Raw genomic sequence first — 57671 nt, 5'->3', positions numbered from 1 at the left:
ATCAAGACCGGCGAAAGCCAACCGGTCGAAGAGGTCAGGAACACGGTTTCCGGTGGTCGCACGCCCATTCTTTCGGTCCGGGACCTGACGACCCGCTTCGATATCCGCTCCGGTCTTCTCGGTCGCAAGTCCGGTGCCGTGCATGCGGTGGAGAAGGTCTCCTTCGATCTGGCTGAGGGCGAGACACTATCGCTGGTCGGTGAATCCGGCTGCGGCAAGTCCACCACGGGGCGGTCGATCACCCGGCTGATCGAACCGACCTCCGGTAACGTGACGCTCGACGGTTACGAGGTGATGAAACTCGACAAGACGACGTTGCGCACCATGCGCCGCAGCGTGCAGATGATCTTTCAGGACCCCTTCGCCAGTCTCGATCCGCGCATGAGCATCGGGACGGCGATCATGGAGCCCTTCATCGAACACCGGCTTGGACCGAAGGCGCAGGCGCGTGAAAAGGCGGCGGACCTGATGGAGAAGGTTGGCCTCAGCCCGGATATGATGCGGCGCTTCCCGCATGAGTTTTCCGGCGGCCAGCGCCAGCGCATCGCCATTGCCCGTTCGCTGATGCTTGACCCCAAGGTCATCGTTGCCGATGAAGCGGTGTCGGCGCTTGATGTCTCCATCAAGGCGCAGGTCTGTAACCTGCTGCTCGATCTGCAACAGAGCCTCAACCTCGCCTTCCTGTTCATTTCTCACGATATGGCTGTGGTGGAGCGTGTCAGCCATCGTGTCGCGGTGATGTATCTCGGCGAGATCGTCGAAATCGGCCCACGCGCCGCCGTCTTCGATAATCCGCAGCACCCCTATACGAAAAAGCTGATGTCCGCCGTTCCGGTGCCGGATCCGGCCCGGCGCCAGATCAGGCGCAACATGGCAACGGACGAGATCAAAAGCCCGATCCGTCCTGTGAACTATGTTCCGCCGCAACGCCATTACCGCGAGGTTTCGGAAGGGCATCTGGTGCAGGAAGCGGCTTGATATAGAGGAAACTGCGCAGGGATAGGTGCCTCTGTGTTCACAACGTCATCCTGGGTCTTGTGCCGAGGATCTGCCAATGTCTCGTAAATCGGTGCATTGCAGATGCTCGGGACAGGCCCGAGCATGACGGAGGAAATGTTTTGCATCTTCTTTAGAGGTGCCCGGTCCCGCCAAACGCTTCGCTCAGTCGCTGTGCCGTTTGACAGGCGGCCTGAAAAAATGCCAGCAAATGCTCGAGCATAATTCTTAGAGGGCGGCGGCATGGCCAGACGGAACGACGCACATGGACGGCTGGATGATGCGGCGCGTGCTGGCTGGCTTTATTATGTCGCGGGCCGCACGCAGGACGAGATCGCCGCTGCCATGGGCATATCCCGGCAATCGGCGCAGCGGCTGGTATCGCTGGCCGTCGCCGAGCGGTTGATCAAGGTCCGGCTCGATCATCCTATCGCCGCCTGTCTCGAAAAGGCGGAGCGGCTGAAGCAGAAATTCGACCTTAGATATATCGAGGTGGTGCCGAGCGATCCCGCTGGCGTTTCCTCCACGGTCGGCATTGCCGAGGCCGGCGCGGCGGAAATCGAGCGCTGGCTGAAAAATGCCGATCCCATCGTGCTTGCCATCGGCACCGGCCGTACGCTGAAGGCGGCTGTGGACCAACTGCCGCCGATGGAATGTCCGCAGCACCGCATCGTGTCACTGACAGGCAATATCGGGCCGGATGGATCGGCCGCCTATTACAACGTCATCTTCAGTATGGCCGATGCCATCAAGGCGCGGCATTTCCCGATGCCGCTGCCGGTTCTCTGCTCGTCTGCGGAAGAGCGGGAACTGCTGCACGACCAGTCCATGGTGCGCTCCACGCTGGCGCTGGGTGCAGCCGCCAATGTCACCTTCGTCGGCGTCGGCGAACTGGGAGAAAATGCACCGCTCTGCGTTGATGGTTTTCTCGGTGTCGACGAGATGAAGGCCCTGATGGCAAGCGGTGCGATCGGCGAAATCTGCGGCTGGATGTATGATGCCAACGGCCGCATTCTCGACCATTCCGTCAACGAGCGCGTCGCCTCCGTTCCCATTCCGTCCAGAGAGACCTGCACGGTCATCGGCATGGCGCAGGGCGCGCGCAAGAATGCCTCGATTCTCGCGGCACTGAGGGGTGGTCTTTTGAACGGCCTCATCACCGACGAAGCGACAAGTGAATATTTGCTCACACACTGAGCAAATATTAATCCATTAAAATCAATAGTTTGATTTTTCCATGTGCGCCGCAGCACAGGATGTTGCTTGACTTTTTTCGGCTGCGGGTGAGTAAATGCCCCAGAGCAAAGCGAATGCTCATAAATTTCTTCTGGGAGGAAGATATGACATTGAAGACCATTTTGCTGGGCGCATGCTCGGCACTCGCCTTTTCGACCCTTGCTTCCGCCGAAACGCTGACCATCGCCACCGTCAACAACGGCGACATGATCCGCATGCAGGGTCTGACCTCCGACTTCACCACCAAGAACCCCGACATCAAGGTGGAATGGGTCACGCTTGAAGAAAACGTCCTGCGCGAGCGCGTGACGACCGATATCGCCACCAATGGCGGTCAGTACGACATCATGACCATCGGCAACTATGAAGTGCCGATCTGGGCCAAGCAGGGCTGGCTGCTGCCGCTCGAAAAGCTTGGCGACAAATACGACGTGGATGATATTCTGCCGGCGATCCGTGGTGGTCTTTCCAGCGAAGGCAAGCTTTATGCGGCGCCGTTCTACGGCGAATCCGCCATGATCATGTATCGCAAGGACCTGTTTGAAAAAGCCGGCCTGAAGATGCCTGAAAACCCGACCTGGGAATTCATCGGTGACGCTGCCCGCAAGATTACCGATCGCAAGGCGGATATCAACGGCATGTGCCTGCGCGGCAAGGCTGGCTGGGGCGAGAACATGGCCTTCATCAGCGCGCTCACCAACTCCTTTGGCGGCCGCTGGTTCGATGAGAACTGGAAGCCGCAGTTCGATCAGCCGGAATGGAAGAGTGCTCTTCAGTTCTACGTCGATCTGATGAAGGATGCCGGTCCGTCGGGTGCTTCCTCCAACGGCTTCAACGAAAACCTGACGCTGTTCCAGCAGGGCAAATGCGGCATGTGGATCGATGCCACGGTGGCTGCTTCCTTCGTTTCAAACCCGAAGGATTCGACCGTTGCCGACAAGGTCGGTTATGCGCTCTTCCCGACGCATGGCGAGCTGAAGAACCATGGCAACTGGTTGTGGTCCTGGAACCTTGCTATCCCGAAGAGCTCGCAGAAGGCGGATGCCGCCGAGAAGTTCATCTCCTGGGCAACCAGCAAGGAATATACCCAACTCGTCGCTGCCAAGGAAGGCTGGGCAAACGTGCCTCCGGGTACCCGCACCTCGCTTTACAAGAATGCTGACTATGAAAAAGCAGCCGCCTTCGCCAAGCCGACGCTTGCTGCGATGGATGCCGCCGACATCACCAAGCCGACCGTAAAGCCCGTGCCTTACACCGGCGGTCAGTTCGTGGCGATCCCTGAATTCCAGGCGCTCGGCACCACGGTCGGTCAGCTGTTCTCGGCGGTCGTTGCCGGCCAGTCCAGTGTCGACGATGCGCTTGCCAGCGCCCAGTCGACAGCGACGCGTGAAATGACCCGCGCCGGTTACATCAAGTAATCCTCCTGAAGATCGCTGTCCGGCGCCAATGCCGGGCAGCGAACCTTGGGGGCGCAAGCCGCGAGCTGCGCGGCGGCCTTTAAGCCTTTCAAATCAAAACTGGAATGAGCCGGTTCTTCCGGATATGCCGGGGGCATTTCGTGATGCCCGAGCCCATGGGGAGGTTAGTGCAATGGCAACACGAAACACGAGCGGTCTGGCGCGGGTTATGCTTGCGCCTTCGGTGCTGCTTTTGCTGGTGTGGATGATCGTGCCCCTGGCGATGACGCTGTGGTTTTCGTTCCAGAACTACAATCTCCTCAACCCTGCCAATGTCAGCTTTGCGGGCCTGTTCAATTACCAGTATTTCTATACCGATCCGGCCTTCTTCCAGTCGATCTTCAACACGCTTGCCATCGTCGGCGGCGTGCTTCTGATCACCGTCATTGGCGGTATTGCGATTGCGCTTCTGCTTGACCAGGACATCTTCGGTCAGGGCATCGTGCGCATCATGATCATCTCGCCCTTCTTCGTCATGCCGCCTGTTGCGGCGCTGGTGTGGAAGAACATGATCATGCATCCCGGTTACGGCGTGCTTGCCGATCTGTCCCGCTTCTTCGGCCTGCAGCCGGTCGACTGGTTCGCGCAGTTTCCGCTGCTCTCCATCATCATCATCGTCGCCTGGCAATGGCTGCCCTTTGCCACGCTGATCCTGCTCACCGCCCTCCAGTCGCTCGATGGCGAGCAGAAGGAAGCGGCCGAGATGGATGGCGCCAACTTCATCAACCGCTTCATCTACCTGACGCTGCCGCATCTTGCCCGCGCCATCACCGTCGTCATCCTCATCCAGACGATCTTCCTGCTCGGCGTTTACGCGGAAATCCTCGTCACCACCAATGGCGGCCCCGGCTACGCCTCGACCAACCTTGCCTTCCTCATCTATCGCACGGCGCTTCTGGGCTACGACGTCGGCGGCGCATCGGCCGGTGGCATCATCGCCGTCGTGCTCGCCAATATCGTCGCCATCTTCCTGATGCGCGCCGTCGGCAAGAACCTCGACCGTTAAGGAGAAGCGATCATGGCCCGCAAGACAACGACACGCGCAAAGATCGGCTTCACCATCGCGGCATGGGCCGTGGCGCTTTTGCTGTTCTTCCCGATCCTTTACGCCTTCCTCACCTCGATCAAGACCGAGCCGGAGGCGATCGCAGGCTTCAGCCTCATTCCCTCGGGCACACTCGAAAACTACATCACCGTGCAGACCCAGCGCGATTACTTCAAGCCGTTCATGAACTCGGTCGTGCTGTCGCTCGGCTCGACGATCATCGCGCTCATGATCGCCATTCCCGCCGCCTGGGCCATGGCATTCTCGCCGACCAAACGCACCAAGGACATTTTGATGTGGATGCTCTCCACCAAGATGATGCCGGGGGTGGCGGTGCTGGTGCCGATCTACCTGATCTTCCGCAATGCCGGCCTGCTCGATACCCGCATTGGGCTGACCGTCATGCTCACCTTCATCAACCTGCCGATCGTGGTGTGGATGCTTTATACCTACTTCCGCGAAATCCCCGGCGAGATCCTCGAGGCAGCCCGCATGGATGGTGCCTCGCTCTGGAACGAGATCGTGCATGTGCTGACACCAATGGCGGTTCCGGGCATTGCCTCGACGCTGCTCCTGAACGTCATTCTTGCCTGGAACGAATCTTTCTGGACCATCCGGCTGACGACCACCAATGCGGCACCGCTGACGGCCTTCATCGCCTCCTTCTCCTCACCGCAGGGGCTGTTCTGGGCCAAGCTCTCGGCCGCCTCGATGATGGCGATCGCCCCCATTCTCGTCATCGGCTGGTTCTCGCAGAAACAACTCGTGCGTGGCCTCACCTTTGGCGCCGTGAAATAAGGAACGACAATAATGGGCAGCATTTCCCTTCAGAACGTGTCCAAGCTCTTCGGCGAGGCAAAAGTCATCCCGTCGATCGATCTCGATATCCATGACGGCGAGTTCGTCGTCTTCGTCGGCCCCTCCGGCTGCGGCAAGTCAACGCTGCTGCGCCTGATTGCCGGGCTGGAAGACGTCTCCGGCGGCAGAATAGTCATCGACGGCAACGACGCCACCGAAAAGGCCCCGGCCGAGCGCGGCCTTGCCATGGTGTTCCAGTCCTATGCGCTCTATCCGCATATGAGCGTCAGGAACAACATCGCCTTCCCGCTGAAGATGGCCAAGCTCGACAAGGCCGTCATCGACAAGAAGGTCGACGATGCCGCCCGTATCCTCAACCTCACCGATTATCTCGAACGCCGGCCCTCGCAACTGTCCGGCGGCCAGCGCCAGCGCGTCGCCATCGGCCGCGCCATCGTGCGCGAACCGAAGGCGTTCCTGTTTGACGAACCGCTCTCCAACCTCGATGCGGCGCTGCGCGGCACCATGCGGCTGGAAATCTCCGAGCTGCACAACACGCTGAAGACGACGATGATCTACGTCACCCACGACCAGGTGGAAGCCATGACCATGGCCGACAAGATCGTGGTCCTCAACCGCGGCAATATCGAGCAGGTCGGCTCGCCGATGGAGCTTTACCGCTCGCCCGCCAACCTCTTCGTCGCCGGCTTCATCGGCTCGCCGCGCATGAACCTGGTGACCGGCGATTACGCCCGGCAAAAGGGTGCGACCACCGCCGGCGTGCGGCCCGAGCACCTGACGCTGTCGAAGGAAACCGGCCTGTGGCAGGGCAAGGTCACGGTTGCCGAACATCTCGGCTCCGACACCTTCCTCCACCTCGACGTCCCCGGCATCGGCCCCATCACCGCCAGAACCGACGGTGAATTCGAATGCAAACACGGCGATACCGTCTTCATCACACCAGATGATGCCAAAATCCACAGGTTCGATGACAAGGGCATCGCGATATGACGCGAAGACCGGAAGGCAAATCCGCGCTGCGTGCCGGGTATCTGTCATCCGGTCCTGGCACAAACAACGTTTCCCCTTCGAGGATCGTGACATGACATGCAAACTCTCCCTCGCCACGCTTGATGAAGCCAAAAAAACCGCGGCGATTCCGGCCTATTCCCGGGCCGATCTTTCCGCCGGAATCGTGCATTTCGGCGTCGGCAATTTCCATCGCGCCCATCAGGCGGTCTACCTGGACGACCTGTTCAACACCGGCGCGGACCACGACTTCGCCATCATTGGTGCGGGTGTACTGCCATCGGACGCAGTAATGCGCGAAAAACTTGCCGCGCAGGATTTCCTGACCACGGTGGTGGAGCAGGACAATAATCGCACCGGTGCGCGCGTCACCGGGCCAATGATCGACATTCTGAAGGTTGGCGATACCCAAGGCATTATCGACACGCTCGCAGATCCGAAAATCCGAATTGTTTCGATGACGATTACCGAAGGCGGTTATTTCATCGATGCTTCCGGCTCCTTCAATCCGCAGCATCCCGCGATTGCCGAGGATGGCAGGAACCCGTCTTCCCCGAAAACCGTGTTCGGCCTTATCGTTGCCGGGCTGAAGGCGCGGCGCGACAAGGGGCTTTCACCCTTCACCGTCATGTCCTGCGACAACATTCCCCATAATGGCAAGGTCACTAAAAACGCGGTGGTCGGTCTCGCCGCCTTGTCCGATCCGGCCTTCGCCAACTGGATCGGCGATAACGTCGCTTTCCCCAATTCGATGGTCGACCGCATCACCCCCGCCACGGGAGAGCGCGAACGCAATATCGCCCGTGACGATTTCGGCATCGAGGACAATTGGCCGGTCTTCTGCGAAGAGTTCAAGCAATGGGTGATGGAGGATAATTTCCCGGCGGGCCGACCGGCGCTCGAAAAGGCGGGCGTTCAGTTCGTCAAGGATGTTGCGCCTTACGAGCACATGAAGATCCGCATCCTCAATGGCGGCCATGCGGCGATCGCCTATCCGGCAGCGCTGCTCGACATCCATTTCGTGCATGAGGCGATGGAGCATCCGCTGATCCGGGCGTTTCTGGCAAAGCTCGAAAAGGAAGAGATCATCCCGGTCATTCCGCCCGTGCCCGATACCGATCTTGGCGAATATTTCGGCCTGATCGAACGGCGTTTCCTCAACCCGAAAATCGGCGATACCATTCCGCGCCTCGCGCAGGATGGCTCCAACCGCCAGCCGAAATTCATCCTGCCCTCCACCGCCGACCGTCTGGCGCGCGGTGAAGATATTGTCGGTCTGTCGCTGGTTTCAGCACTGTGGTGCCGTTATTTCTACGGCACCTCCGACAGCGGCAGGCAAATCACCTTCAACGACGCCAGCGCCGAGAGGCTACAGGCGGCAGCCACAAAGGCCAAGGACGACCCGATGGCCTTCCTTTCACTTGACGATATCTTCGGGGAGGTTGCCGAATCGGAGCTTTTCCGTAAACGCTTCTCTCATGCATTGACGACACTGTGGCACGAAGGCACGGCGAAGACCTTGCAGCTTTATCTGGATGACAAGCTGGCTGAAAAGTGACGTGAGATGCGAGACGGAACCGGACCTCTTCTGATTTTCGACTGCGACGGCGTTCTGGTCGACAGCGAGCCGGTCTCCATCTCGGTTCTTCTCGACATGCTCTCCCATCTTGGCGTGGAGATGGGGGAGGAAGAGGCCTACAACCGCTTTCTCGGTCGCAGCGTTGCCAGCATGACGACGACTTTGTTTGAGGAATACGGTATCGAGACCGACATCGATTTTCTCGAGCATATGCGCGCGACGCTGTTTGAGCGTTTCCGCACCGAGTTGCGCCCCATCGACGGCATTGCCGAAACGCTGGACAGGCTGGTGGCCTTCAAACGCTGCGTTGCCTCCTCAAGTCAACCGGAACGCATCCGTTACTCGCTGGGGCTGACCGGCCTCATCGATAAATTTGAGCCGCATGTTTTCAGCGCCACCATGGTGAAGAACGGCAAGCCGGCACCCGACCTTTTCCTGCATGCGGCGAGGCAGATGGGCACTGATCCGCGTCAGTGCATCGTGATCGAGGACAGCCCGGCGGGCATTGCGGCGGCGAAGGCAGCCGGCATGGCGGTTTTTGCCTTCACCGGCGGCTCGCATGCGCGGTTTCCGGCATTTCGCGAAAAGATCGCGGAGCTCGGGGCCAATGCCACGTTTGACGCCATGGAAGATTTGGTTCAACTTGTCGGCGATTATATGGGGAAGGGCGGTTTTGACAGCCAGGTGGAACGTGACGCAGGCTGAAGGAAACCATGCCTGCCACCGCCCGGAGGTCGTTACGCAAGGGATGGAACTGAAGTCTTGATGCGTCAAAATCTCGTCGCTGTCGATGTCGGAACGGCGAGCGCCCGCGCCGGGATTTTCGACCCGACCGGCAGGCTTCTCGCCCGCTCAACCCATCCCATCCTGATGCAAAGGCCGCAGGAAAACCACGCCGAACACGATTCCACCGATATATGGAACGCCGTCTGCCTTGCGGTGAGAGCAGCGCTTGCCGACGCGGGTGTGTTAGCGGACAGCATAGCGGCCATTGGTTTTGATGCTACCTGCTCGCTCGTTATCCGTGATGAGCGTGGGGAACCGGTTTCTGTCTCCGTCACGGGCAAAGACCGGTTCGACACCATCGTCTGGCTGGACCATCGGGCAATCGGCGAGGCCGACCGGCTGACGGCATCCGGCCACCGCGTGCTGGATTTCGCCGGCAAAAGCGTGTCACCGGAAATGCAGATGCCGAAGCTGATGTGGCTGAAGGCGAATTTGCCGGCAAGCTGGGCGCGCATGTCTTTCGCCTTCGATCTGGCGGATTTCCTGACATGGAAGGCAACCGGTTCCACTAAGCGTTCAAATTGCACGCAGACGGCGAAGTGGAATTTTCTGGCGCAGGAAAATCCCGGCTGGCAGGCGGATTATCTCAATCTTGCCGGGCTTGGCGATCTGAAACAGCGGGCAGGCCTGCCCGAAACGACCGTGATGCCGGGCACAGCCATCGGCCCGCTTTCGCCCGAGGCTGCCGCCGAACTCGGCCTTGACACCGGCTGTCAGGTGGCGGCGGGCATGATCGATGCTTACGCCGGCACGCTGGGTGCGCTTGGCGGATGCCTTTCTGATGATGTGGGTAAACATGTGGCGCTGATCGCCGGCACCTCTAGCTGCCTTGTCGCCATGTCCGAGCGGCAGATGCCAGGCCACAGCCTGTGGGGTCCCTATTGGCAGGCGGTGCTGCCCGGCCACTGGCTGGTGGAGGGCGGGCAATCTGCCACCGGCGCGCTGCTCGATCATATCGTGCGCATGCACGCGGCGGGCGGAGAGCCGGATACGGCGCTGCACGCCCGCATCGTTGCGCGGGTTACCGAATTGCGCGCGCTCGAGGGCGCGGCCTTTGCCGAACGGCTACATGTACTGCCGGATTTCCACGGCAACCGCTCACCGCTCGCCGATCCGCATGCGGTGGGCGTCATCAGCGGGCTGACGCTCGATACATCCTTCGACAGTCTCTGCCGGCTCTACTGGCGCACTGCCGTGGCGATTGCGCTTGGCGCGCGCCATGTGCTCGATGCGATGGAGCGTTTCGGTTATGCCGTCGAAAGCCTGCACGTTACCGGCGGCCATGTGAAGAACCCGCTGTTGATGGAGCTTTACGCTGATGTGACCGGCAAGCGCATCGTCGTGCCTGCCACAGCCGACGCCGTTCTTCTCGGCACTGCAATGACGGCGGCAGCCGCCGGCGGTGTGCATGCGGGCCTTGCAGCGGCGGGTGCCGCCATGTATCCGGGCAATACGGAAATCCCAGGCAATCCGGCGCTCACACCGCTTTACGAGCGGGATTATCGCCGTTTTCTCGCCATGCACCGCCATCGCCAGGAGCTGGAAAGCCTCTGATCTTTGCCGACAACGGCAGGTAAGGTCGTGGCGGACGGGCGCGATCCGTTTCCTCCCGCCGAGGGTCAGATGCCAAGCGAGCGTTTCAGGCCGGTTAGGTTTTTCATGCGTGCCGTGCGCTGCTCGTCGGCTCCGGCAATCAGGCTGCAGAGGGTGAATTCCATCAGCGCAACGAGCTGCAGCAGGCCTTGTCCGCCGGTCTGGGTGTGCGGCATGGCAAGACAGATATCGGCGCTTTCCGGTCCCCATTCATAAAACCGGGTGGTGATCAACAGGGTTCTGTAGCCGCTCTTTCGCGCTGTCGCAGAAAGGCTCTGCAAGGGCGTGATGCTGCCGCCGCAATCCATGAGGATGAGAAGCGCTTCTGCGGGATCGAAGTCCCAAAGGGCGATATAGGCGGCGCTGTCGCTGCCGAGGAAGTGCACGCGTCTGCGATACTCCAGCAACCGCCCGTGAAAGTGCCTTCCAGTGCCAAGGCCTTCCGGTGACGTTGCCAGAAAAACATCTGCCGCCGAAGCGATCTCGCTCATGGCGACGCGCCATATCGGCTGGTCCGTCATTTCGAAAGCAGCCTGAATGGCCTGGATCTGTTGGGAAAGGAGTTGCGAAAACGGATTGGACTTCTGATCGCCGCTTTCAACAATAGCGGGCTGGTCCACGCCCGCGGTCTCTTCGGCGTGGCGCAGATCGATGCGAATATCGCTGAATTGCCGGTATCCGAGCGAGCGCAGAAAACGTCCAACCGTCATCGGACTGAGACTGAGCTTGGCAGCCAGCGTCTGCGCCGTCTCAAACGGCAATTCGTCCAGATGCTCGATCAGATATTTGGCGATCTTGCGCTCTGAAGGCGTACCGGCCTTCATGGCACGGGTCAGATTCAACAGTAGCTGTTCCACCAACGCCTCATTCTTTTATATTTATGAACGATGATGCATCCGCGCGCCCGGGCGAGCGTGCGAACCGCGACTTGTCGGTGGGGGCGAGCTTTTCCGGCCTTGTCCTCCACCGGACCGGAATGCGAATTCTAATAGATAGATTATTATATTTTAGAGACGTCTTTTATTCAAGGGAAATTCCATCAGCGGTTTAATTCCCAACAGCGACGTCTTCATTCCTGTCTTGCGGAGCGGATGGGCGGCGCCTATCTCTCCTGAACGCCAGTTTAAAACGCGAGAGGCGTCACAGGAGTTCCGAATGATTTTTAATGCGGCGAGGCTTGCCTTCAGCAATCTTTTTGCCACCGAGACCCGGTCGGTGTTCTGGAAGGTTCTAGGGCTGACGCTTCTGGTGCTGGCAGCGCTGTGGTTCGCCATCCGCTCTGTCTTCATCTATTTCGCCTTGCCGTGGGTGGATACGCTGATCCCCAGCGTGCCTGACTGGGCGGGATGGCTGACTTTCGTTTTCGCCATTTTCGCCGGAATCGGGCTGGCTTTGGCGTTGGCCTTGCTGATCTCGCCCGTCACTGCCGTTATTGCCGGATTGTTTCTCGACGATGTCGCCGAAGTCGTGGAGAAAAAGACCTATCCCGATGATCCGCCGGGCAAGGCGATGCCCATCGGTGAGGCCGTGGTGTCATCGATCAAGTTCTTTGGCGTCGTCATTGCCGGCAACCTGATTGCGCTTTTGTTGCTGCTGGTGCCGGGCGTCAACCTCATCGCCTTTTTTCTGGTGAACGGTTATCTGCTGGGCCGGGAGTTCTTCGAATTTGCAGCCATGCGTTTCCGCTCGCCCGCTGACGCGCGGCTTTTCCGGCTGAAACACCGCACAACCGTGTTCATGGCCGGGCTGGTGATTGCAGCGTTCCTTGCAATCCCCTTCCTCAACCTTCTGACGCCGCTTTTTGCGGCTTCGATGATGGTGCATCTGCACAAGGCCGTCAGCCGGCGCGATCCGTCATTCGCCGCTGGCCGCACCGAACAATTGCGCGGGTAGTTCCACGAGCGGAGCTGGAATATCGAAGGTCTTTTCCGGTGACTTGCAGATATCGGCAATCACGCAGCGCTCGCATTCCGGTTTGCGCGCCTTGCAGCAATAACGCCCGTGCAGGATCAGCCAGTGATGGGCATGGAACAGATATTCTTCGGGAATGATGCGGACGAGCCGGTCTTCCACTTCATCCGGGGTTTTCCCCGGCGCAAGACAGAGCCGGTTGGCAATACGAAAAACATGGGTGTCCACGGCGAGTGTGGGCACACCGAAGGCCATCGACATCACCACATTGGCCGTCTTGCGGCCCACGCCGGGCAGGGTCACCAGCTCCTCGCGCGTCCTCGGCACCTCGCCGCCGAAATTGTCGATCAGCATCTGTGACAAAGCGATAACGTTCTTGGCCTTGTTGCGGTAAAGCCCGATGGTCTTGATATGGCCGATCAGCTCCTCCTCGCCAAGTGCCAGCATTTTTTCCGGCGTATCGGCCACCTTGAACAGCGCCCGCGTCGCCCGGTTTACGCCCACATCGGTCGCCTGCGCCGAAAGCGCCACGGCCACCAGCAGGGTAAAGGGGTTGGTATGTTCCAGCTCGCCTTTCGGCTCCGGCCGCTGAATGGAGAAACGGCGGAAGATCTCGTTCAACTCGTCCTTCGAATAGATCGTCTTCACACGCGCCGGTCTGCGGGCGGATGTCGCATTTGACTTTTTCAATGTTTGGGTGCTGGATCGTTTTTTGGCGACTGTCATGACCTATCTATAGCCAGCCCGCCCTGAGGAAATCAACGTGGATACGCTCAACGATCAGCCGATTTTTGCGGCGGAACTCGTTCCGCATCGTTCGCTCGGAAGAAGAGGTTTCCGGCTCCTTCTCGCCTTGTCCGGGCTTGCATGCCTCCTCCATGGCGGCTTTTTCCTCACCACTGGCGCATGGCCCGTCGGCCTGTTCCTCGGGCTGGATTTTCTGCTGCTTTATGTCGCCTTTCGCGCCAATTACCGGGCAGCGAAGGCGCGGGAAGAGGTGAGCGTCTCGCGCACCAGCCTGTCTATCCGCAAATTCTCCCCGACTGGCCGCGTCGTCGAGCATCGTTTCAACCCATTCTGGGCCCGCTTCAGGGTTCAGCGGCACGAGGAAATCGGCATCGTCTCCATGCATGTAACGGGTGAAGGCAAGGCAACGGATATCGGCTCGTTTCTCAATCCGGATGACCGGGAAAGCTTCGCCAAGGCTTTCGGCGGTGCGTTGGCGACGGTGCGGCGGATGTGAGCGGATAATTCCGCTTAAAACCCGTCAATCGGCTCGAGGCCGGTATCTCGGCAGAAACTGAGTACGGCGCAAGAAACGGGTGGAGACCGACGCGCTTTGATGGTTTTCTGTGAGGCGTTAGGAGACATGCGATGAACGCCAATATCATGCTGAATGAAGACATCACCCCCATCGGTTCGGATTACGATACGGTGCGCGGGGTTATCGAGCTTTTGACGCTGGATTATCGCGACCAGCCCTCCCTTGAAGCCATTGCCGCAAGGCTCGGCCAGTCGCCGACGCAATTGCAGAAGACCTTCACCCGCTGGGCCGGTCTTTCCCCCAAGGCGTTTTTGCAGGCCGTAACGCTCGATCATGCCAAAAGGTTGTTGCGCGAAGAGGATCTGCCGCTGCTGGAAACCTCGATCGAGGTCGGCATGTCTGGGCCCGGCCGCCTGCACGATCTGTTCGTCACCCACGAGGCCATGTCTCCGGGCGAATGGAAGGCCAAGGGCGGTGGATTGACGATCCGGTACGGTTTCCATGTTTCACCCTTCGGTCTTGCATTGGTCATGGTGACCGATCGCGGTCTTGCCGGCTGCGCTTTCGCCGATCCCGGCGAGGAAAGAGCCTGTTTCGAGGACATGGCAGGTCGCTGGCCGAATGCGGATTATGTCGAGGATCGTGAAGCCACCGCGCCCTATGCCGCACGTATTTTCGAACCGACGCTGTGGTCGGCGGACCGGCCACTGCGGGTCGTGCTGCTCGGCACGGATTTTCAGGTGCGGGTATGGGAAAGCCTTCTGAAAATTCCCATGGGCCGCGCCGTTACCTATTCGCACATCGCCTGCGATATTGGCCAGCCAACTGCCTCCCGTGCGGTCGGTGCAGCTGTTGGCGCGAACCCGGTCTCCTTCGTCGTTCCTTGCCATCGCGCTGTGGGAAAAAGCGGGGCGCTCACGGGTTATCACTGGGGCCTTACCCGCAAACGGGCGATGTTGGGATGGGAAACGGGGAAGGTGTGAGGCAGCTCTCCCTCATCCCTGTGACAAGCGCAGAAATGAGGAACAGCCCGGGTCGCATGTCGAGGCCTAAACCAGTTCTATCAACGCTCTTGCCGCCGCCTCGTCTGTAATCAGCGTATTGCATCCGATGCGCTTGATGGTGGCGCGGATGGCGATGGCTCGGTGGGCGCCGCCGGAGGCGAGCACGATGTGTTTGGCCTTGCGCAGCGTGTCTAGATCGATCGCCATGGCGCGCTCGTTGATCGGGTGATCGACGGAGCGGCCTTCCGCGTCGATGAAGTTGAACATGGTGTCGCAGACGCAGCCGGCATCGATGAGTTCCTGAAGCGTTTCCTTCGAAATGAAACCTTCCGACAGCGAAGTGGAATGCGGGCCGATATCGCCGCAGGATACGATGGCGAGGTCGAGCGTTTCGGCCAGATCATAAAGCGTGGCAAGTCCGCATTTCTCAATCAGCGCCCGTTTGGTCTCGACGGAGTCTACCAGCAGCGGTGCAAGGAACATGTAACATTCCGCCCCAAGCGCGCTTGCCAGCCGCCAGGTGTAATCAAGCGGGTTTGTCTGGTGCACGGCGACGATACCGCCGAGCAGCGAGACGACCTTGCAGTTTTCCCGGCGCGGCGGGCGAAAGCTGGATAGCGAGGCGGTCATGGTGCGCCCCCAGCCGACGCCGATGGTGGCGTCGTTCGGCACCGCTTCGGAAAGGAATTGCCCGAGCGCCAGGCCAACGGCCTTGGCCGTGCCTTCGGCATTCGCTTTGCCGGGGGATGGGCCGGGGGAGGGAATGATCACCGCCTCATCCAGCCCATAAGCTGCCTCCAGCCTGCCGGCCAGTTCGACGAAATCCTCGATGCCCTCGTTGATCCAGATCTGTACTTCGGAGCGTTTCATCGCCTCGTCCAGAAGGCGTATGACGGTGGAGCGGCTGATGCCGAGCTTCTCGGCGACATCTTTCTGCGTCAAACCCTGATTATAGTAGAGCCATGCGGCACGCAGCCTCAGCGAAGCCGCTTCCGAATAGGCCGTATGGGTTTCTCTTCTCAGTTTCGCCACGGTTTTTGTCACTCTCTTTATGGGGCGGAGTATCGCAGGCATGAAACTTATGTCAATTGCGATGCGCAAATGTCTTGACTTTCGACCTTGCCGCTTGCGATAGTCGGAGCCGGACAAAACCGTGATTTCGGCCTTGGGCGCACCATGGTGCGGGAACGAAAAGACGGCTGTGCAAGTTTACAAGAGATCATGAAGGATCATTCGCCATGACGTCCAAACTCGAACAACTTCGCGCTATCACCACGGTCGTTGCCGATACCGGCGACATCGAGGCGGTTGCGCGCCTGAAGCCGGTGGATTGCACCACCAACCCCACCATCGTTCTGAAGGCGCTCGGCACCCCCGCGTTCGCGGATGCGGTGAAGGAAGCCGTTGCCTGGGGCAAGAAACAGGGCGGCCAGTCTGACGCTGTCGTTGCGGCCGTTGCCGACCGTCTTGCCATTTCCGTCGGTGCAGCCCTTGCAGGTCTGGTTCCCGGCCGCGTATCGACGGAAGTCGATGCCGACCTGTCCTTCGACACACAGGCCTCCATCACCAAGGCACGCCACATCATCGCCTCCTACAAGGAGCGCGGTATCGAGCGTGAACGCATCCTCATCAAGCTGGCTTCCACATGGGAAGGCATCAAGGCTGCAGAAGTCCTGCAGTCCGAGGGTATCGACTGCAACCTGACGCTGCTGTTCTCGCAGGCACAGGCCATCGCCTGCGCGGAAGCGAAAGCTTTCCTCATCTCGCCCTTCGTCGGCCGTATCCTCGACTGGTACAAGAAGTCGACCGGCGAGACCTACACTGCCGAGACCGATCCGGGCGTCGTTTCGGTGCGCAGCATCTACAATTATTACAAGGCCAATGGCATCGGCACCGTCGTCATGGGCGCATCGTTCCGCAATGTCGGCGAGATCGAAGCGCTTGCCGGTTGCGACCGCCTGACGATCAGCCCGGCGCTGCTGGAGGAACTGGACAAGGACACCGGCACGCTTGAGCGCAAGCTTTCGCCCGACAATGTGAAGGCCGAGCCGCTGCAGTCGCTTGATGAAAAGGCGTTCCGCTGGGCAATGAACGAAGACGCGATGGCAACCGAGAAGCTCTCGGAAGGCATCCGCCTGTTCGCCAAGGATCTGGTAACGCTGCGCGAAATGGTCCGCAAGGAACTGACGCTGGCTGCCGCCTGATAACAAAAAGGGGAACCATCCCGGTCCCCTTTGCGTTTAAGATACAGAAATCTTCAGTCACTTTAAACGCGATCGGTCCCTGCCGGTCGCGTTTTTTTGTGCGTCTCAGATGGTTCCCTGACCCGTCGCCACTTCGGAAATGCGCCTTGCCGCATCGCGGAATCAGTACCTCGCAGGCCTCGCGCGTCGGGGCCTTGCCGCCAAGCGGGGTGATATAGGGGCAGGTGATGACGGCAAGTGCGGTACCATCAAGTGTCAGCACGGGGGCGGAAATATTGCGCACGCCTGCGGTCTGCATGCTGTCCATGGATTCGAAACCATTCCTGCGAACTTCCGCCAGCCGCTCTTCAAGGTCTGAAGGCTCGGTTTCCCCGCCACCGCGCACCTGCTCGGTGATCATGATCTTGCGCTGCACCTCGTTCTGGAAGGCCAGCAGCACATGGCCGGAACCGGTCTGGAAGAGGCTCATCTGCGCGCCCACCCGCATGGACATCGCCCAATAGGTGGAGGACTCCTGTTGGGCGATGACGACAACACTGCCGCGGTCGTAAACTGCCAGATGACAGGCCTGCTCGGCGCTTGCGGAAAAATCGCGCATCACCGGGGCTGCGAAAGAGACCAGCCGGCGCACCGGCGCGTGAAAATGTGCGAGCCCGAACATTTTCAGCGTCAGCGAAAACCGGTCACCCTCCAGCCGCTGTACGTAACCACGGCGCACCAGGCGGTCCAGCATGCGGTAAAGCTCGTTCGGGGTTTTGCCTATGGCCTTGGCAATCTCGATCTGCGTCAGCCCGCCATCCGTGCGGGCGAGAAGCTCGAGAATGTCCAGACCCTTGTCGAGGGCGGGGGCGCGATATCTTTCGCTGTCGTCTTCGGTCATCTTGCCTCGGTGGCGTTTTGCAGGATTGCCTGGCGGGAAATGCACTTTTTAAATACCGTTGCCGCACGCTGCCCTTTTGCGCAAGCCTGCTTGACGTTACATGAATACCGCGTTTACATATGAATTGTCGATCCATATTTGAGATCAATGAAATTCACTGGCGAAATTCAGCGGCTCGGCCCCAGCGGGCGGGTGCGCCGTAGCGGGAGGCTATTCATGGTGCAGGATTTTAACGGGCGGACAGTGGTAATCACCGCAGCCGGCCAGGGTATCGGCCGTGCGACGGCGGAGCGATTCATATCGCTCGGTGCGCGCGTCATCGCCACTGATATCAACGAGCAGGCGCTCTCGACCCTGAAAGGTGCGGAAACGCGGGTTCTGAACGTGCTGGATGGCGATGGTGTGAAGGCTTTTGCTGCCGATATCGGCCATGCGGATGTTCTGTTCAACTGTGCCGGTTTCGTTCATTCCGGCACCATTCTCGATTGCGAGGAAAAGGACTGGGATTTCTCCTTCGACCTCAATGCCAAGGCCATGTACCGCACCTGCCGCGCCTTTCTGCCAGGCATGCTGGAAAAGGGTAAGGGCGCAATCGTCAACATGTCCTCCGTCGCATCCAGCGTAAAGGGCGTGCCGAACCGTTTCGCCTACACCGCCTCCAAGGCGGCTGTTGTCGGTTTGACCAAGGCAATTGCTGCTGATTTCGTCACCAAGGGTATTCGCTGCAACGCCATTTGCCCAGGCACAGTGGATAGCCCGTCCTTGCACGACCGCCTGCGCGCCACCGGCAATTACGAACAGGCCCTAGCCGACTTCATTGCCCGCCAGCCTATGGGCCGCATTGCCACGCCGGAAGAAATCGCCGCACTCGTCACCTATCTCGCTTCGGACGAGGCAGGTTTCACCACTGGCCAGATCCATGTGATCGACGGTGGCTGGACAGGCTGATAATTCCATACGGGAGAGAGGAGAAGGCGACCGGCCCAAAAGCCGGTCGCCTTTTTTATTACGCCACCACGCTTCCAGCGATCAGTGCAAGCACGAGGAAGACCAGGAAGATCACGACGGCGATGAAGAACAGGATACGGGCAATGCCCGACGCCGCTGCCGAAATGCCGGTAAAGCCGAATACGCCCGCGATCAACGAAATAACAAAGAAAATAAGAGCCCATTTCAGCATGGAGCTTCCCCTTTCGCTTAATTTTCATGAGTTTGCCGCTTGAGGGCAAGCTCATGAAAATGACGCGCAAAAGGGGAAAATGTTCCACGCGCCCGCAAAAATCGTTCTTTTACACCACCGTTTCATTGGCGGCGTCGATCCGGCGGGCCTTGAGGCTGGTGCGAATGAATGTCGCGACGAATGCCAGGCTCATGAACAGTACAATGGTCGGGGCTGGCGCGCTGTCGATCAGGAAGCTTAGCCATATTCCTGCAAGCGAAGAGAGAACCGCAACCGAGATGGCGACCAGGAGCATGGCGGAAAAGCGCCGCGCCAGCAGGAAGGCGATGGCGCCGGGGGTGACCAGCATTGCGACGGAGAGGATGATACCCACAGCCTTCAGCGCGCCGACCACGGCAAGCGACAAAACCATCAGCAGACCGTAATGCAGGATGCGAACGGGCAGGCCGATTGCCTTGGCATGCTGCGGATCGAAGGCATTGACCAGCAGGTCTTTGCGCAGCACCCCGAGAAACAGGGTGGCAAAAAGCGCGATCAGCCCGGTCTCCAGCATGTCTGAAGGCGCAATGCCCAGCATGTCGCCGAAGAGGATGTGATCCAGATGCATGTCGCTCTGCACCTTCACGTAAAGCACCAGACCCAGCCCGAACATGCCGGAAAAGACGATGCCGAGCACCGTGTCTTCCTTGATGCGGCTATTTTCCTTGATGAAACCGGTGCCGAGAGCGCAGATCATACCGGCGGTGAAGGCGCCGATGGAAAGGGGAATTCCGGCAATGTAGGCAATCACCACGCCGGGCAGCACGGCGTGCGAAACTGCGTCCCCCATCAGCGACCAGCCCTTCAGCACCAGAAAACACGAGAGCATGGCCATCGGCACGGCAATCATCAGGGTGATGATGAAGGCATATTGCATGAAGGGCAGCTGAAACGGCAGGATGGCGAGTTCGAGATATTCGCTCATTGCGCTTCTCCCAGTGCCTTGCGCGCTTTGGCGCGCGAAGCGAGCAGCCCGTGTTTGGGTGCAAACACGAAAGCGGAAAGGAAGATCGCTGTTTGCAGCACGACGATAACGCCGCCGGTGGCGCCGTCGAGGAAGTAGCTGAGATAAGCGCCGACGAAGCTGGTGGTCGCGCCGATCACGAGGCTCATCAGGATCAGCCGCTCGAAACGGTCGGTCAGAAGATAGGCGGTCGCGCCTGGTGTCACCACCATGGCAACGACAAGGAAGGCGCCGACGGTTTGAAGGGCTGCAACCGTGGAGGCGGCAAGCAGGGTGAAGAAGATCACTTTCAGCACTTCCGGTTTCAGCCCCACTGTGCGCGCATGGTTCTCATCGAAGAACACCACCATGAAGTCGCGCCATTTCAGCGCCAGTACGATGAGGCTGATGCCGCCGATCAGGGCAAGCTGTATCGTGTCTTCGGTGGTAATTGCCAGAATATTGCCAAGCACGATGGTCTGGATATTGATCGAGGTGGGCGACAGCGACACCATGAACAGCCCCAGCCCGAAGAACGAGGTGAAGATCAGGCCGATGATTGCGTCTTCCTTGAGCCGGGTTTTCTGATTGAGGAACAGCATCGAGCCAGCCGCAAGCCCGCCGGAAAGAAAGGCGCCGAGCGAAAAGGGCAGCCCCAGCATATAAGCGCCCGCAACGCCGGGAACGATGGCGTGCGAGAGCGCGTCGCCGATCAGCGACCAGCCCTTTAGCATAAGATAAGCGGAAAGAAAGCCGCAGACGCCGCCCACAAGTGCGCTGACCCAGATGGCATTCAGCATGTAGCCATAGGTGAAAGGCTCAAGAAGGCTGTTTATCATCGGCTTTTTCCTTCGGAGCCTGCGGATCATGTCCGTTCTGGCCGTTCTTTCCGTAGATCACGAAAGGCCGCTCATCGTCGGTAATCACCTTCACCCGGCGCGGATCGGCATCATCATGCAGTTCGGCCCCGCCGAGAACGAAGTGGCGCAAGCTGCCGCCAAAGGCTTTTTGCAGGTTCTCTTCGTTAAAGGTGTCCGCTGTTTTGCCCGACGCCAGAACGGTACCCTTGACGAAGACGGCGCGATCGCAGAATTCCGGTACGCTACCGAGATTATGGGTGGAAACCAGCATGACGCGGCCCTCCTCACGCAGTGCCTTCAACAGCGCGACGATCTGTTCTTCCGTCGTCACGTCGACGCCGGTGAAGGGTTCATCCAGCAGGATAACCTGACCTTCCTGCGCCAGCGCGCGGGCCAGAAACACCCGCTTCTTCTGTCCGCCGGAAAGCTCGCCGATCTGCCGCTTGCGATAATCAAGCATATTGACGCGCGTCAGCGCTCTCTCGACCATCTCGTGATCGTGTTTCGACGGAATACGGAAGAAGTTCATGTGGCCGTAACGGCCCATCATCACCACATCCTCAACCAGTACGGGAAAACTCCAGTCCACCTCTTCAGCTTGCGGCACATAGGCGACGAGGTTTTTTCTGAGCGCATCCTTCACGGGTAGGTCGAAAATAGAGACAGAACCGGTGGCCAACGGCACAAAACCCATGATTGCCTTGAAAATCGTGGACTTGCCGGCGCCGTTGACGCCGACAAGTGCAGTGATCGTACCGCGTGGAATGGAAAAGCTGGCATTTCTTAATGCGGTGTGGCCGTTGCGATAGGTCACTGTCGCATTTTGAACCGTCAGGCCGCCGCCGCTTTTTTTGCTGCCCATTCTCATGAAGACAGTCCTTTGGCGATGGTGCTGCTCGTCACGCGCAGCAGGTCGAGATAGGTCGGAACAGGGCCGTCGGCCTCGCTCAGCGAATCCACGTAGAGTATGCCGCCATAGGCCGCTCCGGTTTCCTTGGCCACCTGCCGGGCGGGATCGGCGGAAACCGTGCTTTCGCTGAAGATGACCTGAATATTATGTTCGCGCATGGCGTCGATCACGCCGCGCACCTGTTGCGGCGTACCCTGGCTGTCGGCATTGACCGGCCACAGGAACAGTTCCTTCAGCCCGAAATCCCGGGCGAGATAGGAGAACGCCCCCTCGCTCGTGACCAACCACCGCTTGTTCTCAGGAAGCGCGGAAAGCTCATCGCGGATGGGCTGCACAGTGGCACGGATCTTGTCGGAATAGGCCTTGGCATTGGCGGCGTAAATCTCGGCGTGGGCGGGATCTATTCCAGCGAGTCCTTTGCGGATATTTTCCACATAGATCAAGGCGTTATCGGGTGACATCCAGGCATGCGGGTTGGGTTTCCCCTGATACGCCCCGCCATTGATCGCCATCGGTTCGATGCCGTCGCTGACAGTCACATCAGGCACGCCTGAAAGATTGGCCAGAAACTTCTCGAACCACAATTCCAGATTGAGGCCGTTGCGCAGCACCAGATCAGCCTTGCGGGCCTTGAGAATGTCGCGAGGCGTCGGCTGGTAGTTGTGAATTTCAGCGCCTGGCTTGGTGATGCTCTCCACCTCTGCCGCATCGCCCGCCACATTGCGCGCCATATCGGCAATGATCGTGAAGGTGGTCACCACCTTCGGTTTTTCCTGCGCGACAGCCGCAGCAGGCAGGAAAAGCGAAAAAGCAAAAAGGGCATGGCGGATTTTATGGAGATTCACGTCTGTCACCGATTTTTGTTGCGATCAACTCGCAACACCATCTGTCATGGAAACACACTTGTCAACGCTATTGCAAATCATTCGCAATTTAGCGGATTTCAAAAATGTCTGAAAATGGTGCGCTTTTGCCCGCACGGCGCCGGGGGGATTAAACTTTTTTCAATGAGAAAGCGGCACTATCGCAAGGCTCGGACAACGAGGTCCCGAGCTTATCCCGCGTGTGTTCCTCATCCTTCGAGCCACGTTCCGGGGTGAGGGCGATAGGCGGGGTACTGAATGTCAGGATTTTGCGCGTGAAGGCTGTATTCGGACGAATGCGGTTTTCGCGCAAACTCGTTATGATCGGAGGCGGGATCCTGCTTTTGGCGGGTGCGACCGGTTCTGCTGCCGTGTTTATCGGCAGCGAGCGGCTGCTCGGGTCCACCTATGCCTCCGTCAACGGGCTTTCCTGCGACGCAGTCCAGACAGTCAACATCCGCAAGAACGGTTCCCTGTGGGTCCGCAAATTCATTCGTACTGACGGCGGCAACGGCACGGACCGGTTGAAAACAGCGCTGCGTGTCGCCAGGGCAGTTTACGACAAACAGAAGCCTGATCTGGTCCAGGTTTCCGTGCTGGATAAAAACGGCCCGCAATTGCGCTCGGAAATGCGCGGCCGCGCTATCGCGGCCCAGGTGGTCTTCATTGCCGACCCTGCGAAAATTCCCGAAGGCGCCGATGCCCAGCGTTATTCCGCCTTTTATTACGACGGTGCATCAAACGGCAGCGGCCAGTTTTACGGGCTGCGCATCGATCTGCCGCTGGAAGATGCCGAAGCAATGGCCGCAAGCCTGAGCGATGCCGCCGACTGCGCAACCCCCGCTTCGGACGCCGCACCCGAAGGGCATGGCGGAAAAGCCGCAAAAGGCGCGGGCGGACACGGCGAAACCAAGGGCGAAGGCGACGGCGGCCACGACGCTGCGCCGGCGCAAACGCATGAGGGCGGACCCGGTGCGGAAGCCCACGGCGAACCCGTAGCCGACGAAGAACTTCTGACCTCGACCCCGGAAGCCGATGGCGGCAGCATCTTCAGCATCAGCTATCTGAAATCACTGATCTTCGGAAAAGGCACAACGACCGCGCAGGCGGCGGAAGAGAAGCTGGCCGAGAGCGCGCCTGCGGAAGAGCCGGCTGCGGGGAAGGCGAAGGCGTCGCATTAGGAGCGTTTGAGCTCTTGCTGACACCTCGGAACTAAAACCATCTGGAAAATTGATACGGCTGTGCCGACGTTTGTAAAATATCGTCGCAGCGCCTTCTTTCGTGATGCCGGACCTGATCCGGCATCCAGCCTTTGCGCGTCTGCGCCATGAGACGATCTAGCAGGAAATTTTGCCACAGGGGCCACAATGTTCGGTAGAGACCGGGCGCATGAGGGCAAGGGCGGCCATGCGGCCGCCTTCGCTTGATTATCCTTAGTCCGCCTTGTTGCGGCGGGCCGGGAAGAGGATGACGTCGCGGATCGAGGGGGCGTTGGTCAGGAGCATGATCAGGCGATCGACACCGATGCCGAGGCCGCCGGCGGGTGGCATGCCCTGATCGATGGCGTCGAGGAATTCGTCGTCCAGCTGCTTGTCCTTTTCACCGCGGGCATGGGCCTGCTCAAGCTGCTCCACCATGCGGCGGCGCTGCTCTTCGGGATCGTTGAGTTCGGAGAAGGCATTGCCCACTTCCCAGGCGTTGCAATAGCTCTCAAAACGCTCAACGAGGCGCGGTTCGCCCGGCACTTCCTTGGCGAAGGGCGAGATATCCTTCGGGAAATGCGTGACGTGGCTCGGCTGGATAAGCGTACCTTCGACCTTCTCTTCGAAGATGAAGGCAAGGCATTCGCCCCAGGTCCAGTCCTTCTCGACGGCGAAACCGGCAGCCTTGGCGGCGGCGCGGGCTTCCTCGTCAGTCTTGATCGCAAGGAAGTCAATGCCGGTCGCTTCCTTCACCGCATCAGGCATGGGCACGCGCTTGAACGGACCCTTGAAGGAAATTGTCTGGCCCTGGAATTCCACCTCGGTCGTGCCGTGGAGGGCAATCGCCAGCGTCTCGAACAGACGCTCTACGAGACCCATGATGTCTTCGTAGTCGGCATAGGCCCAATAGCACTCCATCATGGTGAATTCAGGATTGTGCCGGGTGGAGACGCCTTCGTTGCGGAAGTTCCGGTTGATTTCGAACACCTTGTCGGAAAGACCTGATACCAGCGTGCGCTTCAGGAACAGTTCCGGCGCGATGCGCAGATACATGTCCATCTTCAGCGTGTTGTGGAAGGTCTTGAACGGATCGGCCGTCGCACCGCCATAAACTGTCTGCAGCATCGGCGTTTCCACTTCGAGGAAGCCTTCGGCCTCCATGAAGCGACGGATGCCGGACAGGATCTTCGAGCGCTGCAGGAAGCGCAGCTTGGAGTCCTCGTTCGCCAGAATATCGAGATGGCGCTTGCGGTAACGCAGCTCGATATCGGAGACACCGTGCCATATTTTCCGGCATCGGCAGCAGCGACTTGGTGAGCATGGTGATTTCTTCGGCGTTGATCGTCAGCTCGCCGCGCTTGGTGCGGCGCACCTTGCCGGTTACGCCGATGATGTCGCCAATGTCGATCATAGGCAGCAGATTGCGCGCCGTTTCCGGCGTCGTATCTTTGTGAGAGAAGATCTGCACCTTGCCCGAGGCGTCATGGATATCCATGAACATGCCGGAATTGCGCGACGAATAAACGCGGCCCGCCACCGTTACCGTGTCGCCGGTTTCCGTGTCCGGTTCGATATCGGCATATTTTTCCGCCAGCTCCGCATTGGTCAGCGTGCGATGGAAATGGGCCGGATAGACATCGCCGATCTGCTCGCGCAGCAGCGCAAGTTTCTGGCGGCGCACTTCGGTGGCGTCGGAGGAAAGGGCGGTGGTTTCGGTTGTCTTGTCGTTCATTGTTCAATCCTGTTGCGGCGTTGCCGCGGCGACAATTGCCTCCCGTATCCCTCATTCCTGTGCTTGTCACAGGAATCCAGTGCGCCCAAGTCCTTGGCGCGGGAGACCTCAATTCATTCTTTCACGGCGCCGACGCGCCGTGGCTGGATTCCTGTGACAAGCGCAGGAATGAGGGGTGGATTTAAAACCCGCCCCGGCAGGCATCAAGCACCGCTGCCAACCATCGTGGCCACAACGGCAATAGCGACCTTCAGGCGCTGGCGCACGACGGAGCGGCCGAGCAGCGCCATCGAGTCAAACAGCGGCAGCGAGCGCGAGGAACCGGAGACGGCGACGAAGAGCGGCGGCGTGACGACGCGCAGTTTCTTGCCCGTGCGTTCGGCAATGTCGCGCAGCTCGGCCTCGATGGCTTCAACGTTCCAATCAGGCATTTTTTCCAGATCGGTGGCAACCGTGGTGAGGATTTCGTGGATTTCCTCGGGTTTGCTTTTGAGACCGGCAAAGGAGGCGGGCGTCAGGCCAACGTCGCTCGAAAGCAGGAAGCCGGCAAGGTTTGGCAATTCGCCGAGCTTGGAAATGCGGCTCTGGGCAAGCTTCAGGCCTTCGGTCAGGCGGGAATTTTCCATCGCCCATTCCAGCGTGCGGGCAATGAAGTCCTCAGGCGTGAGCTTTTCGCGCAGCCAGCGGCCGTTCAGCCAGTCCAGCTTCTGGATATCGAAGATGGCGCCGGCCTTGGAAAGTGCTTCCGGATCGAACTTCGCGGCCAGCTCTTCCATGGTCAGCAGCTCTTCGCCTTCGGCGATCTGGATGAAGAACAGGCCGAGGAAGTTCATCAGCGCTTCCGGCAGGTAGCCGAGCGCGGAATAATAGGAGATCGACGTCGGGTTCTTGCGCTTGGAAAGCTTCGACTTGTCGGCGTTGCGCATCAGCGAAAGATGCATGAACGTCGGCTGGTCCCAGCCGAAATAACGGTAAAGCAGGATGTGCTTGGGCACTGAAGCCAGCCACTCTTCGCCGCGCGCCACATGGGTGATCTTCATCAGATGGTCGTCGATGACGTTTGCCATGTGATAGGTCGGCATGCCGTCGGCCTTGATCAGCACCTGCATGTCAACCGAATCCCAGGGGATCGAGACATCGCCGTAAACGCCGTCATGGAAATCGCACGAACCTTCGGTCGGGATTTTCATGCGCACGACGTTGGCTTCGCCGGCGGCGACGCGGGTGGTCACTTCTTCAGCCTTCAGGTGGAGGCAGAGACCGTCATATTTTGGCGGCTTGCCAGCGGCGCGCTGCGCTTCGCGCATCTGCTCAAGCCGCTCGGGCGTGCAGAAACAGCGGAAGGCATGGCCTTTTTCCAGCAATTCTTCGGCATAGGGCCAGTACATCGGCTTGCGCTCGGACTGGCGGTAGGGACCGTAGGGGCCACCGACGTCAGGGCCTTCCGACCAGGTGAGGCCGGTCCAGCGCAGCGCCTCCAGAACCTTCTGCTCATATTCCAGCGTCGAGCGGGTGGCGTCGGTATCCTCGATGCGCAGGATGAACTCGCCGCCGTGTTTCTTGGCGAAGAGATAGTTGAACAGCGCGATGTAAGCGGTGCCGACATGCGGCTCGCCGGTGGGGGAAGGTGCGATGCGGACGCGAACGCCGGAAGTGGTCATGAAATTCACTCGTCGTGACGGGGTGGTGACATCGGGGCGGCTTCACCCTTCTATCACGAAGTTTTCGTTTGAATGCGGCGGGAAAGGGTGCGGAAAGGCGTGTTGAACGCACTTTTGCATATTTCCGTTCGGCATCGGCTTAGGCCATATTATGCCGCAGGCGTCAAGGAAATATGGCGCTTGCGCTGTCTTCGCCCGGGCGTAAACCGCCCCTAATTCACCGGCCAGACATAAAGCAGCATCGGAATGCTGGCAATGACGATCATGATCGACAGCGGCAGTCCAAGGCGCGGATAATCGCTGAACCGATAACCGCCCGGACCCATGACCAGCGTGTTGCACTGGTGGCCGATGGGCGTGAGGAAATCGCAGCCGGCGCCGATCGCCACCGCCATCAGAAAGGCCTCCGGCCGAAAGCCGAGCGTGGTGGCGAAACCGGCGGCGATGGGTGCCATAACCAGCACGGTTGCAGCATTGTTGAGGAAGGGCGTTACCGCCATGGCAGTCAACAGGATCATGCCGAGTGCTGCGAAGGGCGGCAGTCCTTGTGCGGCATGGCCGAGCCAGGCGGCGATCAGCTCGCTGGCGCCGCTGGTGCGCAGACTGTCGCTGACGGGAATGAGGGCGGCGAGCATGACGAGGATCGGCCCGTCGATCGATTTATAGACTTCGGTCAGCGGTATCGCGCCGACAACGATCATCAGGAAGGCGGCGGCGAAAAAGGCGACGGATACCGGCACCAGCCCGCTGCCGGCGGCAATCATGGCCGCGGCAAGCACGATGACGGGCAAAAGCGCGCGGCGCTGCACTCCAAGCAGGATTTCCCGCTGCGCCAGGGGCAGCAGCGAAAACTCCTGCAATACCTGTGGCAGGTTCTTGCGGCTGCCCTGCAGGAGAATGACGTCGCCCGCCTGCAAGGTCAGGTCGGAGAGCCGCTGGCTGACGCGCTGGCCGCGACGGCTGACTGCAATCAGATTGACGCCGCGGGTGTAGGACAGCGCCAGTTCGCGCGCGGAAATCCCGTTGAGAACGGATTCGTTGCTGATAACCGCTTCCATGGAAATAAGGTCGGCGGTCTTCTGGCCGTTCTCGGTGAGCGGCTTGCCTGACAGCAGCAGCTTGGCCTGCGAGACGATGCGGTCGAGGCCCTCCGGGTTGCCTTCGAGAAGAATGGTGTCGCCCGGCTTCAGATTGACATCGGGGAAGGGGGAGATACGCCGGGGTCCGCGCAGGATCGTGCTGGCGATTACGTCGCCATCCGCCTGTTTCAACAGCTCCCGCAGCGGCTTGTCGGCGTATGTGCTGTCGGCGGGAAGCGTCGCCTCGGCGGTATAGGCCGACTGGTCCAGAATATCTTCCATCGATGCCTGCTGGCGGTTGCGCACCGGCAGCAGGCGGTAACCGAAGGTCAGGAAGATGATGCCGATCACGGTCAGCCCGGCACCGACCGGGGTGAAATCGAACATCGAGAAGCTCTGCCCGGTCATTTCCTCACGCAGCCTGGAAACGACGATGTTGGGCGAGGTGCCGATCTGCGTCATGAGCCCGCCCAGAAGGGCGGCGAAGGCCATGGGCATCAGATAATAGGAAACAGGGCTGCCGGATTTGCGGGCGAACTGGAAAGCAACCGGCATCATGATGGCAAGCGCGCCGATGTTCTTGATGAAGGCCGACATGATGGCGACGACGATCATCAGAAAGGCCAGTTGCAGGGTTTTGGAGTGCATCTCCGGGAAATATTTCTTGATCGTCATATCGACGACCCCTGAACGCGCCACGGCCGAACTGACGATCAGCGCGCTGCCGACGATGATGACGATATCGTCCGAGAAACCGGAGAACGCCTTGTCGAAAGGCACGACCCCAACCGCCACAGCCACCAGCAACGCGCTGCACGCGACCACATCATAGCGGAACCTGTCCCATATGAACGCGACCATCATGCCGGCGATCACGGTAAAGGCGAGGATCTGGTCGGTCGTCATGCTTGCTTATGCTTTCGAAGGAGAGACGGCGGGACGGACTCTTCCGGTAGGGATGTCGAAGAACGCGAGGCGGGGCATGCGGTTCCGAATGGCCGGCGCGTTCCACACGTTCGCGTCATACCGGCCTTGAGCCGGTATCAGCCGCCGCGCGTCGGCGCGGCGGAAAGTGTCCCTTCAGCCCAAGGGCTTGGGCTGAAGGGATGCCGGATCAGGTCCGGCATGACGGTCAGGGCAATCAGTGCGGTTTGGCCGCCTGTGCTTTCTTGCGCTGTCTGGCGTTACGCGCCAGCATGTTGAGCAGTTCCACCAGCGCCGAAAACGCCATGGCGGCATAGACGTAGCCCTTGGGAACATGGAAGCCCATGCCTTCGGCGATCAGGGTCGTGCCGATCATCATCAGGAAGGCGAGTGCCAGCATGACGATGGTGGGGTTGCGCTCGATAAAGTTGGCGAGCGGCGTTGCGGCGAGCAGCATCACGGCAACGGCAAAGATCACGGCCACGATCATGATCGGCAGATGCGGTGTCATGCCAACGGCGGTGATGATGCTGTCCACGGAGAACACGAGGTCGAGCAGCAGGATCTGGCCGATGGCGGCGCCGAAATTCATCGCAACCGGGCCGCCCACCATGTCTTCCTTGTGATCTTCAGGATCGACATTGTGGTGGATTTCCTTGGTGGCCTTCCACATCAGGAAGAGACCGCCGGCGATGAGGATCATGTCCTTCCACGAGAAGGCGTGGCCGAAGATTTCGAAGACCGGCGTGGTGAGCTGCACGATCCAGGCCACAGTGCCGAGAAGGCCGAGGCGCATGATCAAGGCAAGCCCGATGCCGATCTTGCGGGCTTTTTCGCGCTGTTCAGGCGGAAGCTTGTTGGTGAGGATCGAGATGAAGATCAGGTTGTCGATGCCAAGCACGACCTCCATGACGATCAGGGTGACCAGCGCCACCCAGGCAGCGGGGTCGGACAGAAGAGGGAGAACGGACTCCATCAGGGAATTTTTCCTTTCAGCAACAAGGCCACCCGAAACATTCGGTTCGTGGAATTTATAGCGCAATACGCGAGAAACAAGGAGACCGCGCCTGTGATAGGCAAGATTTCATCGAAATTTCGCGCAAACCGCGTATCAGGCCCCGTGCCGTTGCCGGTCCGGTCGCCCGTTGCTGAATGATTTCAGGCCTTGTCGGTTCCGTAAGCCGCCATGAACACCATGATGGCGCTGTCGATCACCCGGTCCAGCTCCTCTTCGGGAACCGGGCCTTCGAGTTCTCCGAACAGGCGCAGCTTGAAGAAAGTTCCCGTGGAAAGCTCGATATATTGCCGGGCGGCAAGTTCGACGTCATCGACCTTGAGATGGCCGAGCGAGACCTGATGCTCGATGAAATCCTGAAGAACGGTGCGCACGTTGTTGGGTGCTGCGATGAAGAAACGCTGCGCCAGCTTCGGCATGCGGTCGATAACGCCGATCACCGAGCGCATGGCCGGTATCATTTCGGAGCAGATCATCTTGTTGGCGAAGGCCTTGCCGAACTGTTTCAGGCCGTCGCGCACCTCTTCGGTGCCGGCCAGAATGTTGCGCATGGAGGTCGCGAATTCCTGGCGGTGATGATCGACAAGGGCGGCGAACAGGTCTTCCTTGTTGGAGAAATAGACATAGATCGTTCCCTTGGAAACGCCGGCTTCCCGCGTGATGTCGTTCATGCTGGCGGCATCGAAGCCCTTGCGCTTGAACACGCGCCAGGCGCCGGCAACAATCTGCTCACGCTTGGCCGGGTCTTCGCCCGCAGCAAAACGCCCGGCGGGGTTTCCCGGACAGCCCGTTTCGGTTTCCGTCTCCATATCCATGTCTTCACCTGCCATCGTTACCGGTTCCTAGCACTGCAATGGCGTAAAAAAAATTAACCGAACGTCGAACCAATCAGTTCGATTACACTTGATATGTGTCAGGAAAGGGATTATGTCAATCGAACCGAACGGTTCAGTTCGAAAAACTTTCTTCAATTTATCACGGTACAATCTCATGTCGGCCCAGAAGAATAGCGCGGTTCGCGCCGTCAACGATGCGGAAGAGGCGGACGTTTCCGCCAAGGCTGAGACCTCTCCGGCAAAGCCGGTGGAGGCCCCGCCGCAACAGCCGCCACAGACAATTGCCGCACGTAAGAAGAAGAAGCGTTCGCCGCTTCTGCCGATCTTTGCGATCGCCCTTCTCGCTGGCGCCGGCTGGTACGGTTATAACTGGTGGATCGACGGTCGCTTCATGGTTTCGACGGATGACGCCTACATTCAGGGTGATATCGCGGTCATCGCGCCCAAGGTTTCGGGTTACATCGCCAAGGTGAACGTTGTCGAAAACCAGGAAGTCAAGGCGGGTGATCCGCTGGTTACTCTGGATGACGGCGACTATCGCATCGCGCTTGAACAGGCCGACGCGCAGATCCGCACTGAGGAACTGTCGCTGAAGCGCATCGACGCGCAGATCATCGGTGGCGAGGCAGCGCAGGAACAGGCCGTTGCCCAGAAGGGCGCTCTGGATGCGGCCCTTCGCGGCGCGGAAATCACCCAGAAGCGCGCCACCGAATTGCAGGCGAAGGATGTCGGCACCGTTGCCGCTTCCGACAGCGCGCAGGTCGCGCTCGATCAGGCCAGGGCGAATGTCGTAGCCGGCGAGGCGGCGATCTCGTCCGCGAAAGCCAATGTCGAGCTTCTTCGCGCCCAGCGCGAGGAAGCCGAAAGCACCATCCGTTCGCTGCAGCTTTCCAAGGACAAGGCGGCCCGCGATCTGGCCTTCACCGTGCTGAAAGCGCCTTATGACGGCGTTATCGGCAATCTGGCGGTGCAGACGGGCGATCTCGTTTCGGTCGGCAAGCGCCTTGCTTCGCTGGTGCCGTTGAACGAGCTTTATATCGACGCCAATTTCAAGGAAACGCAGCTGGCCCGCGTGGTGCCCGGTTCGAAGGTCCGCGTCCATGTGGATGCTTTCGACGACGAGACCATTGAGGGCACGGTCCAGTCGATATCGCCCGGTTCCGGTTCGGTCTTCTCGATGCTGCCGCCGGAAAACGCCACGGGTAACTTCACCAAGGTCATCCAGCGCGTACCGGTGCGTATCGTCTTCTCAAAGGAAGATCTCGCCAAGCACAATCTGCGTGCGGGCCTGAGCGTCGTCGTCGATGTGGATACCCGCACGGCGCCGGAAAACACGAAAACGGCGCACGTTAACCCATAGGCCAACCAGGGCGTCGTTGAGGGCAAGATCATGGCGGCTACGGTTGTCGGCACAGGCGGGGTATCTGTTCCCGTCGATCCACCCATGGACAAGCGCAGGCTCATCGCGTTCTTCGCGATGGTCTTCGGCATGTTCATGTCCATTCTCGATATTCAGATCGTCTCCGCCTCGCTTGCGGAAATCCAGGCAGGTCTCGGGGCGGGCTCCGACGAGATCGCCTGGGTGCAGACATCCTATCTGATCGCAGAAGTCATCATGATCCCTCTGTCGGGCACGCTGGCGCGCATCCTGTCCACGCGCGTATTGTTTGCCACCTGCGCCGCCGGCTTCACCCTGTCGAGCGCGCTCTGCGCCACCGCGACCAATATCGACCAGATGATCGTCTACCGGGCGATCCAGGGCTTTATCGGCGGCGGCATGATCCCGTCGGTCTTTGCGGCCGCCTTCACCATTTTCCCGCCCTCCAAGCGTTCGGTCGTCTCGCCGATCATCGGTCTCGTCGCCACGCTTGCGCCCACCATCGGTCCCACGGTCGGCGGTTATCTTTCCAATGCCTTCTCCTGGCACTGGCTGTTCCTCGTCAACATCATTCCCGGCATCATCGTCACCATCCTGACATGGAGCCTGATCGATTTCGACAAGCCTGAAACCTCGCTCTGGAAGAAGTTCGACTGGTGGGTGGCTGATCTCCATGGCCGTCTTCCTCGGCTCTCTGGAATACGTGCTGGAAGAGGGCAACAACAAGGACTGGTTCAACGACGAGCATATCGTCATCGGTTCGGTGGCCATGGTCATCGGTGCGGTGGTGTTCTTCTGGCGTGCCTTCAAGGTGGACTTCCCCGTTGTGGACATCCGCGCCTTTGCGGACCGAAATTTCTCCATCGGCTCGCTGTTTTCCTTCGTGATGGGCATAGGGCTTTACGGGCTGACCTATCTCTACCCGCTCTATCTCGGTCGCGTGCGCGGTTACGATGCGCTGATGATCGGCGAGACCATGTTCGTTTCCGGTCTTGCCATGTTCTTCACCGCGCCGATTGCCGGCAAGGTGTCCACCAAGCTCGATCCGCGCATCATGATGGCCATCGGCTTCATCAGCTTCGGTTGCGGCACGTGGATCATGACGCATGTGACCACCGACTGGGATTTCTACGAGCTGCTGATTCCGCAGGTCCTGCGCGGTTTCGGACTGATGATGTGCATGGTGCCGATCAACAACATCGCGCTCGGCACGCTTCCGCCCGCGCGCATCCGCAATGCCTCGGGCCTGTTCAACCTCACCCGCAACCTCGGCGGCGCGGTTGGCCTTGCCGTCATCAACACCCTGCTGTCGCAGCGCACCGACGATCATTATGTGCGGCTGGCGGAACATGTCAGCTATTCCAATCCACAAGCGCTGGAGTGGCTGAACAATGTCGGCGCGAACTATGATTCCTACGGGCTGGACGGTGCTTCCGTCGCGATCAAGAAGCTGGTCGGCATGGTCTCGCAGCAGGCGTGGATACTCGCCTTTGCGGATGTGTTCTTCGCGCTGACCCTGCTGTTCGGCAGCCTGATCTTCATGACCGTGCTGATCCAGAAACCCAAGGCAGCGCCGCCACCAGACGCGGCGCACTGAACAAAATCCCCTCCCATCCACCGCAGAGCTGGGGCCGTCGGAAATGACGGCCCCTTTTTTGTGTGCTTCGCGATACTTTTCCGTCATGCCGTCCTTGAGCCGGTATCCAGTAAGCCCAAGTCCTTGGCCCAGGGCTAAAATGACGGAAGTTGTTGGTCAGCCCCGATATTCTGCAGCCTGTTGATTTTATTGACGTGTCTAAATCCTTGGGAAAAGCCGAGGGATGACGCCGGGCAAAGGCGCGCACCCATAGTGCAAAGGTAGAAATAAAGTGAAATCATCGTCTTGCTGAAAATGTGAGGTACGTACATCATTTTTCGGTTTACGACGGCGGCAAAGCTGGATATTCAAATGGCACGGGAGGAAACATGAAGCCGACAGTTCACGATATCGCCGAGCGGGCGGGTGTCAGCCTTGCCACCATCGACCGGGTGCTGAACATGCGCCCCGGCGTTCACGCCGCTACTCGAGCGCGGGTGGAGGCGGCGATTGCCGAGCTTGGTTATGTGCGCGATATCGCTGCCGCCAATTTGGCCAAAGGTCGCAATTATTCACTGGTCTTCATCCTTCCCGGCAACGACAATTCCTTCATGGCGACGCTGCGAGCCGAAGTTCGTGCCGCAGCCGCCCGTGCCCATCTGGAGCGCACGGCGATCCGCGTTATCGAGGTGCCGCCTTTCAATGCCGCGGCACTGACGGAGGCGCTGGAAGTCGCGCGGCGGGAAAAGCCGTCGGGCGTCGCCTTCGTCGCGACCGATTCTGAGGATGTTGCTGAAGCCGCAGACCGGCTGGCCGAAGATGGCATCGCCACCGTCACGCTGGTTTCCGATCTCTCCGGTTCGCGCCGCGACCATTATGCCGGCGTCGACAACGTTGCGGCCGGGCGCACGGCGGCTAGCCTCATGGGGCGCTTCCTGTCCGGGCGCGGCGGCGATATTGCGGTCGTTGCCGGCTCCATGCTGGTGCGCGACCATCGCGAACGCCTAGACGGCTTCCGCTCCGTCATCGAAAGCGAATTTCCGGACCTGCGACTATTGCCGGTCCTCGAAGGCCGGGACGATCCCGTCACCGTCGAGGCGCTGGTCACCAAGGCGCTTGCGAGCGACGCGCTGTCCGGCATCTACAGTCTCGGCGCCGGTAATCGTGGCCTCATCCGGGCGCTCAGAGCGTCATCGGGCGAAAGGTCGCCATCCGTCATCGCCCATGAGCTCACCGAAAACACGGCCAATGCGCTGCGGGAAGGCGTGCTTGATGCCGTGCTCAACCAGGATGCAGGGCATGAGGTGCGCAGCGCCATTCGCGTGTTGAAAGCGCGCGCGGATGGTCTCGCTGTCATCGCCGCGCAGGAGCGTATCCGTATCGACATATTCCTCAGGGACAATCTGCCCTGAGGAGAGCATTTCCAGGAAAAGTGGCCGCCGGTTTTCCGTCCGGAAATGCGGTGACCCTTAAAATCGCTGAAGTGGCGCAAGGAGCGCCGGAATGGAGAATTACATGTATCTCGGTCTCGATCTTGGAACATCCGGTGTCAAAGCCCTGCTGATGGACGGCGATCAGAAGATCGTCGGCTCGGCCAACGGCTCGCTGGAGGTCTCGCGCCCGCATCACGGCTGGTCGGAACAGGACCCGGCGGACTGGATCGCTGCCACGAAAACCGCAGTCGAAGGTCTGAAGCAGAAGTTTGCGAAGGAACTCGCTGCCGTGAAAGGTATCGGCCTTTCCGGCCAGATGCATGGCGCGACGCTGATAGACGCGAGCGGCAATGTGCTGCGGCCGTGCATTCTGTGGAACGACACGCGCTCCTATGCGGAGGCTGCCGAACTCGATGCCGATCCGCGCTTCCGCAAGATCACCGGCAACATCGTATTCCCAGGCTTTACCGCACCGAAACTGGCCTGGGTCGCGAAGAACGAACCTGAAATCTTCGCGAAGGTGGCCAAGGTACTGCTGCCGAAGGATTACCTGCGACTGTGGCTGACGGGTGAATATATCTCGGAAATGTCGGATTCCGCCGGCACATCGTGGCTGGATACCGGTGCACGCAAATGGTCTGCCGATCTTCTGGCGGCGACCGGACTTGAAGAAAAACACATGCCGTCGCTGGTCGAAGGCACCGAGGAGGCAGGTGTGCTGCGTGCCGAGCTCGCCTCGCAATGGGGCATTGCGGGCAAGGCCGTGGTGGCCGGCGGTGCGGGTGACAATGCCGCTTCCGCCTGCGGCATGGGCACGGTGAAAGCGGGCCACGCGTTCGTTTCGCTCGGCACTTCCGGCGTGTTGTTTGCCGCCAACGCCTCCTATCTGCCGAAGCCGGAAAGCGCCGTACACGCGTTCTGCCACGCGCTTCCCAACACATGGCACCAGATGGGCGTCATCCTGTCCGCTACCGATGCACTCAACTGGTATTCGCGCCTCACCGGCAAGTCCGCAGCCGAACTGACGGGTGAACTGGGCGACGAGCTTCTGGCGCCGAGCGGCGTCACTTTCGCACCCTATCTTTCCGGCGAGCGCACGCCGCATAACGATGCCGCCATTCGCGGCTCTTTCATTGGCCTTTCGCATGAAAGTGACCGCAGGGCGCTGACGCAGGCTGTGCTGGAAGGCGTGACTTTCGCCATCCGTGACAATCTCGAAGCGCTGAAGTCGGCCGGCACCTCCATTTCCCGCGTCACCGCCATCGGCGGCGGTTCGCGCTCGGCCTATTGGCTGGCCTCGATCGCGACTTCGCTCGGTGTGCCCGTGGATATTCCGGCCGAGGGCGATTTCGGCGCCGCTTTCGGCGCCGCCCGACTCGGTCTCATCGCTGCAACAGGTGCAGATCCGGTTGCAGTCTGCACGCAGCCGGAAACGGCGCGGACGATCGAGCCGGTGGTGGCGCTTGGCGATGCTTATGAGGAGGCTTACCAGCGGTATCACGCGCTTTATCCCGCCATTCGGTCGCTTTCGCATTGAGGTTTTGCGTGCGCCGTTCACCCCTCTCTGCCCTGCCGTGCATCTCCCCCACAATGGGGGAGATCGACAAGCGGCTAGGTCACGTCCTCCTGTGAGGTCGCGATCGAAGCGGTTGAGCGCAACTTGCTGATCTCCCTCCTTGTGGGGGAGATGTCCGACACGACAGAGGGGGTAAGCGGCCCGCGCAGACCTCGAATTTTTGAACACCACCTAAACCCACCCCAGAGGAGGAACCATCCAATGAGCACAGGCTTCTTCGGCGATATCGCCAAGATCAAATATGAAGGCCCCGACAGCACCAACCCGCTCGCCTTCCGCCATTACAACCCCGACGAGATCGTTGCCGGAAAGCGTATGGAAGATCACCTGCGCTTTGCCGTGGCTTACTGGCACACCTTCACCTGGCCGGGCGGCGACCCATTCGGTGGGCAGACGTTCCAGCGTCCGTGGTTTGAAGACACCATGCAGGCCGCCAAGCTGAAGGCCGATGTCGCCTTTGAATTCTTCTCGCTGCTCGGTTCGCCGTTCTATTGCTTCCACGACGCCGATGTGCGCCCGGAAGGCAGGAACTTTGCCGAAAACACCAGGAACCTCAACGAGATCGTCGACTACTTCGCGCAGAAGCAGGCTGATACCGGCGTAAAGCTTCTGTGGGGCACGGCGAACCTGTTCTCCAACCGCCGCTTCATGTCGGGTGCCGCGACCAATCCGGACCCGGATGTCTTCGCATTCTCGGCTGCGACGGTGAAGACCTGCATGGATGCCACCAAAAAGCTCGGCGGCGCCAATTACGTGCTATGGGGCGGTCGTGAAGGTTACGAAACGCTGCTCAACACCGATCTTTCGCGCGAGCTGGACCAGCTCGGCCGCTTCCTCAATCTGGTTGTGGAATACAAATACAAGATCGGTTTCGAAGGCACGATCCTGATCGAGCCAAAGCCGCAGGAGCCGACCAAGCACCAGTACGACTACGACGTCGCAACCGTTTATGCGTTCCTGCAGAAGAACGGTCTCGAAAAGGAAGTGAAGGTCAATATCGAGCAGGGTCACGCCATCCTCGCCGGCCATTCCTTCGAACACGAACTGGCCATGGCCAATGCCTTCGGCATTTTCGGCTCCATCGACATGAACCGCAACGATTACCAGTCTGGCTGGGATACCGACCAGTTCCCCAACAACGTACCTGAAATGGCGCTGGCCTATTACCACGTACTGGCCGGCGGCGGCTTCACCAATGGCGGCACCAACTTCGATTCCAAGCTGCGTCGCCAGTCGCTTGATCCGCAGGACCTGCTGATCGGCCATATCGGCGGCATGGATTGCTGCGCCCGCGGTCTGAAGGCGGCGGCGAAGATGATCGAGGACGGCGCGCTGTCGAAGCCGCTGTCGGAGCGTTACGCGAAGTGGGACGCACCTGAAGCCCAGAAGATGTTGCGCGGCGAGCTGAAGCTCGAAGAAATCGCAGCGCTGGTCGAGCGCCAGGATATCAACCCCGAGCCGAAGTCCGGCCGTCAGGAATATCTGGAGAACGTCGTCAATCGTTACGTTTGACGGGCTGGTACGTTCATAAACAAAGGACGGGGGAGCATCCCCCGTCTAGAGGCTGGTTAAAGCCGCAAAACCTCTCCTCCGTCATCCTCGCGACACGCCCGAGGATGACGTCGTATCTGCGGTGTACGGCACCGTTCGGTCTCCGGGCCCGATGGTGCAGATAACATTCCATAAAATGAGACTAAGAAGGTTGCGATAGCTGGATTAAGGGGGCATGCTTGCCGTCTGCTGCCAAAGGCGAGAACATTTCCGCGCCACCCCTCCTTTCTTTCCAGTCACTTACCGCAAAACCTTTCCCCGCATGTCCCCACCCGTCCGTTTTGCAGCATCATTCCCCTGCAACCGGAACGGAAGGGCGATACGCGCGGCGCCTTTCGCGGACCGGCTGCCGGCATCGACAAGCGTGGTTCTGGCAAACCGCGTTCCGGAAAGGCGTCCCGCAATTGCCAGCAGCGGGAAGGGCCGATCCGGTAGGTGTCGTGAAAAGTCTGTCAGCGATCGACCGGCATTCCGGTCAAACAAGGCGCGGCCCGGCAGATGCAAGACTTTCCACCACACTCAACTCCCATCCGCATTTGCCGGGCTGTCGTTTCTCCCGCCGCCGGGAAACCGTTGCGGCGACTTTCGTGTGCCTAAAGCGCTTTGGATATCTTAACCGCGCTGCTGAAACGTTGCAGATTTTGCGTGCCTGCGGCTGTACCTCATTGCTGACTTGGTCTAAACCGCTCTCCATCTTTTGACGCTCGATGGATGACGAAAGGGCCTATCCGATGACCGATCACAAAGCGCTTGCAGCCCGTTTCCCCGGCGATTTCCTGTTCGGCGTGGCGACCGCCTCGTTCCAGATCGAGGGTGCCACCAAGGTTGACGGTCGCAAGCCATCCATCTGGGATGCCTTCTGCAACATGCCGGGCCATGTCTTCGGGCGCCACAATGGCGACGTTGCCTGCGATCACTATAATCGCTGGGAGGATGATCTCGATCTCATCAAGGAAATGGGTGTCGAGGCCTATCGTTTCTCCATTGCCTGGCCGCGCATCATTCCCGATGGATTCGGTCCGATCAACGAGAAGGGGCTGGATTTCTACGACCGCCTCGTCGATGGCTGCAAGGCGCGCGGCATCAAGACCTATGCGACGCTTTACCATTGGGACCTGCCGCTGACACTGATGGGCGACGGCGGCTGGGCCTCGCGTTCCACCGCCCATGCCTTCCAGCGTTACGCCAAGACCGTCATGGCACGGCTGGGCGACCGGCTGGATGCGGTGGCGACCTTCAATGAACCCTGGTGTGCGGTTTGGCTCAGCCATCTCTATGGCATTCATGCGCCGGGCGAGCGCAACATGGAAGCAGCCCTTGCGGCCATGCACCACATCAACCTTGCCCATGGTTTCGGCGTCGAGGCGTCCCGCCATGTTGCGCCCAAGGTGCCGGTCGGACTGGTGCTGAACGCCCATTCCGTCATCCCGGCCTCCAATAGCGACGCCGACATGAAGGCAGCTGAACGGGCATTCCAGTTCCACAACGGCGCGTTTTTCGATCCGGTCTTCAAGGGCGAATATCCGGCCGAAATGATGGAGGCCCTGGGCAGCCGCATGCCGGTGGTGGAGGCGGAAGACCTGTCCATCATCAGCCAGAAGCTCGACTGGTGGGGCCTGAATTATTATACACCGATGCGCGTTGCCGACGACGCCACCGAAGGTGCGGAATTCCCTGCCACCAAACCAGCCCCGGCCGTCAGCGATGTCAAGACCGATATCGGCTGGGAAGTCTATGCGCCGGCGCTGCACTCGCTGGTGGAGACGCTTTACGAGCGCTACGAGCTGCCCGATTGCTACATCACCGAAAATGGCGCCTGCTACAATATGGGCGTCGAAAACGGCGAGGTGGATGATCAACCCCGTCTTGACTATTACGCCGAACATCTTGGTATCGTTGCTGATCTGGTGAAGGACGGTTACCCCATGCGGGGTTACTTCGCCTGGAGCCTGATGGACAATTTCGAATGGGCGGAAGGGTACCGCATGCGCTTTGGCCTCGTTCACGTGGATTACGAAACGCAGGTTCGTACGTTGAAGAACAGCGGCAAATGGTACAGCGCGCTGGCATCGGGTTTTCCGAAGGGGAACCACGGTGTGATGAAGGGATGAGGGTGGAAAGGCTGGCTCGTGTGTGAACTTTACCTGCCGTGTTCCTCACCAGGAAAGCACACGATCGCTCTCCCCAATAAAGTTCTTCCACCTTACTATCAGTTTTCCAAACTTTTTTGCCAGTTACCCGGCGGTGCCTGCTTGCGCCTGCCATCCTGTCTCCTATGTCAGGCAGGCTACGCAGACGTAGCGCCTGCTGCTGCCTCATCCGGAGCGGTGCGGGCTGGTCCTCCCAGGGAAAACGAACATGCTTATCGAAAAACTCAACTGGCGTTATGCCACCAAGAAAATGGATCCTTCCAAGACTGTTGCGGAAGACAAGGTCGAGCGCATCGTCGAAGCCGCCCGGCTGGCCCCGACTTCCAGCGGGTTGCAGCCGTTCGAAGTCATCGTCGTTACCGATCCGGAAGTGCGCGCAAAGATCCGCGAGATCGCCTGGAACCAGGCGCAGGTGACTGAAGGCTCGCATCTTCTGGTGTTTGCTGCGTGGGATAACTACACGCAAGAGCGGATCAACCATATGTTCGATCTGGTCAACGAAGAGCGTGGCGTCAAGAACGAGGGCTGGGAAGCGTATCGTCAGAAGCTTCTGTCCTCCTATCCGCAGCGTGATGAGCAGGTGAATTTCGAACACGCAGCCCGTCAGGCCTATATTGGTTTCGGCATGGCGGTGGCGCAGGCTGCTTTCGAGGGTGTGGATTCCACACCGATGGAAGGTTTCGATCCGGCCAAGCTGGATGAAATCCTCGGCCTGCGTGAAAAGGGCCTGCGCTCTGTCACCATCCTGCCGCTCGGATTCCGCGAGCCGGAAGGCGACTGGCTGGTGAACCTGAAGAAGGTCCGCCGCCCGCTTGAGGAATTCGTCAGCCGCGTCTGATTTTCACGCACTCGCGAAGTCTTGACTGCCGCAGGGCCGCACAGACGGCTTTGCGGTAGATTTTTTCTCTGATTTCAGATAATTGAAAAATCATCCCTGTTAAAAGATGGCGCCTGCGGGCAAGTATGCGCCATCGAATTGCCGATCCCCGGCATTTCTGAGTGAAAGCCTGACGAAATGACCCGGAAAATCAGCTGTCATCGAATGTGCCGGAAGGCTGCATGAAGAGAGCGGTTCAGCACCGCAACAGGATTTTTTGAGACCCGATCCGTCAAGAGTTTTCGCAGAGTTCCCAATGAGTTTTTCATCCAACGCGACATCGCTCGCGCGCGCACCGCAGACTGCCAAGGACGCGATGGTCACGTTTGAAGGCGTGACCAAGACCTTTGGCGGCAGCGATGGCAAGCCGGGCTTCGCAGCCCTCGCCGGCATTGATTATGTCGTGCCGAAGGGTTCCATCACCGGCATCATCGGCCGCTCTGGTGCCGGCAAATCCACCCTCATCCGCCTCGCCAACGGCCTTGAAAAACCGTCGTCCGGCCGGGTGGTCGTCGACGGCGTCGATGTTGCCGCCCTTGATGAGAAGAGTCTGAGGACCCTTCGCCGTTCCGTCGGCATGATCTTCCAGCACTTCAATCTTCTGTCGTCGCGCACCGCTTTCGACAATGTGGCGCTGCCGCTAGAAATTGCCGGTCTCGGTAAAAAAGAGATCGAAACGCGGGTAACGCCGCTGCTCGAACTCGTCGGCCTTTCCGACAAGGCGAAGCGTTATCCGGCGGAACTGTCGGGTGGGCAGAAGCAGCGTGTCGGCATCGCCCGCGCGCTTGCGACTCAACCCAAGCTGCTGTTGTCGGACGAGGCGACGTCCGCGCTCGATCCGGAGACGACCCAGTCCATCCTTGAACTCCTGAAGCGGATCAATGCCGAACTTGGGTTGACAGTGCTGCTCATCACCCACGAGATGGAGGTGGTGAAGACCATCGCCTCGCAGGTCGCCGTCATCGACAGGGGCCTGATCGTGGAGGAGGGGCGCACCTTCGATATTTTCACCGCGCCGAAACACGAGACGACCCGCAGCCTGCTGTCGTCCTCGGTCGGGGTTAAGCTGCCGCACTGGGTTACATCAGGGTTGAAGCCGGAAGCCGCGGAGGGTGACCGCGTTCTCGTGCGGCTGGTGTTCTTCGGCGAAACGGCATTCCAGCCGCTGACCGCGCGTCTTGTTGCGGAAATCGGTCCTGACGTGAACATCCTTGCCGGCACCATCGAGGAAATTTCCGGCGAACCATTCGGCTCGCTGGTTGTGTCCTATCCGGCCACGGCGGAAACCACCGCCCGCGCCGGCCGCTTTTATACTGAGACCGGTCTTCACACGGAGGTGCTGGGTTATGTCGCCTGATATGCTTTTCAACCTTCTGTCGAAGGGTCTTCTGCAGACGCTGCACATGGTCGCGGTCGCTGGCATCGTCGGCTCCATCATCGGCGTGCCGATGGGCGTTTTCCTTGCCACCAGCGGCAAAGGCGAACTCTTCCCCGCGCCGATGACGAACCGCATCCTCGGCCTTGTCGTCAATGCGGCGCGCTCCACGCCCTTCATCATTCTGGTGGTGGCGATCATTCCCTTCACGCGGCTGGTCGCCGGCACTTCCATCGGCACCAGTGCGGCCATCGTGCCGCTGACAGTTGCCACCGTGCCTTTCATCGCGCGGCTGGTGGAAGCGGCGATCCGCGAGGTCGACAAGGGCCTGATCGAAGCGGCCCGCGCCATGGGCGCAACACCGTTGCAGATCGTCACCAAGGTCCTGCTTGCGGAAGCAAAGCCGGGCATCACACTGGCGCTTACCCTCACGCTCGTCAGCCTCATCGGTTATTCGGCCATGGTCGGTGCTGTCGGCGGCGGCGGGCTGGGTGATCTCGGCATTCGCTACGGCTACCAGCGCTTCATGCCTGACGTGATGCTGGTCGTGGTGCTGGTGCTGATCGTGCTCGTCCAGCTCGTGCAGAGCGCCGGCGACCGGCTTGCCCGCAGCTTCGACAAGCGCACCCGCAAGAACTGATAAAACCGTTCACGAACAACAAACCCAAGAACAACAAACCCAAGGAGACATCCATGAAGAAAATCATCCTCGCGGCTTCGCTCGCCGCTCTCTTTACCGCCGGTCAGGCGCTGGCCGAAACCATCAAGATTGGTGTTACACCTGCCGAGCACGCGCAGATCATGGAACAGGTCAAGAAGATCGCCGCCGCCAAGGGACTGGACATCGATATCGTCGAGTTCTCGGACTACGTCGTGCCGAACCAGGCACTGGCAGACGGTGAGCTTCAGGCCAACTCCTTCCAGCACCAGCCTTACCTCGACAACCAGATCGCTGACCGCAAGTTCGATCTCGTCAGCGTCGGCACCACCATCACCACGCCGATGGGCGTTTATTCGAAGAAGGTGAAGAGCCTTGACGAGCTGAAGGACGGCGCGACGGTCGGTATTCCGAACGACCCGACCAATGGCGGCCGTGCGCTTCTCGTTCTCGCTTCCAAGGGTGTGCTCAAGGTCAAGGAAGAAGCCGGTCTGAAGGTAACGCCTGCCGACATCACCGAAAACCCGAAGAACATCCAGATCGTCGAACTTGACGCTGCGCAGTTGCCGCGCTCGCTGGATGACACCGATGCGTCGGTGATCAACACCAACTATGCCACGGCAGCAGGCCTGAACCCCAAGAAGGACGCCATCGCCATCGAAAGCGAAAAGTCCCCTTACGCAAACGTCATCGCCGTTCGTGCGCAGGACAAGGACAAGCCGTGGGTGAAGACGCTGGTGGAATCCTACCACAGCCCGGAAGTGAAGGCCTTTATTCTCGAGAAGTTCAACGGCACGGTCATTCCGTCCTGGTAATCAGGCCTGACACGATTGAAGTTGCAGCCTCTCCCGTTCGCGGGGGAGGTTTTTTGTTTGCGGGGCGAACGCATCCGCGGTTTTTATGAAAATCCCCCACCATTGTGGGGAGAATTTTTCTCTATTTCACCCGTACTGTCGTTTTATACCCGTTGTTTTTTGTGGCGTCGCCACAATCCAACTTAACGGCTTTTGAATGTTTCCTTCGCAAGATGATGCTTTCGAAGGGGATTTTATGCGGATTGCGCCGCGAAACATTGGGGAATATTTGCCGGTCGGGCGTAGAACCGCCGTCGGCGTCGTATTGTCCACATTTGCGCTGGTGCTTCTCATTGTCACCGCGCTGGTCTTGTCTGCTCTGAGCCAGGTCAGGGAAAGGGCGAACTCGCTCGACAATGCCCGCTCGCGCGAGACAACGGCGGGCGCCCTTGTCACCTTCCGCGACCAGCTTGGCGCGACGCTGAACGACTACGCCGCCTGGGACGATGCTGCCGACTATGTCTACGCCCCCGACAGGTTCGACTGGGTGGCGAGCAATTATGGCGAGATGACGGTCAACAGCGATCTTTTCGATACCGCCGTCGTCCTCGACGAAGACGGCAAGGTCCGCATGGCCTACCAGAACGGCAAGCCGGTTGCCTGGAAGCCCCATGACTACTTTGCAGAAGGCCTCAAGGAGATGATCGAACGGGTGCGCTCCATGCGTCCCGGCATCGCGTCGCAGGTCACCGGTTTCGTGAAAACCCGCGACGGCGTCGCGGCTACGGGTGTCGCGCTGGTGCGGCTCAAATCCGGGGTCTTGCCTCCGGTTGGCTCCGAGCGGCGATATCTGATTTTCGCCCGTCATCTCAAACAGGCGACGGTGGACAAGCTGGCCCGCAACTACGTCATCGATGGTCTGCAACTGCAATATGGCGACGGACCGGCGACCAACCATGTGGATGTCGTCAATCCGCTTGGCGATGTGCTGGCGCGGCTCGTCTGGCGCTCGCAGCTGCCGGGGGACGTGAGCTTCCATGAGGCCCGACCGGTCGTCTTCACGGCACTCGGCATTGCCGGAACGTTCTTTCTCGTACTTCTCATCATCGGTTCGGCGACGCTCGACCGGCTGAAGGCTGACGAAGCGGCGGCGAGGGAAGAGGCGCTGCGCGATCGTCTGAGCGGGCTCAGCAACCGCGCCGGGCTGTTTTCCAAGCTCAACCGCATGGTGGGCAAGGCCCGCCACGACAAGACCGATATCAAGCTGCTTTACCTCGATCTTGATGGTTTCAAGGAGATCAACGATTCCTACGGTCACGCTGCCGGCGATCGGCTGATCAAGGGCGTTGCGGCGGCGCTCAGGGTGCTTGTGCCGGAAGATGCCGTGCTCGCGCGGCTCGGCGGCGATGAATTCGCCATCGCCATTCAGGGCAACGACGTGTGGTCGGAAGGCCGCAAGCTCTGCCAGGCGCTGCTCGAACTGTTCACCGAGCCGTTCAGCATCGGCGAGCGGGTGGCGAGCATCGGTTGCAGCATCGGCACTTCCGTCTCCAGAGCCGGTGATATCAACGGTGAGGAACTGCTGCGCCGCGCCGACATGGCCATGTATCAGGCGAAGGAAAACGGGCGTGGGCGTTACGTCGCCTACGAGCTGAAAATGGATGCGCTGCGGGAGGAAAAGCTGCAGCTTGAAGCCGATCTGCGTTATGCCATCCTGAATGACGAGATATCGGTTGTCTACCAGCCGGTCGTCAACGCCGCCACGCGCAGCATAACCGGGGTGGAGGCGCTTGCCCGCTGGCAAAGGCCGGGATACGGCTTCGTGCCGCCGGATATCTTCATCGCCGCTGCCGAAACCAGTGGCCTTATCGAGCGGCTCGGCCTGCTGGTGCTGCGCAAGGCCTGCGAGACGGCGGGTCAATGGCCCTCCATCAAGCTCTCGGTGAATATTTCACCCGTTCAGTTCCGCAATCCGGCCTTTTCCGGCAACGTGGCGGATATTCTCGCCGCCACGCAGACGCCAACCGCAAGGCTGCGGCTGGAAATGACCGAGGGCTATTTCATCCAGAATCCGGAGCGGGCAAGTGCGGCGATCGACAAGCTGAAACAGCTTGGCCTGCATATAGCGCTCGACGATTTCGGAGCCGGTTTCGCCAGCGTCGGATATCTGCGCCGCTTCGGTTTCGACCGCATGAAGATCGACCGGTCGCTGGTCATGGCGCTGGAGCAGGGTGGGCGGTCGCTGGAAATGTTGCAGGCAACCGTGGCGCTTGCGAAATCTCTCGATATTCCGGTCACGGCGGAGGGCGTCGAGACAGAAGAACAGGCGGCTATCCTGCATCTGTGTGGCTGTGACGAATTGCAGGGCTACCTGTTCTCAAAACCCGTCGCCGCTGAAGAGATTACCGCCATGCTGGAGGAGCAGACGGCGCCGCTGTTTGCGCTTCGGGCAGGGGGAAAAGGGTGATCCGCACTCCGTCACTCATCCGGGGCCTAGAGCGATCAAGTCGTTAATCGCGTAAGAGCCTTCTCACCGTGAAGACGTGCCGTGGCTGGATGCCGATCCGCTTTAGCGCCCCAGATGGCGCTCGCCGCGCTTCTTTGCCAGTTCGATCTGCTGCTGCCGGTCGCGGAACCGCTGGCGGTCCTCTTCTGTCCGGTCGTCGTAACAGCTCGGGCAGGACACACCTTCCTCGAACAATGGGGATTGGCGCACTTGCGATGTGATCGGGTTGCGGCAGGCGTGGCAGAGCTTGTGATCGCCTTCGGCAAGACCGTGGACGACGGAGACGCGCTCGTCAAACACGAAGCAGGCGCCTTCCCACAGGCTCTCTTCTTCCGGCACCTCTTCCAGATATTTCAGGATGCCGCCCTTGAGGTGATAGACCTCATCGAACCCCTGTTCCTTCATGAAGGCGGTCGCCTTTTCGCAGCGGATGCCGCCGGTACAATACATGGCGATCTTCGGCTTGTTGTGCAGGCCGGGATTGTTCTTTACCCAGTCGGGAAACTCGCGGAAGGTCTTGGTCTTCGGGTCCACCGCGCCCTTGAAGAGACCGATCGCGGTCTCGTAGTCGTTGCGGGTGTCGATGACGATGGTGTCCGGGTCGGAGATCAGCGAGTTCCAGTCGCGCGGATCGACATAGGTGCCGACGATGCGGTTGGGATCGATATCCGGCACGCCCATGGTGACGATCTCTTTCTTGAGCTTCACCTTCATGCGCACGAAGGGCATGTTCGATGCCCGGCTTTCCTTATGTTCCAGCGCCGTAAATTCCGGCTGCGCACGCAGGAAGGCAAGTATGGCGCGCACACCCGCATCGGGCCCGGCAATGGTGCCATTGATGCCTTCCGCCGCCAGAAGCAGCGTGCCCTTGACGCCGTTTTCCCGGCAAAGCTGAAACAGCTCGTCGCGCAGGCTTTCAAACCGCGGCAGGCGGGCGAAATGATAAAGCGCAGCCACGAGAAAATCGCCAGTGGGGTGAGGGGCGGCTTCCGGGCGGGGGAGAATGGTGGTGTCGGTCATGGGCGCTGAAATACAGTGGCGGCGGCCGCAAATCAATATTTATCCGCCGCTGCCGGTATTTTGAAAATCGTCAAATTCTCAGTCTCTTCGGGCTTTCCGGTCTACTTCGCCGCCTGCCGCCATAAAAGGCCGACGATGCGGCTTTCGGTTCTGGCGGATTCGGAGAAGACTTCGTTTGCCAGCTCAAGGCCATCTCCGCGCAGCACCTGCTGCCTCTGAATGATTGCATCGAGAAGCAGAGCCAGTCGCTCGCCATTGCCGAAACGCTCCGGTTCCCGGTCCGCAAAGGCTGCAAGGACCGAAAGATCGTGCTCGTGGCCAAGGATGTCGACCAGCCGCTTGGTGTCGGCCCGCTTGGCGCGCATGGCCGATGGCCAGAGGCGGCGCAGAAGGCCGAGATGCATCCAGTAGGCCTGGCCCGCCTTGCGCAATTCGTGGAAATGTTCGACGTCGGCCTGCTCATGGCAGTCGGCAAGTGCTTTACGCGCCCTCTTCCTCTGCTTCGCCCACCCGGTCTTCACCAGCCTTGTCACATCCTTAAGCTCGTCCGGCAGCGACACTGCCTTCAGCTTCTTGCGTGCTTCCTCGCAGCCGGCGATGGCGGCCGCAATGGCCTCGTCGAGACCTGCCTCATGTTCGATGGCGTGGTCACGGCGCTTGCGCAGGACTGTCGCGATCGATCGCAGCGCCTTTCCTTGCGTCGTGGAGGCCGCGAAAGTCTCGAGATACTCCACCGTCTCCACCAGCGCCGTCGCTTCCCGCGCAAAAGCGAGCGAGCGGGCGATGTCGCGAAAGCGGGCGTTTTCCTCTTTGCTGAAATCGGGTGCTGCCCTGGCGATGAGGCGGTAGAGGGCGCGCAGCCGCTTGAACCGCTTGCGGGCATCGTGCACCGCCTCATGGCGCCCGGAAGGCTGGTCGCGAAGGCTGGTTATCGCCTCTTCGATCAGCTCCAGTCCCGCGCGGCGGATTTCATCGTCGAACGGTTTGTTCGGGTCAATCCTGAAGGGCATCCGCCAAGTCTCCGTGGGGACAGTCCATGGCGAGCGACTGGTTGGAGAAGCGACGGTCGCCCGTTACCTCCTTGCCAAGCCAGGAGGGTAGATCGGGGTTGGCGTTCTCGTCGTCCATCTCTACCTCCGCCACGATCAGCCCCTTGTATTTACCCTCGAAAACATCGACTTCCCAAGTGAATCCACCGTGATCAACCGTGTGGCGCATCTTCTCGATCACCACGCCGGGGGCGCTGGCCATCAATTCTTCCGCGTCATTCAGTGGAATGGAATATTCATATTCATCGCGGACGAGCGAACTCGCGCCGATCTTGATGGTCAGTGTCGCGTCAAGCCCGTTGACGATCCTGACCCGGACCGAACGATTTTCCAGCGAGGCGATATATGCCTGCCGGAAAGCCATGCTATGCGTCACTTCATTACGCCATTCATCGCCTGCAACCAGAAACTTCCGCTCGATTTCCTTGGCCATGCTGTCTCCGTAAACCGGTGCGCCAGATTATCGCATGAAGACGTCATAAAGAAGCGAATAGATTGAAGTATCTGGATAAAAATGGTCTTGCCATGCCTCGACATCAAGGCCGGGGCAGGCTAATCGATAAACCGGATTTCAATCGTTTCAATCGCGCAAGGGAGGCTTATCTTGGCCCAGGACTCCGAAAAACTGCTCTCCATCCTCAAGCTGCAGCCAGTCGTGCCGGTGCTGATCGTGGATGATGCCGCCTCCGCCGTGCCGCTCGCGCGCGCTCTGGTCGCAGGTGGCCTGAAGGCAATCGAGATCACCATGCGCACGCCGGCGGCACTCGATGCCATCCGTGCGGTTGCGGCGGAAGTGGAGGGCGCCCATGTCGGCGCTGGCACCATCCTCAACGCCAAAGATTTCGAGGCGGCCGCCGAAGCCGGTTCAACCTTCATCGTCAGCCCCGGCATCAACAAAAGCGTGCTGGAAGCTGCGCGCGCCTCCAACGTGCCGCTGCTTCCAGGGGCCGCCACGGCAAGCGAAGTCATGGCGCTGCGCGACGAAGGCTACAAGGTGCTGAAGTTCTTCCCGGCGGAACAGGCCGGTGGCGCGCCATACCTCAAGGCACTGTCCTCGCCGCTCGCCGGCACGGTGTTCTGCCCGACCGGCAGCGTTTCGCTGAAGAATGCCAATGATTATCTTTCCCTGCCGAACGTCGTCTGTGTCGGCGGTTCCTGGGTTGCTCCGCGCGAACTGGTGGCAACGGCTGACTGGGCCGGCATCACCAGGCTCGCCGCCGAAGCCGCAGCACTGCGCGGCTGATCTACTACTTCTTCAAGCCCGTTCACGAAGGCGTGAGCGGGTTTGTCATTTGTATTCGTGCCATGGCTCCCTATCTTCCCGTGTAGACTTTACCCTCACAGGAGATTTTGATGTTCGACGCCAAGAAGCTTCTTGAACAATTCCTCGGCTCACAGGTGCCGGGCCTTTCGGGAAGCGTCCGTGACAGAGCCGGGCAGGCCGCCGATATCGCCAAGAACAATCCGATGAAGGCCGGTGCGCTTGCCGCCGCCATTCTGGGCACCAAGACCGGCCGCAAGCTCGCCGGCAATGTCGCCACCATCGGCGGCGTCGCGGCCATCGCCGGTCTCGGTTATCTCGCCTACAAGAATTACAAATCCGGGCAGGCGCCTGAAGTAGCTCCAAAACCCGAGCCGGAGCTTCTCGCCCCGCCCGCCGATTCCGCCTTCCATCCGCAATCTCCCGCCCTTTCCAACGATTTTGCGCTGAAACTCATCCAGGCGATGATTGCCGCTGCCAAGGCAGACGGCCATATCGACGAAAAAGAGCGCGCCAACATCATGGATAAGGTGCAGGTGTCCGGCCTCGACACTGAAGCCGAGCGGTTCCTCGAAAAGGAACTGGCCGATCCGCTGGATATCGACGCACTGGTGGCTGCTGCCCGCACAGAGGAGCAGAAGGTGGAAATCTACACCGCCTCGCGTCTTGCCATAGAGGCCGATACGCGGGCTGAGCGCGGTTATCTTGATCTGCTTGCCGGGCGGTTGGGATTGCCCGATGCGCTGGTCGATCATATCGAGTCGACGGTGGTGGCGGCGAAGGTTTGAGGTTAGAACAGGGGGGTGAACCACGCCCCCCTGCCGTATATGCACTGTTGTCATCCAGCCCCGCTTGGCCTAATCCTTCTCCCAGACAATGGGGAAGAGAATGCGCGATCTGAGTGATTTTAAGGGATGTCCGGCGCCGCAGCCGGTGACGCTGAAGGGCCGTTATGTGACGGCGGAAACGTTTGATCGCGACAGGCATCTTGCAAGGCTCTGGACTGCACTTGGTGGTGAGGGGGTCAATGCGCTTCTCAAATATTTCCCGCAAAGCGGCTTTGCCGATGCTGCAGCCTTTGGTGACTGGCTTGTCAACGCGGGTGATAAACTCAACTGGGTGACATTGGTTTTCGTTGAAAATGCCACCGGTGACGTCGTCGGAATGGCAAGCTACATGCGGCCCGATCCCGCCAATGGCGTGGTCGAGGTCGGTTCGGTTGCCCATGGCGCCAGGATGAAGCGCTCGCCGCTTTCGACCGAAGCGCATTATCTGATGGCGAAACACGTTTTCGAGGATCTGGGTTACCGCCGCTACGAGTGGAAATGCCACAATCAAAACGAACCCTCCAAGATCACGGCGAAGCGTTACGGCTTCACCTTCGAGGGTGTGTTCCGCCAGCACATGATCTCCAAGGGTGCCAACCGCGATACGGCGTGGTTTTCCATGATCGACGGCGAATGGCCGTTGATTGGCAAGGCGTTTGAAATCTGGCTTTCGCCGGAGAATTTTACGGCCGATGGCGCGCAGAAGCGCAAGCTTGAGGATATCCGCGCGGAGCTCGCCCATGACCACGCCTGAAAAGAAGGCTGGCTCTGGCCGTAAAGACTGGTCGCCGGGCCTTGCCGCCGCTGGCATCATCCTTGGTTTTGGGCTGGTGTTTTACGTGATGCCGAAAATCATGCTGTGGCTGGGGGATTATTCGCCCTTTCTTGCCGCGGCGTTTGGCTCGGTGGTGGTGCTGTGCTTTTTCCTGCTGTTCTGGCTGCGCGCCCGCTACCAGCGCCGCCGCGACAGTCAGAACTGAAGCGACGCGCCAAGCAGCATAAGGCCCATCAAAAGCACGAACAGCGCACCGGCAATCTCGATCGCGTGGCTGATGCCCGCTGCCCTGCGGCTTCCGGGGCCGGCGAAGCGCACGGCAAGCCCCTTGGCCGAGACGGCCATGATGGCAAGCAGCGATACGGTGATGGCGGTACCCAGCGACATGGCAAGCACGGAAAGCACGCCGCCGAGAAAAATCCCGTTCAATAGCGCAAAGCTCATGACGATGATGGCGCCGGAGCATGGCCGCAGGCCAACTGCGATGATGGCCGACCACGCTTCGTGCAGGCTGAAATTCTTGCCTTTGAGAAGCAGCGGATCGGGCGCGTGCGATTTTCCGCAGGAGACGCAAATATCACCTGTGCCGCTATGGGCGTGGTCCGCGAAAACCGGCTTGCCCTGAAACCTGAGGCCCGTGCCCATACCCGTGGTTCTGACTGCTGTTGCTTCCCCCGCAACCGCGAAGGCGGCAACCGGTACGCGCCGGATGCGCAGCGACCAGAGCTTGCGTAGCAGAAGCCAGGCGCCGAACAGCGCCACCATGGCAAAGCTGGCGATCTCCATTGCCTGCGTGGCTTTCGTCATGGTGATGGAGGTGCCGCGCAGCACGAGCCAGGCAGCGACAACGAGGCCGATGGCCATTGCGCCCTGAATGAGTGCTGAAATGAAGGAAATGAGAATGCCGCGTTTCAGCTGCGTTTCATTGGCGATCATGTAGGAAGAGATGACAGCCTTGCCGTGGCCAGGACCGGCGGCATGAAAGACCCCGTATGCAAAGGAGAGGCCAACCAGCGATGCCATGGCCCAATTGTCTTCGCGCATAGCTTTCAGGGCACCGGTCAGCGCCCGGTAGAACATCTGCTGGTGCACGTTGATCCATTGCATCAGCGGCGCGAACGGCCCGCCAGGGGCAAAGGACGGCTCGGCCGAGCCTATGCCGAGCGGCGATTGCGCATGGGCAGCACCTGCCACAGCCAGCACGCAGATTGCGGCGATGGTCAGGTGTCCGCAAAGGCGCCCGCTTCGGCTCAGCATGTCACCTCCAGCCGGGTGGCGAAGAGTTTGGTCATGTCGGTGCCGGTCGGGTCGTTGAAGAAGGCGTCGGTGAGCGAACTCTGGTTTTGCGAGATCACCTCGTCCGGGTCGGGACGCACGACATGGTGCTTGCAGGCGGCGAGATCCTTGCCGACGGTCGCCAGATCGCCGTCTTTCGCAAAATCGATCGCCGTATACATGGTCGGGTCCCACGCGCCGAAGCTGAGCTTGCCCTTGATGGAAAGCGGCGTGTTTGGCTTGACGGAAAAGAACATCAGAATCTGCTTGTCCTTGTAGTCCACATGAATGGTGTCGGGCTTTGCGAAATCCACCTGTTTTCCGTTGGCGGTAATGAAGGTGTAGTAGGAATATTCGCCGAGCGATTCACGCACGGTGTTGCCGATTTCGGCCAGCTCATTCTTGTCCAGCTTCAGGTCGCCGTTCTTGTCGTAATCCATCACCACGCTTGCCGAGAACATCTCGTCGAAACGCCAGATGTTGCGCACCTCCTGGATGGTACCGTTCGGCCCCTCGACGATTTCCATGCGCGCTTCGGCGAAAATATGCGGATGTGCCGCGGCGGCAACGGGAATGGAGGTCAGGCCAGCCGCAAGGAGCAAAAGTCGTCTGTTCATTATCCGGTCTGTCCTGCCTTCGAATCTCGGAGCTGGATTCTAGCAGAAATTGGGACCGAATTTCGACCTGATATGCGCTTTGGTGATGTGGCTGCCCTATGTTTCAGAAGGTGCCGGTGAAACGCGAGGTGACGCTTGATCCGCTATAGGACAGGTCGGTGTCGCGCTCGCCATGCAGAAGGCGGTTGAATTCCACCTCCAGCTTGCTGTTCTTGCCGGTATCGAAGGACAGTGTGGCCACCAGCCTGCGTTCGCTGGTATCGTAATTGTAATAGATCCAGTCCTTGTGGACACGCTGCAGCGCAAGGTCCAGCCCCACCTTGTCGGTGAGCTTGCTTTTAACCACGAACTGCCAACGGCGGTGGAACTCGGCAATGGGATCATCAGGGTCGAAAAGCGCGTAATCCTGGGAGAAGCCAGCACCGAAGGCGATGCGGTTGGTAGCCTTTACCTCGGCTTCGGCCCTGAGATAGGGCCGGGTGCGCTTCACCTTGTCGCTGATATCGTCGCCGGAAATCGTCGTCAGGCCCCCTTCGGCCAGAACGGCGAAGCGTTCGGAGAACTTGTAACCGTAGGCAAGTGATCCCCGCAATGTGCTGGCCGGAAAACGCTCGTATTTCTCCTGCTGGCTTTCCGGCACGACAATGCGGTCATAAGCAATTGTCAGTCCGGCCTCGCCGCCGGCCAGCGGGCGCACATGTTCGGCCTTGAGCGACAAGAGCGCTTCATTGGCCTCCAGGCGGGTGGGCTCGAAATAGGCCGGACGAAAACGCGCCTTGCCTTTCATCAAACTGGCAAAACCCGCCGTCAGCGTGCTCTTTCCGCCAAGAGCAAGGATGCCAAGCTGTGTCGATGCCTCCAGCTTGTGGTCCAGTCGCCGGTAACCGATGTCTTCTTCCGGCAGATGCAGGAAGATATCGCCGGCATCGCTGCGTGTGCCACGCAGTTCCACGGCCCATTCCAGCCGCTCCGACAGACGCCTGGTCAGCCCCAGGCTGGCAATGGTGTTGTGTTCATTGGCAAAACGGTAACGGGGGAGGCGAACCTCCTCATGCTCGAGCGAATAACGCAGTTCCGTGCCGTCAAGCACGAACTTTCCGTTAAGCCCGAAGCCGGCGCGCAGCGAAATCGCCTTCAGCCGGTTGGTATCGCCGAAGTAATTGGTGTCGTAGCCGATGCCGGTTTTATAGGTGATATTGTGTTCATCGGCGTTTTCCCCCGCCTGCGCACCGCAGGTGCAGGCAAGCCCAAGAACAAGCGCGATGTATCCTCCCAGCCGCATTTGCATCTCCGGTCTCTAATTAAGCAATATCTTATATTTGGATGGTTAATAAAGTTTCAGGGGCGATATATTGTCGAGGCCGGAAGTCATGGTGTATTCCACGGAAATTCGAGAAGAATATACCGGCGCCACTCGCGTAAAACTTGATTAAAATCACCAGTATTAAAGTTAATTATTTATTGTAATATTAGACTTTGCTTGAATTAGAATCCTCTAAATATACAGTTCGACTACGCCATGGGGCGTGATCAAACATAAGAGGAGAGAGAAATGATTGCCAAATTTGCTTGCATAGCCGCTGTTCTTACTGTCGCTTCCGTTGGTCAAGCCAATGCCGGTGGTCTGCTGGGCGGTATCCTGTCCGGAAACAGCAACAAGGGCGGCGCACTCGTCGTCGTGTCGCCAAGCATCGATCTGGGTGTCAGCGGTATCCTGTCCAATAACGGGACTCTGAACGGCAACAAGACCGGTATCCTGAATGGCCTTCTCAACGGCAACAAGACTTCCGTCGATGTCATCGACAACAAGAACGATGGCGGCAAAAAGCGTCGCCACTAATGGTGCAGATCGAAAATCGACAGGGATTTTCGGCGTGAACGATGCGCGCAGGATATAAGCCGGAAGCAGTCCTCCAGCTACGTGTGTATGACACACGGTGCTTCCGGAAATAACAAACGGCGCATCGCATGACTGCAAGGGGGCCTTCGGGCTCCCTTCTTTTTGTTTGTGTGGCCGCCAATGACTGCACACACAAAACTGCGAGATGGCCACTACTCATGAGGGTTTTGTGACGCGATCGCTGTCGTCATATGTCGGGACGCACGGTTCGGGATCATCCGCGTGAGTTCTAATCTATATTTGATAAATATTGGCAATATTAACGGGAATACGTTCTGCAAGGGCCTTTTTGTCGGTACCGTTTACGCGATTTTAACCACGATGTTCTTCAATCTAGGGGTGCGTCAACCCCGTCATTACGCTGCGTTTCTGGTCGCGAAAACTCGCATCACGCAGGTGCCGGGATGGTATTTTCAAGGAGCTATCGCATGTTGAAACAATCTCTTCTCGCCCTCGGCCTGCTCGGCATTCTTTCTGACGCATCCGTTGCCGCCGACGCCGTCGGCGATATTCCAGCGGCACCGGTCGTCAACGATGTTGCGCCTGCCTTTTCCTGGGACGGTGTTTATGTCGGTGCCTCCGCCGGTTATGGCTGGAACCGCGTGAAGTCGACCACTTTCGGTGTCACCACGAAGCATGAATTTGACGGCGGCCGTTTTTCCGGTTTCGCTGGTTATAACGCTGAAGTGGCCCCCTCCATCATTCTGGGTGTCGAGGGCGATCTCGGTTATGCCTGGGGCGACAAGACCATCGTCACCAGCGAGGTTTCCGCAGGCCTGAACGGCTCCGCGCGTCTGCGCGCCGGTTATGCGATCGACCGGGCGCTGATCTACACCGCTGCCGGCTACACCGCGACGGACAGCGAAGTAAAGGCGCCCTTCGGTGAGGACAGCAAGGTGCTGCACGGCTGGACGGTCGGTGCGGGTGTAGACTACGCCTTTACCAACAACCTGTTTGGACGCGTCGAATATCGTTACAACGACTTCGGCAAGGCAACCTACCATACCGGTCCGATCACTTCGACCGGCGATGTCAGCGAACACGTCGTCAAGGTTGGCCTTGGCGTGAAGTTCTGACGGTTTTTCCGTCTTCGACAAGGGGCGGCGCAAGCGCTGCGACGCCCCGGTGCTCAGGGAAACAGGGGTGGCGTGCTTCGTGACGAACGAAAACACACATCGCCTTCCGCTCGGGCTTGAACAGCATACCCTTTTGGTGTGATGGTGGCATCAATCCACTTCCCGCTGCCGATCTCCAGTCGATTCCCCCATGCTACAGAAAAACACCTCGCCGGGCGTTTTTGATCGTCAGGCCTATATGATCGCCGTGCTGGTCTTCATCGCCGGCGGCACCAATGCGGCTGTTGTGCCATTTATCGGTTTTTACATCATACAGGTCCTTGGTCACCCGCCCGCCACGCTTGGTCTCTACAGCGTGACGGCAATGGTTGCTTCGATCATCGCCAGCCGCACTTATGGCGAACGTGTCGATGCCGGTGTGCGCGTGCGGCCTTTGCTGCTGCTCTCTGTGTTTGGTGCTTTTATCGCAGCGGCAGCGGCGACCTCCGGGCATCTGGCATTGCTCGTGGCGGTGACGGCAACGGGAATGGGGCTTTCCAACGCCGCCAGTACCCTGATTTTCAGTTATGGTCGCTACTATGGCCGGGTAAAAGCACTGGATGCACCTGCCTATAACGCCTTTCTGCGGACAATGGTGTCGCTGGCATGGATGCTGCTTCCGGCCGCCGCCTATCTGATCCTCGATCTTGCCGGTGCGCAGGCCGTGTTCATGAATGCCATGCTGATGGCGGCCATCTGGGGCGGGCTTGCCCTTGCCTTCGTGCCGCGCGGCCAGACATGCCCGATGGAACGACGGAAAGAGGGCGACAACGATACGCGGCGCAACCTGCCGCTGTTGATGGCGGCGGCGGCCAGCTTCTGTATGTCTTTCGCCCACGCCTTGTGTGCCTCGGCCCTGCCGGTATTTCTGGTGCGCGAGGTGGGCCTGCCGGATTACGTGCCGGGCCTGTCGCTGAGCGTCAAATGCGCGA

The 57671-nt window shown here is 59.6% G+C and carries 50 protein-coding genes and 3 pseudogenes (2 of these 53 cut by a window edge); 33 read left to right on the top strand and 20 right to left on the bottom strand.

Going from position 1 to position 57671, the window contains the following annotated elements:
• The 9 genes from QE432_RS01945 to QE432_RS01905 all read left to right on the top strand — a co-directional run.
• Window positions 1-978 carry the 3' portion of an ABC transporter ATP-binding protein gene (locus QE432_RS01945; RefSeq protein WP_003518082.1) on the top strand. It extends 873 nt beyond the left edge of the window, so the window shows 978 of its 1851 coding nt (coding positions 874-1851); its start codon lies beyond the left edge, outside the window; it ends in the stop codon at window positions 976-978.
• A 261-nt stretch (window positions 979-1239) separates the two neighbouring features.
• The gene (locus tag QE432_RS01940) at window positions 1240-2193 is read left to right on the top strand and encodes a sugar-binding transcriptional regulator (protein ID WP_003518080.1); all 954 of its coding nucleotides are present in this window, start codon (window positions 1240-1242) and stop codon (window positions 2191-2193) included.
• Window positions 2194-2336: 143 nt separating this feature from the next.
• Complete coding sequence (locus QE432_RS01935; protein ID WP_003518078.1) at window positions 2337-3650, top strand: ABC transporter substrate-binding protein; 1314 nt, start codon at window positions 2337-2339, stop codon at window positions 3648-3650.
• A gap of 172 nt (window positions 3651-3822) precedes the next feature.
• Entirely contained in the window at window positions 3823-4695 is an 873-nt protein-coding gene (locus tag QE432_RS01930) for a carbohydrate ABC transporter permease (RefSeq protein WP_013761441.1), read from the top strand.
• A gap of 12 nt (window positions 4696-4707) precedes the next feature.
• A complete protein-coding gene (locus QE432_RS01925) occupies window positions 4708-5532 on the top strand; it encodes a carbohydrate ABC transporter permease (RefSeq protein WP_003510506.1) in 825 nt (274 codons plus the stop codon).
• A 12-nt stretch (window positions 5533-5544) separates the two neighbouring features.
• A complete protein-coding gene (locus QE432_RS01920) occupies window positions 5545-6543 on the top strand; it encodes an ABC transporter ATP-binding protein (RefSeq protein WP_013761442.1) in 999 nt (332 codons plus the stop codon).
• A gap of 91 nt (window positions 6544-6634) precedes the next feature.
• Window positions 6635-8119 carry a mannitol dehydrogenase family protein gene (locus tag QE432_RS01915; RefSeq protein WP_113291302.1) on the top strand — a complete coding sequence of 495 codons (1485 nt, stop codon included), beginning with the start codon at window positions 6635-6637 and terminating at the stop codon, window positions 8117-8119.
• Between the two features lie 6 nt (window positions 8120-8125).
• Entirely contained in the window at window positions 8126-8845 is a 720-nt protein-coding gene (locus QE432_RS01910) for an HAD family hydrolase (RefSeq protein ID WP_003516170.1), read from the top strand.
• Window positions 8846-8905: 60 nt separating this feature from the next.
• Window positions 8906-10480, top strand: a complete 1575-nt coding sequence (locus tag QE432_RS01905) for an FGGY-family carbohydrate kinase (protein WP_003516172.1) — start codon at window positions 8906-8908, stop codon at window positions 10478-10480.
• 65 nt (window positions 10481-10545) lie between these two features.
• On the opposite strand, the gene QE432_RS01900 is transcribed toward QE432_RS01905, so the two are convergent.
• Entirely contained in the window at window positions 10546-11379 is an 834-nt protein-coding gene (locus QE432_RS01900) for a MurR/RpiR family transcriptional regulator (protein WP_025595058.1), read from the bottom strand.
• Window positions 11380-11674: 295 nt separating this feature from the next.
• Here QE432_RS01900 and QE432_RS01895 point away from each other — a divergent pair, with 295 nt between their 5' ends.
• Complete coding sequence (locus QE432_RS01895; protein WP_003516176.1) at window positions 11675-12412, top strand: sulfate transporter family protein; 738 nt, start codon at window positions 11675-11677, stop codon at window positions 12410-12412.
• Here QE432_RS01895 and nth read toward each other — a convergent pair.
• Complete coding sequence (gene nth / locus QE432_RS01890) at window positions 12374-13156, bottom strand: endonuclease III (RefSeq protein WP_003516179.1); 783 nt, start codon at window positions 13154-13156, stop codon at window positions 12374-12376. The two genes, QE432_RS01895 and nth, sit on opposite strands and share 39 nt — an antisense overlap.
• Before the next feature lie 37 nt (window positions 13157-13193).
• Here nth and QE432_RS01885 point away from each other — a divergent pair, with 37 nt between their 5' ends.
• Both QE432_RS01885 and QE432_RS01880 read left to right on the top strand, forming a co-directional pair.
• The gene (locus tag QE432_RS01885; protein ID WP_003516181.1) at window positions 13194-13673 is read left to right on the top strand and encodes a DUF2244 domain-containing protein; all 480 of its coding nucleotides are present in this window, start codon (window positions 13194-13196) and stop codon (window positions 13671-13673) included.
• 131 nt (window positions 13674-13804) lie between these two features.
• On the top strand, window positions 13805-14677 hold the full coding sequence (locus QE432_RS01880) for a methylated-DNA--[protein]-cysteine S-methyltransferase (protein ID WP_003516183.1): 873 nt from the start codon (window positions 13805-13807) through the stop codon (window positions 14675-14677).
• A 66-nt stretch (window positions 14678-14743) separates the two neighbouring features.
• Here QE432_RS01880 and QE432_RS01875 read toward each other — a convergent pair whose 3' ends face one another.
• On the bottom strand, window positions 14744-15730 hold the full coding sequence (locus QE432_RS01875) for a sugar-binding transcriptional regulator (RefSeq protein WP_065660367.1): 987 nt from the start codon (window positions 15728-15730) through the stop codon (window positions 14744-14746).
• A 206-nt stretch (window positions 15731-15936) separates the two neighbouring features.
• On the opposite strand from QE432_RS01875, the gene tal reads away from it, so the two are divergent.
• The gene (tal, locus tag QE432_RS01870) at window positions 15937-16902 is read left to right on the top strand and encodes a transaldolase (RefSeq protein ID WP_013762313.1); all 966 of its coding nucleotides are present in this window, start codon (window positions 15937-15939) and stop codon (window positions 16900-16902) included.
• Window positions 16903-17007: 105 nt separating this feature from the next.
• Here tal and QE432_RS01865 read toward each other — a convergent pair.
• A pseudogene (locus tag QE432_RS01865) lies at window positions 17008-17782 on the bottom strand (IclR family transcriptional regulator).
• A gap of 216 nt (window positions 17783-17998) precedes the next feature.
• Between QE432_RS01865 and QE432_RS01860 the strand changes: the two are divergent.
• Window positions 17999-18730: an SDR family oxidoreductase gene (locus QE432_RS01860; RefSeq protein ID WP_013762314.1), complete on the top strand. Its 732-nt coding sequence runs from the start codon at window positions 17999-18001 to the stop codon at window positions 18728-18730.
• A 58-nt stretch (window positions 18731-18788) separates the two neighbouring features.
• On the opposite strand, the gene QE432_RS01855 is transcribed toward QE432_RS01860, so the two are convergent.
• From QE432_RS01855 to QE432_RS01835, 5 genes are all read right to left on the bottom strand, one after another.
• Entirely contained in the window at window positions 18789-18962 is a 174-nt protein-coding gene (locus QE432_RS01855) for a DUF1328 domain-containing protein (protein ID WP_003516193.1), read from the bottom strand.
• 109 nt (window positions 18963-19071) lie between these two features.
• Window positions 19072-19926 carry a metal ABC transporter permease gene (locus tag QE432_RS01850; protein ID WP_019566953.1) on the bottom strand — a complete coding sequence of 285 codons (855 nt, stop codon included), beginning with the start codon at window positions 19924-19926 and terminating at the stop codon, window positions 19072-19074.
• Window positions 19923-20783 carry a metal ABC transporter permease gene (locus QE432_RS01845; RefSeq protein WP_003516197.1) on the bottom strand — a complete coding sequence of 287 codons (861 nt, stop codon included), beginning with the start codon at window positions 20781-20783 and terminating at the stop codon, window positions 19923-19925. Before QE432_RS01845 ends, QE432_RS01850 begins: the two co-directional genes overlap by 4 nt.
• Window positions 20764-21672 carry a manganese/iron ABC transporter ATP-binding protein gene (locus QE432_RS01840; RefSeq protein ID WP_162729747.1) on the bottom strand — a complete coding sequence of 303 codons (909 nt, stop codon included), beginning with the start codon at window positions 21670-21672 and terminating at the stop codon, window positions 20764-20766. Before QE432_RS01840 ends, QE432_RS01845 begins: the two co-directional genes overlap by 20 nt.
• Complete coding sequence (locus QE432_RS01835; RefSeq protein ID WP_013762318.1) at window positions 21669-22559, bottom strand: metal ABC transporter substrate-binding protein; 891 nt, start codon at window positions 22557-22559, stop codon at window positions 21669-21671. The genes QE432_RS01840 and QE432_RS01835 overlap by 4 nt, the downstream gene beginning before the upstream one ends.
• A 314-nt stretch (window positions 22560-22873) precedes the next feature.
• Here QE432_RS01835 and QE432_RS01830 point away from each other — a divergent pair, with 314 nt between their 5' ends.
• Window positions 22874-23758 (top strand): hypothetical protein, encoded by an 885-nt coding sequence (locus tag QE432_RS01830; protein ID WP_174012456.1) that lies wholly within the window; start codon window positions 22874-22876, stop codon window positions 23756-23758.
• A gap of 252 nt (window positions 23759-24010) precedes the next feature.
• On the opposite strand, the pseudogene lysS reads toward QE432_RS01830, so the two are convergent.
• The 5 genes and pseudogenes from lysS to QE432_RS01805 form a co-directional block, all read right to left on the bottom strand.
• A pseudogene (gene lysS, locus QE432_RS01825) lies at window positions 24011-25511 on the bottom strand (lysine--tRNA ligase).
• 203 nt (window positions 25512-25714) lie between these two features.
• Window positions 25715-27172, bottom strand: a complete 1458-nt coding sequence (gene gltX / locus QE432_RS01820; protein WP_013762321.1) for a glutamate--tRNA ligase — start codon at window positions 27170-27172, stop codon at window positions 25715-25717.
• Between the two features lie 212 nt (window positions 27173-27384).
• Complete coding sequence (locus tag QE432_RS01815; protein ID WP_003516208.1) at window positions 27385-29157, bottom strand: SLC13 family permease; 1773 nt, start codon at window positions 29155-29157, stop codon at window positions 27385-27387.
• Window positions 29158-29392: 235 nt separating this feature from the next.
• On the bottom strand, window positions 29393-30151 hold the full coding sequence (locus QE432_RS01810; RefSeq protein WP_003516210.1) for a TerC family protein: 759 nt from the start codon (window positions 30149-30151) through the stop codon (window positions 29393-29395).
• A 182-nt stretch (window positions 30152-30333) separates the two neighbouring features.
• Window positions 30334-31020 (bottom strand): TetR/AcrR family transcriptional regulator, encoded by a 687-nt coding sequence (locus QE432_RS01805; RefSeq protein WP_003516212.1) that lies wholly within the window; start codon window positions 31018-31020, stop codon window positions 30334-30336.
• Between the two features lie 160 nt (window positions 31021-31180).
• On the opposite strand from QE432_RS01805, the gene QE432_RS01800 reads away from it, so the two are divergent.
• The 11 genes and pseudogenes from QE432_RS01800 (at window position 31181) to QE432_RS01750 (ending at window position 46861) form a co-directional block, all read left to right on the top strand.
• Window positions 31181-32386 carry an HlyD family secretion protein gene (locus QE432_RS01800; RefSeq protein WP_112497599.1) on the top strand — a complete coding sequence of 402 codons (1206 nt, stop codon included), beginning with the start codon at window positions 31181-31183 and terminating at the stop codon, window positions 32384-32386.
• A 30-nt stretch (window positions 32387-32416) separates the two neighbouring features.
• Window positions 32417-34001, top strand: a pseudogene (locus tag QE432_RS01795) (DHA2 family efflux MFS transporter permease subunit).
• Between the two features lie 368 nt (window positions 34002-34369).
• Window positions 34370-35392 carry a LacI family DNA-binding transcriptional regulator gene (locus QE432_RS01790; protein ID WP_013762325.1) on the top strand — a complete coding sequence of 341 codons (1023 nt, stop codon included), beginning with the start codon at window positions 34370-34372 and terminating at the stop codon, window positions 35390-35392.
• A gap of 103 nt (window positions 35393-35495) precedes the next feature.
• Window positions 35496-36950: a xylulokinase gene (gene xylB / locus QE432_RS01785; protein ID WP_174012458.1), complete on the top strand. Its 1455-nt coding sequence runs from the start codon at window positions 35496-35498 to the stop codon at window positions 36948-36950.
• A 240-nt stretch (window positions 36951-37190) separates the two neighbouring features.
• The gene (gene xylA / locus QE432_RS01780; RefSeq protein WP_003516221.1) at window positions 37191-38501 is read left to right on the top strand and encodes a xylose isomerase; all 1311 of its coding nucleotides are present in this window, start codon (window positions 37191-37193) and stop codon (window positions 38499-38501) included.
• A gap of 770 nt (window positions 38502-39271) precedes the next feature.
• Window positions 39272-40651 (top strand): GH1 family beta-glucosidase, encoded by a 1380-nt coding sequence (locus tag QE432_RS01775; RefSeq protein ID WP_035200651.1) that lies wholly within the window; start codon window positions 39272-39274, stop codon window positions 40649-40651.
• A gap of 247 nt (window positions 40652-40898) precedes the next feature.
• The gene (locus QE432_RS01770) at window positions 40899-41528 is read left to right on the top strand and encodes an NAD(P)H-dependent oxidoreductase (RefSeq protein ID WP_306623249.1); all 630 of its coding nucleotides are present in this window, start codon (window positions 40899-40901) and stop codon (window positions 41526-41528) included.
• Between the two features lie 295 nt (window positions 41529-41823).
• Window positions 41824-42924: a methionine ABC transporter ATP-binding protein gene (locus tag QE432_RS01765; RefSeq protein ID WP_003516228.1), complete on the top strand. Its 1101-nt coding sequence runs from the start codon at window positions 41824-41826 to the stop codon at window positions 42922-42924.
• A complete protein-coding gene (locus QE432_RS01760; protein ID WP_003516230.1) occupies window positions 42914-43582 on the top strand; it encodes a methionine ABC transporter permease in 669 nt (222 codons plus the stop codon). Before QE432_RS01765 ends, QE432_RS01760 begins: the two co-directional genes overlap by 11 nt.
• A gap of 53 nt (window positions 43583-43635) precedes the next feature.
• Complete coding sequence (locus QE432_RS01755; protein WP_003516232.1) at window positions 43636-44415, top strand: MetQ/NlpA family ABC transporter substrate-binding protein; 780 nt, start codon at window positions 43636-43638, stop codon at window positions 44413-44415.
• A gap of 196 nt (window positions 44416-44611) precedes the next feature.
• The gene (locus QE432_RS01750) at window positions 44612-46861 is read left to right on the top strand and encodes a bifunctional diguanylate cyclase/phosphodiesterase (RefSeq protein ID WP_174061644.1); all 2250 of its coding nucleotides are present in this window, start codon (window positions 44612-44614) and stop codon (window positions 46859-46861) included.
• A gap of 102 nt (window positions 46862-46963) precedes the next feature.
• Here QE432_RS01750 and trhO read toward each other — a convergent pair whose 3' ends face one another.
• From trhO to QE432_RS01735, 3 genes are all read right to left on the bottom strand, one after another.
• The gene (gene trhO, locus QE432_RS01745) at window positions 46964-47920 is read right to left on the bottom strand and encodes an oxygen-dependent tRNA uridine(34) hydroxylase TrhO (protein ID WP_026331042.1); all 957 of its coding nucleotides are present in this window, start codon (window positions 47918-47920) and stop codon (window positions 46964-46966) included.
• Window positions 47921-48021: 101 nt separating this feature from the next.
• Window positions 48022-48930 carry a CHAD domain-containing protein gene (locus QE432_RS01740; RefSeq protein WP_111799908.1) on the bottom strand — a complete coding sequence of 303 codons (909 nt, stop codon included), beginning with the start codon at window positions 48928-48930 and terminating at the stop codon, window positions 48022-48024.
• Entirely contained in the window at window positions 48914-49402 is a 489-nt protein-coding gene (locus QE432_RS01735; RefSeq protein ID WP_306623247.1) for a CYTH domain-containing protein, read from the bottom strand. The genes QE432_RS01740 and QE432_RS01735 overlap by 17 nt, the downstream gene beginning before the upstream one ends.
• A 171-nt stretch (window positions 49403-49573) precedes the next feature.
• On the opposite strand from QE432_RS01735, the gene QE432_RS01730 reads away from it, so the two are divergent.
• The 4 genes from QE432_RS01730 to QE432_RS01715 all read left to right on the top strand — a co-directional run bounded on the left by QE432_RS01730 (window position 49574) and on the right by QE432_RS01715 (window position 52037).
• Window positions 49574-50212: a 2-dehydro-3-deoxy-phosphogluconate aldolase gene (locus QE432_RS01730; RefSeq protein WP_003516242.1), complete on the top strand. Its 639-nt coding sequence runs from the start codon at window positions 49574-49576 to the stop codon at window positions 50210-50212.
• Between the two features lie 110 nt (window positions 50213-50322).
• On the top strand, window positions 50323-51018 hold the full coding sequence (locus QE432_RS01725; protein WP_003516244.1) for a tellurite resistance TerB family protein: 696 nt from the start codon (window positions 50323-50325) through the stop codon (window positions 51016-51018).
• Window positions 51019-51118: 100 nt separating this feature from the next.
• Window positions 51119-51811 (top strand): GNAT family N-acetyltransferase, encoded by a 693-nt coding sequence (locus QE432_RS01720; protein ID WP_019566970.1) that lies wholly within the window; start codon window positions 51119-51121, stop codon window positions 51809-51811.
• Entirely contained in the window at window positions 51798-52037 is a 240-nt protein-coding gene (locus QE432_RS01715; protein ID WP_003516247.1) for a hypothetical protein, read from the top strand. Before QE432_RS01720 ends, QE432_RS01715 begins: the two co-directional genes overlap by 14 nt.
• Here QE432_RS01715 and QE432_RS01710 read toward each other — a convergent pair.
• From QE432_RS01710 to QE432_RS01700, 3 genes are all read right to left on the bottom strand, one after another.
• Complete coding sequence (locus tag QE432_RS01710) at window positions 52028-53089, bottom strand: nickel/cobalt transporter (protein WP_306623245.1); 1062 nt, start codon at window positions 53087-53089, stop codon at window positions 52028-52030. The genes QE432_RS01715 and QE432_RS01710 overlap by 10 nt on opposite strands.
• Complete coding sequence (locus tag QE432_RS01705; RefSeq protein WP_004430943.1) at window positions 53083-53724, bottom strand: DUF1007 family protein; 642 nt, start codon at window positions 53722-53724, stop codon at window positions 53083-53085. The genes QE432_RS01710 and QE432_RS01705 overlap by 7 nt, the downstream gene beginning before the upstream one ends.
• 103 nt (window positions 53725-53827) lie before the next feature.
• Entirely contained in the window at window positions 53828-55006 is a 1179-nt protein-coding gene (locus tag QE432_RS01700) for a hypothetical protein (RefSeq protein WP_111801979.1), read from the bottom strand.
• 270 nt (window positions 55007-55276) lie between these two features.
• Here QE432_RS01700 and QE432_RS01695 point away from each other — a divergent pair, with 270 nt between their 5' ends.
• The 3 genes from QE432_RS01695 to QE432_RS01685 form a co-directional block, all read left to right on the top strand.
• Window positions 55277-55564: a hypothetical protein gene (locus QE432_RS01695; RefSeq protein WP_306623243.1), complete on the top strand. Its 288-nt coding sequence runs from the start codon at window positions 55277-55279 to the stop codon at window positions 55562-55564.
• 488 nt (window positions 55565-56052) lie between these two features.
• Window positions 56053-56700 (top strand): outer membrane protein, encoded by a 648-nt coding sequence (locus QE432_RS01690; protein ID WP_004430952.1) that lies wholly within the window; start codon window positions 56053-56055, stop codon window positions 56698-56700.
• A 190-nt stretch (window positions 56701-56890) separates the two neighbouring features.
• Window positions 56891-57671 carry the 5' portion of an MFS transporter gene (locus QE432_RS01685; protein WP_013762339.1) on the top strand. The gene runs 401 nt beyond the window's last position, so the window shows 781 of its 1182 coding nt (coding positions 1-781); its start codon is at window positions 56891-56893; its stop codon lies beyond the right edge, outside the window.

It is taken from the genome of Agrobacterium sp. SORGH_AS_0745 (genome assembly GCF_030818995.1).
Lineage (GTDB): Bacteria > Pseudomonadota > Alphaproteobacteria > Rhizobiales > Rhizobiaceae > Agrobacterium > Agrobacterium tumefaciens.
The sequence above is the reverse complement of the archived record's forward strand: the minus strand, read 5'-3'. Positions and strand labels throughout refer to the sequence as shown.

Coding starts and splice junctions, on each gene's coding strand:
- QE432_RS01940 (WP_003518080.1), top strand. CDS start 1,240: ATGGCCAGACGGAACGACGCACATGGACGGCTGGATGATGCGGCGCGT.
- QE432_RS01935 (WP_003518078.1), top strand. CDS start 2,337: ATGACATTGAAGACCATTTTGCTGGGCGCATGCTCGGCACTCGCCTTT.
- QE432_RS01930 (WP_013761441.1), top strand. CDS start 3,823: ATGGCAACACGAAACACGAGCGGTCTGGCGCGGGTTATGCTTGCGCCT.
- QE432_RS01925 (WP_003510506.1), top strand. CDS start 4,708: ATGGCCCGCAAGACAACGACACGCGCAAAGATCGGCTTCACCATCGCG.
- QE432_RS01920 (WP_013761442.1), top strand. CDS start 5,545: ATGGGCAGCATTTCCCTTCAGAACGTGTCCAAGCTCTTCGGCGAGGCA.
- QE432_RS01915 (WP_113291302.1), top strand. CDS start 6,635: ATGACATGCAAACTCTCCCTCGCCACGCTTGATGAAGCCAAAAAAACC.
- QE432_RS01910 (WP_003516170.1), top strand. CDS start 8,126: ATGCGAGACGGAACCGGACCTCTTCTGATTTTCGACTGCGACGGCGTT.
- QE432_RS01905 (WP_003516172.1), top strand. CDS start 8,906: ATGCGTCAAAATCTCGTCGCTGTCGATGTCGGAACGGCGAGCGCCCGC.
- QE432_RS01895 (WP_003516176.1), top strand. CDS start 11,675: ATGATTTTTAATGCGGCGAGGCTTGCCTTCAGCAATCTTTTTGCCACC.
- nth (WP_003516179.1), bottom strand. CDS start 13,156: ATGACAGTCGCCAAAAAACGATCCAGCACCCAAACATTGAAAAAGTCA.
- QE432_RS01880 (WP_003516183.1), top strand. CDS start 13,805: ATGAACGCCAATATCATGCTGAATGAAGACATCACCCCCATCGGTTCG.
- tal (WP_013762313.1), top strand. CDS start 15,937: ATGACGTCCAAACTCGAACAACTTCGCGCTATCACCACGGTCGTTGCC.
- QE432_RS01860 (WP_013762314.1), top strand. CDS start 17,999: ATGGTGCAGGATTTTAACGGGCGGACAGTGGTAATCACCGCAGCCGGC.
- QE432_RS01855 (WP_003516193.1), bottom strand. CDS start 18,962: ATGCTGAAATGGGCTCTTATTTTCTTTGTTATTTCGTTGATCGCGGGC.
- QE432_RS01850 (WP_019566953.1), bottom strand. CDS start 19,926: ATGAGCGAATATCTCGAACTCGCCATCCTGCCGTTTCAGCTGCCCTTC.
- QE432_RS01845 (WP_003516197.1), bottom strand. CDS start 20,783: ATGATAAACAGCCTTCTTGAGCCTTTCACCTATGGCTACATGCTGAAT.
- QE432_RS01840 (WP_162729747.1), bottom strand. CDS start 21,672: ATGAGAATGGGCAGCAAAAAAAGCGGCGGCGGCCTGACGGTTCAAAAT.
- QE432_RS01830 (WP_174012456.1), top strand. CDS start 22,874: ATGCGGTTTTCGCGCAAACTCGTTATGATCGGAGGCGGGATCCTGCTT.
- gltX (WP_013762321.1), bottom strand. CDS start 27,172: ATGACCACTTCCGGCGTTCGCGTCCGCATCGCACCTTCCCCCACCGGC.
- QE432_RS01815 (WP_003516208.1), bottom strand. CDS start 29,157: ATGACGACCGACCAGATCCTCGCCTTTACCGTGATCGCCGGCATGATG.
- QE432_RS01810 (WP_003516210.1), bottom strand. CDS start 30,151: ATGGAGTCCGTTCTCCCTCTTCTGTCCGACCCCGCTGCCTGGGTGGCG.
- QE432_RS01805 (WP_003516212.1), bottom strand. CDS start 31,020: ATGGCAGGTGAAGACATGGATATGGAGACGGAAACCGAAACGGGCTGT.
- QE432_RS01800 (WP_112497599.1), top strand. CDS start 31,181: ATGTCGGCCCAGAAGAATAGCGCGGTTCGCGCCGTCAACGATGCGGAA.
- QE432_RS01790 (WP_013762325.1), top strand. CDS start 34,370: ATGAAGCCGACAGTTCACGATATCGCCGAGCGGGCGGGTGTCAGCCTT.
- xylB (WP_174012458.1), top strand. CDS start 35,496: ATGTATCTCGGTCTCGATCTTGGAACATCCGGTGTCAAAGCCCTGCTG.
- xylA (WP_003516221.1), top strand. CDS start 37,191: ATGAGCACAGGCTTCTTCGGCGATATCGCCAAGATCAAATATGAAGGC.
- QE432_RS01775 (WP_035200651.1), top strand. CDS start 39,272: ATGACCGATCACAAAGCGCTTGCAGCCCGTTTCCCCGGCGATTTCCTG.
- QE432_RS01770 (WP_306623249.1), top strand. CDS start 40,899: ATGCTTATCGAAAAACTCAACTGGCGTTATGCCACCAAGAAAATGGAT.
- QE432_RS01765 (WP_003516228.1), top strand. CDS start 41,824: ATGAGTTTTTCATCCAACGCGACATCGCTCGCGCGCGCACCGCAGACT.
- QE432_RS01760 (WP_003516230.1), top strand. CDS start 42,914: ATGTCGCCTGATATGCTTTTCAACCTTCTGTCGAAGGGTCTTCTGCAG.
- QE432_RS01755 (WP_003516232.1), top strand. CDS start 43,636: ATGAAGAAAATCATCCTCGCGGCTTCGCTCGCCGCTCTCTTTACCGCC.
- QE432_RS01750 (WP_174061644.1), top strand. CDS start 44,612: ATGTTTCCTTCGCAAGATGATGCTTTCGAAGGGGATTTTATGCGGATT.
- trhO (WP_026331042.1), bottom strand. CDS start 47,920: ATGACCGACACCACCATTCTCCCCCGCCCGGAAGCCGCCCCTCACCCC.
- QE432_RS01740 (WP_111799908.1), bottom strand. CDS start 48,930: ATGCCCTTCAGGATTGACCCGAACAAACCGTTCGACGATGAAATCCGC.
- QE432_RS01735 (WP_306623247.1), bottom strand. CDS start 49,402: ATGGCCAAGGAAATCGAGCGGAAGTTTCTGGTTGCAGGCGATGAATGG.
- QE432_RS01725 (WP_003516244.1), top strand. CDS start 50,323: ATGTTCGACGCCAAGAAGCTTCTTGAACAATTCCTCGGCTCACAGGTG.
- QE432_RS01720 (WP_019566970.1), top strand. CDS start 51,119: ATGCGCGATCTGAGTGATTTTAAGGGATGTCCGGCGCCGCAGCCGGTG.
- QE432_RS01715 (WP_003516247.1), top strand. CDS start 51,798: ATGACCACGCCTGAAAAGAAGGCTGGCTCTGGCCGTAAAGACTGGTCG.
- QE432_RS01710 (WP_306623245.1), bottom strand. CDS start 53,089: ATGCTGAGCCGAAGCGGGCGCCTTTGCGGACACCTGACCATCGCCGCA.
- QE432_RS01705 (WP_004430943.1), bottom strand. CDS start 53,724: ATGAACAGACGACTTTTGCTCCTTGCGGCTGGCCTGACCTCCATTCCC.
- QE432_RS01700 (WP_111801979.1), bottom strand. CDS start 55,006: ATGCGGCTGGGAGGATACATCGCGCTTGTTCTTGGGCTTGCCTGCACC.
- QE432_RS01695 (WP_306623243.1), top strand. CDS start 55,277: ATGATTGCCAAATTTGCTTGCATAGCCGCTGTTCTTACTGTCGCTTCC.
- QE432_RS01690 (WP_004430952.1), top strand. CDS start 56,053: ATGTTGAAACAATCTCTTCTCGCCCTCGGCCTGCTCGGCATTCTTTCT.